Origin of the sequence: uncultured Zoogloea sp. (assembly GCF_937894855.1) — a bacterium.
Taxonomy (GTDB): domain Bacteria; phylum Pseudomonadota; class Gammaproteobacteria; order Burkholderiales; family Rhodocyclaceae; genus Zoogloea; species Zoogloea oryzae.
The window spans coordinates 1-56,990 of record NZ_CALAYQ010000210.1; the positions used below are offsets into that span (position 1 = coordinate 1).

At 66.6% G+C, this 56,990-nt stretch carries 47 protein-coding genes and 4 tRNA genes (1 of these 51 running past the window's edge); 15 read left to right on the forward strand and 36 right to left on the reverse strand.

Going from position 1 to position 56,990, the window contains the following annotated elements; genetic code table 11:
• Nucleotides 1–544 precede the first annotated feature (544 nt).
• A complete protein-coding gene (locus Q0672_RS23100) occupies nt 545–5,071 on the forward strand; it encodes a PAS domain S-box protein (protein WP_298626559.1) in 4,527 nt (1,508 codons plus the stop codon).
• A complete protein-coding gene (locus tag Q0672_RS23105) occupies nt 5,068–6,471 on the forward strand; it encodes a bacteriohemerythrin (protein ID WP_298626561.1) in 1,404 nt (467 codons plus the stop codon). Before Q0672_RS23100 ends, Q0672_RS23105 begins: the two co-directional genes overlap by 4 nt.
• Nucleotides 6,472–6,550: 79 nt before the next feature.
• On the opposite strand, the gene htpX is transcribed toward Q0672_RS23105, so the two are convergent.
• From htpX to def, 3 genes are all read right to left on the reverse strand, one after another.
• Nucleotides 6,551–7,402: a zinc metalloprotease HtpX gene (gene htpX, locus Q0672_RS23110; RefSeq protein ID WP_153163337.1), complete on the reverse strand. Its 852-nt coding sequence runs from the start codon at nt 7,400–7,402 to the stop codon at nt 6,551–6,553.
• A gap of 71 nt (nt 7,403–7,473) precedes the next feature.
• Complete coding sequence (gene fmt, locus Q0672_RS23115; protein WP_298626567.1) at nt 7,474–8,409, reverse strand: methionyl-tRNA formyltransferase; 936 nt, start codon at nt 8,407–8,409, stop codon at nt 7,474–7,476.
• Nucleotides 8,409–8,912, reverse strand: coding sequence for a peptide deformylase (gene def / locus Q0672_RS23120; protein ID WP_153163339.1), 504 nt, complete (start codon nt 8,910–8,912; stop codon nt 8,409–8,411). The genes fmt and def overlap by 1 nt, the downstream gene beginning before the upstream one ends.
• A gap of 181 nt (nt 8,913–9,093) precedes the next feature.
• Here def and Q0672_RS23125 point away from each other — a divergent pair, with 181 nt between their 5' ends.
• The 4 genes from Q0672_RS23125 (at nt 9,094) to Q0672_RS23140 (ending at nt 14,526) form a co-directional block, all read left to right on the forward strand.
• Nucleotides 9,094–10,215 carry a LysM peptidoglycan-binding domain-containing protein gene (locus tag Q0672_RS23125; protein ID WP_298626572.1) on the forward strand — a complete coding sequence of 374 codons (1,122 nt, stop codon included), beginning with the start codon at nt 9,094–9,096 and terminating at the stop codon, nt 10,213–10,215.
• A 112-nt stretch (nt 10,216–10,327) separates the two neighbouring features.
• Nucleotides 10,328–11,416, forward strand: coding sequence for a DNA-processing protein DprA (gene dprA, locus Q0672_RS23130; RefSeq protein WP_298626575.1), 1,089 nt, complete (start codon nt 10,328–10,330; stop codon nt 11,414–11,416).
• A 26-nt stretch (nt 11,417–11,442) separates the two neighbouring features.
• Nucleotides 11,443–11,919, forward strand: coding sequence for a DUF494 family protein (locus Q0672_RS23135; protein WP_153163342.1), 477 nt, complete (start codon nt 11,443–11,445; stop codon nt 11,917–11,919).
• 84 nt (nt 11,920–12,003) lie between these two features.
• Entirely contained in the window at nt 12,004–14,526 is a 2,523-nt protein-coding gene (locus tag Q0672_RS23140) for a DNA topoisomerase III (RefSeq protein WP_298626578.1), read from the forward strand.
• A gap of 84 nt (nt 14,527–14,610) precedes the next feature.
• On the opposite strand, the gene Q0672_RS23145 is transcribed toward Q0672_RS23140, so the two are convergent.
• Nucleotides 14,611–15,468 carry an HDOD domain-containing protein gene (locus Q0672_RS23145; RefSeq protein ID WP_298626581.1) on the reverse strand — a complete coding sequence of 286 codons (858 nt, stop codon included), beginning with the start codon at nt 15,466–15,468 and terminating at the stop codon, nt 14,611–14,613.
• Nucleotides 15,469–15,626: 158 nt separating this feature from the next.
• Here Q0672_RS23145 and Q0672_RS23150 point away from each other — a divergent pair, with 158 nt between their 5' ends.
• From Q0672_RS23150 to Q0672_RS23170, 5 genes are all read left to right on the forward strand, one after another.
• The gene (locus Q0672_RS23150) at nt 15,627–16,139 is read left to right on the forward strand and encodes a hypothetical protein (RefSeq protein ID WP_298626584.1); all 513 of its coding nucleotides are present in this window, start codon (nt 15,627–15,629) and stop codon (nt 16,137–16,139) included.
• Nucleotides 16,140–16,194: 55 nt separating this feature from the next.
• Complete coding sequence (locus tag Q0672_RS23155; protein ID WP_298626587.1) at nt 16,195–18,174, forward strand: DUF1631 family protein; 1,980 nt, start codon at nt 16,195–16,197, stop codon at nt 18,172–18,174.
• A 66-nt stretch (nt 18,175–18,240) separates the two neighbouring features.
• Nucleotides 18,241–23,862: an excinuclease ABC subunit UvrA gene (gene uvrA / locus Q0672_RS23160; protein WP_298626590.1), complete on the forward strand. Its 5,622-nt coding sequence runs from the start codon at nt 18,241–18,243 to the stop codon at nt 23,860–23,862.
• Nucleotides 23,863–23,891: 29 nt separating this feature from the next.
• The gene (locus Q0672_RS23165; RefSeq protein ID WP_298626593.1) at nt 23,892–24,884 is read left to right on the forward strand and encodes a phospholipase A; all 993 of its coding nucleotides are present in this window, start codon (nt 23,892–23,894) and stop codon (nt 24,882–24,884) included.
• A 222-nt stretch (nt 24,885–25,106) separates the two neighbouring features.
• On the forward strand, nt 25,107–25,835 hold the full coding sequence (locus Q0672_RS23170; RefSeq protein ID WP_298626596.1) for a PhnD/SsuA/transferrin family substrate-binding protein: 729 nt from the start codon (nt 25,107–25,109) through the stop codon (nt 25,833–25,835).
• An 11-nt stretch (nt 25,836–25,846) separates the two neighbouring features.
• Here Q0672_RS23170 and Q0672_RS23175 read toward each other — a convergent pair whose 3' ends face one another.
• The 6 genes from Q0672_RS23175 to Q0672_RS23200 all read right to left on the reverse strand — a co-directional run bounded on the left by Q0672_RS23175 (nt 25,847) and on the right by Q0672_RS23200 (nt 33,418).
• Nucleotides 25,847–26,482 (reverse strand): hypothetical protein, encoded by a 636-nt coding sequence (locus Q0672_RS23175; RefSeq protein WP_298626600.1) that lies wholly within the window; start codon nt 26,480–26,482, stop codon nt 25,847–25,849.
• 156 nt (nt 26,483–26,638) lie between these two features.
• Entirely contained in the window at nt 26,639–27,784 is a 1,146-nt protein-coding gene (locus Q0672_RS23180) for an ABC transporter permease (protein ID WP_298626602.1), read from the reverse strand.
• Nucleotides 27,781–28,935, reverse strand: coding sequence for an ABC transporter permease (locus Q0672_RS23185; RefSeq protein ID WP_153163352.1), 1,155 nt, complete (start codon nt 28,933–28,935; stop codon nt 27,781–27,783). Before Q0672_RS23185 ends, Q0672_RS23180 begins: the two co-directional genes overlap by 4 nt.
• Nucleotides 28,932–30,977, reverse strand: a complete 2,046-nt coding sequence (locus tag Q0672_RS23190) for an ATP-binding cassette domain-containing protein (RefSeq protein ID WP_298626607.1) — start codon at nt 30,975–30,977, stop codon at nt 28,932–28,934. Before Q0672_RS23190 ends, Q0672_RS23185 begins: the two co-directional genes overlap by 4 nt.
• 13 nt (nt 30,978–30,990) lie before the next feature.
• Nucleotides 30,991–32,058, reverse strand: coding sequence for an efflux RND transporter periplasmic adaptor subunit (locus Q0672_RS23195; RefSeq protein WP_298626610.1), 1,068 nt, complete (start codon nt 32,056–32,058; stop codon nt 30,991–30,993).
• Nucleotides 32,059–32,071: 13 nt separating this feature from the next.
• Nucleotides 32,072–33,418 carry a TolC family protein gene (locus Q0672_RS23200; RefSeq protein ID WP_298626613.1) on the reverse strand — a complete coding sequence of 449 codons (1,347 nt, stop codon included), beginning with the start codon at nt 33,416–33,418 and terminating at the stop codon, nt 32,072–32,074.
• Nucleotides 33,419–33,555: 137 nt separating this feature from the next.
• Between Q0672_RS23200 and Q0672_RS23205 the strand changes: the two genes are divergently transcribed.
• Complete coding sequence (locus tag Q0672_RS23205; protein WP_298626615.1) at nt 33,556–34,101, forward strand: M48 family metallopeptidase; 546 nt, start codon at nt 33,556–33,558, stop codon at nt 34,099–34,101.
• A 12-nt stretch (nt 34,102–34,113) separates the two neighbouring features.
• On the opposite strand, the gene Q0672_RS23210 is transcribed toward Q0672_RS23205, so the two are convergent.
• The 9 genes from Q0672_RS23210 to Q0672_RS23250 form a co-directional block, all read right to left on the reverse strand.
• Complete coding sequence (locus tag Q0672_RS23210; protein WP_298626617.1) at nt 34,114–35,124, reverse strand: helix-hairpin-helix domain-containing protein; 1,011 nt, start codon at nt 35,122–35,124, stop codon at nt 34,114–34,116.
• Nucleotides 35,125–35,305: 181 nt separating this feature from the next.
• The gene (gene rng, locus Q0672_RS23215; RefSeq protein WP_298626620.1) at nt 35,306–36,760 is read right to left on the reverse strand and encodes a ribonuclease G; all 1,455 of its coding nucleotides are present in this window, start codon (nt 36,758–36,760) and stop codon (nt 35,306–35,308) included.
• A gap of 164 nt (nt 36,761–36,924) precedes the next feature.
• Nucleotides 36,925–37,524: a nucleoside triphosphate pyrophosphatase gene (locus Q0672_RS23220; protein ID WP_298626623.1), complete on the reverse strand. Its 600-nt coding sequence runs from the start codon at nt 37,522–37,524 to the stop codon at nt 36,925–36,927.
• 145 nt (nt 37,525–37,669) lie between these two features.
• Nucleotides 37,670–38,140 (reverse strand): 23S rRNA (pseudouridine(1915)-N(3))-methyltransferase RlmH, encoded by a 471-nt coding sequence (gene rlmH, locus Q0672_RS23225; RefSeq protein ID WP_298626626.1) that lies wholly within the window; start codon nt 38,138–38,140, stop codon nt 37,670–37,672.
• A gap of 7 nt (nt 38,141–38,147) precedes the next feature.
• Complete coding sequence (gene rsfS / locus Q0672_RS23230; protein WP_153163361.1) at nt 38,148–38,495, reverse strand: ribosome silencing factor; 348 nt, start codon at nt 38,493–38,495, stop codon at nt 38,148–38,150.
• Nucleotides 38,496–38,499: 4 nt separating this feature from the next.
• Nucleotides 38,500–39,159 carry a nicotinate-nucleotide adenylyltransferase gene (gene nadD / locus Q0672_RS23235; protein WP_298626631.1) on the reverse strand — a complete coding sequence of 220 codons (660 nt, stop codon included), beginning with the start codon at nt 39,157–39,159 and terminating at the stop codon, nt 38,500–38,502.
• Nucleotides 39,146–39,922: a BPSS1780 family membrane protein gene (locus Q0672_RS23240; RefSeq protein ID WP_298626634.1), complete on the reverse strand. Its 777-nt coding sequence runs from the start codon at nt 39,920–39,922 to the stop codon at nt 39,146–39,148. Before Q0672_RS23240 ends, nadD begins: the two co-directional genes overlap by 14 nt.
• Nucleotides 39,923–39,926: 4 nt before the next feature.
• Complete coding sequence (locus Q0672_RS23245) at nt 39,927–40,724, reverse strand: BPSS1780 family membrane protein (protein ID WP_228112004.1); 798 nt, start codon at nt 40,722–40,724, stop codon at nt 39,927–39,929.
• Nucleotides 40,725–40,840: 116 nt separating this feature from the next.
• A complete protein-coding gene (locus tag Q0672_RS23250) occupies nt 40,841–41,788 on the reverse strand; it encodes a homoserine kinase (protein WP_298626637.1) in 948 nt (315 codons plus the stop codon).
• A 67-nt stretch (nt 41,789–41,855) separates the two neighbouring features.
• Here Q0672_RS23250 and Q0672_RS23255 point away from each other — a divergent pair, with 67 nt between their 5' ends.
• Nucleotides 41,856–43,856: a UvrD-helicase domain-containing protein gene (locus Q0672_RS23255; RefSeq protein ID WP_298626640.1), complete on the forward strand. Its 2,001-nt coding sequence runs from the start codon at nt 41,856–41,858 to the stop codon at nt 43,854–43,856.
• 55 nt (nt 43,857–43,911) lie between these two features.
• Here Q0672_RS23255 and Q0672_RS23260 read toward each other — a convergent pair whose 3' ends face one another.
• From Q0672_RS23260 to Q0672_RS23300, 9 genes are all read right to left on the reverse strand, one after another.
• On the reverse strand, nt 43,912–44,589 hold the full coding sequence (locus Q0672_RS23260) for a DUF799 domain-containing protein (RefSeq protein ID WP_298626643.1): 678 nt from the start codon (nt 44,587–44,589) through the stop codon (nt 43,912–43,914).
• Entirely contained in the window at nt 44,586–44,969 is a 384-nt protein-coding gene (locus tag Q0672_RS23265) for a DUF4810 domain-containing protein (protein ID WP_153163731.1), read from the reverse strand. Before Q0672_RS23265 ends, Q0672_RS23260 begins: the two co-directional genes overlap by 4 nt.
• A 21-nt stretch (nt 44,970–44,990) precedes the next feature.
• Nucleotides 44,991–45,668, reverse strand: a complete 678-nt coding sequence (locus Q0672_RS23270) for a CsgG/HfaB family protein (RefSeq protein ID WP_153163732.1) — start codon at nt 45,666–45,668, stop codon at nt 44,991–44,993.
• A gap of 235 nt (nt 45,669–45,903) precedes the next feature.
• Nucleotides 45,904–45,980 (reverse strand) — tRNA-Val (locus tag Q0672_RS23275).
• A 9-nt stretch (nt 45,981–45,989) separates the two neighbouring features.
• A tRNA-Gly gene (locus tag Q0672_RS23280) sits at nt 45,990–46,065 on the reverse strand.
• A 23-nt stretch (nt 46,066–46,088) separates the two neighbouring features.
• A tRNA-Asp gene (locus tag Q0672_RS23285) sits at nt 46,089–46,165 on the reverse strand.
• Between the two features lie 50 nt (nt 46,166–46,215).
• Nucleotides 46,216–46,300, reverse strand: a tRNA-Leu gene (locus Q0672_RS23290).
• 237 nt (nt 46,301–46,537) lie between these two features.
• Entirely contained in the window at nt 46,538–46,720 is a 183-nt protein-coding gene (locus tag Q0672_RS23295) for a hypothetical protein (protein WP_298626649.1), read from the reverse strand.
• Between the two features lie 64 nt (nt 46,721–46,784).
• Complete coding sequence (locus Q0672_RS23300; protein WP_298626652.1) at nt 46,785–47,261, reverse strand: hypothetical protein; 477 nt, start codon at nt 47,259–47,261, stop codon at nt 46,785–46,787.
• A gap of 720 nt (nt 47,262–47,981) precedes the next feature.
• On the opposite strand from Q0672_RS23300, the gene Q0672_RS23305 reads away from it, so the two are divergent.
• Together Q0672_RS23305 and Q0672_RS23310 are read left to right on the forward strand one after the other, a co-directional pair.
• Nucleotides 47,982–49,289 (forward strand): AAA family ATPase, encoded by a 1,308-nt coding sequence (locus Q0672_RS23305; protein ID WP_298626655.1) that lies wholly within the window; start codon nt 47,982–47,984, stop codon nt 49,287–49,289.
• Between the two features lie 2 nt (nt 49,290–49,291).
• Entirely contained in the window at nt 49,292–49,885 is a 594-nt protein-coding gene (locus tag Q0672_RS23310) for a hypothetical protein (protein ID WP_298626658.1), read from the forward strand.
• A 405-nt stretch (nt 49,886–50,290) separates the two neighbouring features.
• Here the strand turns inward: Q0672_RS23310 and Q0672_RS23315 are convergent, their stop codons facing one another.
• From Q0672_RS23315 to Q0672_RS23350, 8 genes are all read right to left on the reverse strand, one after another.
• Nucleotides 50,291–51,517, reverse strand: coding sequence for a hypothetical protein (locus Q0672_RS23315; RefSeq protein ID WP_298626661.1), 1,227 nt, complete (start codon nt 51,515–51,517; stop codon nt 50,291–50,293).
• 57 nt (nt 51,518–51,574) lie between these two features.
• Nucleotides 51,575–52,342, reverse strand: coding sequence for a hypothetical protein (locus tag Q0672_RS23320; RefSeq protein WP_298626664.1), 768 nt, complete (start codon nt 52,340–52,342; stop codon nt 51,575–51,577).
• A 21-nt stretch (nt 52,343–52,363) separates the two neighbouring features.
• Nucleotides 52,364–52,876: a hypothetical protein gene (locus Q0672_RS23325; protein ID WP_298626669.1), complete on the reverse strand. Its 513-nt coding sequence runs from the start codon at nt 52,874–52,876 to the stop codon at nt 52,364–52,366.
• Nucleotides 52,873–53,151, reverse strand: coding sequence for a DnaJ domain-containing protein (locus Q0672_RS23330; RefSeq protein WP_298626672.1), 279 nt, complete (start codon nt 53,149–53,151; stop codon nt 52,873–52,875). The genes Q0672_RS23325 and Q0672_RS23330 overlap by 4 nt, the downstream gene beginning before the upstream one ends.
• A 27-nt stretch (nt 53,152–53,178) precedes the next feature.
• Nucleotides 53,179–54,018, reverse strand: coding sequence for a methylenetetrahydrofolate reductase [NAD(P)H] (metF, locus tag Q0672_RS23335; protein WP_298626675.1), 840 nt, complete (start codon nt 54,016–54,018; stop codon nt 53,179–53,181).
• A gap of 101 nt (nt 54,019–54,119) precedes the next feature.
• Nucleotides 54,120–54,992, reverse strand: a complete 873-nt coding sequence (locus Q0672_RS23340) for a hypothetical protein (RefSeq protein ID WP_298626677.1) — start codon at nt 54,990–54,992, stop codon at nt 54,120–54,122.
• Nucleotides 54,979–56,208, reverse strand: a complete 1,230-nt coding sequence (locus Q0672_RS23345) for an AAA family ATPase (protein ID WP_153161814.1) — start codon at nt 56,206–56,208, stop codon at nt 54,979–54,981. The genes Q0672_RS23340 and Q0672_RS23345 overlap by 14 nt, the downstream gene beginning before the upstream one ends.
• Nucleotides 56,208–56,990, reverse strand: the 3' portion of a protein-coding gene (locus Q0672_RS23350; RefSeq protein WP_298626680.1) for an FtsK/SpoIIIE domain-containing protein. 708 nt of this gene lie beyond the right edge of the window; the window shows 783 of its 1,491 coding nt (coding positions 709–1,491); its start codon lies off the right edge, out of view — the gene reads right to left on this strand; it ends in the stop codon at nt 56,208–56,210. Before Q0672_RS23350 ends, Q0672_RS23345 begins: the two co-directional genes overlap by 1 nt.

Below are 56,990 nucleotides of genomic sequence, written 5' to 3' on the forward strand. Positions count from 1 at the left end.
CTTCGGTGCCGGCATGGCCGCCGCCGACAACGATCACGTCGAATCGGGTGGGATGGAGCATGGAAAACCGGGAAATGGTGAATCGGGGGAGCCGAATGATACGACCTTGCGCTGCAAAAATACAGCGCCGTACGTCGCGCCAACCGGGAAAAACGGCGGATTTACAACGGCTTATCGGCGTTTTTCGGGTTGGCCGGATGGCCCCCTCCGGGGTGCCGGAGGCGGGGTGCGGACGGGGTGCCGGCGATTTCGGCCGTTTCGTGGTGCGTCGAACAAATTGTCGGCCTGCTTCTCCCGTGACTGGGGCGAGGCTGGCGGCCGACGGCGTTGCCGGTGGCGCGTGCATCAGGTCGACTCAATGCCGCGCACGGGAAGCCGTTAAGGGTTCACTTATGGACTCAGCCAGGTAGGCCCGCGCGCGAGTCGGACTCGTGATCCGGCGCAACCGGCCCCCCACTCCTTCGTGACCGCTACTGGTTTTTCTTCTGCACTTTGCCTGCCGACGCTCCCGAATGGGAGCGCCGAGCCCCGTCTCGTCGAGGCGATGTGCCTTCCCGTCGAGGTCGTCCCGACCGCGTGTGCCCTCGCCGAGGCGGCCCGCCGCATGGTGGCCAGGGCGGTGGCGTGGCTGGTCGTCGTCGATGGCGACAAGCCGGTGGGCAGCCTGGGCGGGCAGGATGTGCTGCGCGCGGTGCTGGCGGGCGATCCCGCCGGGCAGACCGTCGGCGAGGTCATGGATACGTCGCACCGCTACGCTGTGCTGGGGGAAAACCTCCAGCTCGTCGTGGCGCGACTGGGCGCGGGCGCCGCGCCCCGCCCGGTGCTGGTAGTGGATGACGCCGGCCGGGAGGTCGGGCTGCTCGACCCGGAGCGGGTTGCCGCGGCGCTGAAGGCGGCCGCCCACGAGCCCGTGCCGGCCGGGCGGGCATGGCTGGCGCCGGCGCTGATCCGCGCGCTGCCCGATCTGGTGTGGCTGAAGGACCCGGACGGCACCTTCCTGGCCTGCAACCACCGCTTCGAGCGCCTGATGGGCGCGCCGGAAGAGGCGGTGATCGGCCACACCGATTACGACTTCATGGCCTGGGACTTGGCCGACAGCTTCCGCCAGAGCGATCTGGCCGCGATCCACGCTGGCTGCGCCCAGCGCAGCGAGCAGGAAGTGCGCTTTGCCGACGACGGGCACCGGGAACTGCTGGAGATCATCAAGACGCCGATGTTCGACCAGCAGGGCGGCCTGATCGGCGTGCTTGCCGTGGGGCGCGACATCGGCGAGGCGCGTCGGGCCGAGCAAGCCCTGCGCGAGCGGGAGGCGATCTTCTCCAGCATCGTCAGCCAGGCTGCCGATTCGATCGCGCTGATGGATGTCGAGAGCCGGTGCTTCGTCGAGTTCAATGACGCGTGCCATCGCAATCTGGGCTATTCCCGCGAGGAGTTTGCCCGGCTGGATGTCCGCGACATCGACTGCCTGCTGACGCCGGACGAGATCGCTGCGGGGGTTGCCAGAATGATCGGGCCGGCCGGTCATGTGCTTGAGACACGGCATCGACACCGGGATGGTTCGGTGCGCGACGTGCGGGTGAGCGGTCGCGGCATCCGCCTGCGGGGCGAGCGGCGCTACGTGGCGGTGATCTGGAGTGACATCACCGACAGCAAGCTGGCGGAGAGCCGGCTCCGGCGCCCCAACGCGGCCTTGCACACGATCAGCGAATGCAATCAGGCGGTGGCGCGCGCCACCGATCCCGCCCGGCTGCTGGATGAGGTGTGCGGGCTGATGGTGGTCTTCGGCGGCTATCTGCTGGCTGCGGCGAAGTTCGACTGCGCGGACGACTGCGGGCTGCCGGTGGATGGGCAGATCTTCGGCGCGGGTTGTGGCCACGTCGGGCGGCTGGACCGCTTTCCCGTCACGCCGGAAGCGGACCGGCCGACCATCTGGCGCGATCTGTCTGCCAACCCGCAGCTGGCCAACTGGGCTGAGGGGCTGCCGGCGGGGGCGGCGATGTGCGCGCTGCCGCTGCGCGCCGAAGACCGCTCGGCCGGTGTGCTGTACGTGGCCTCGTCGGCGCCGGGGGCCTTCGACGAGGAGGAGGTGCGCCTGCTCGCCGAACTGGGCGGTGACATCCTGTTCGGCCTGCGGGTGCTGCGCGACCGCCGCGAGCGGGAGGTCGCCGAGAAGCGCCAGCGGGTCACCGAGCGGCAGCTGCAGAACCTCGTCGAGACCAGCCCCACCGTGCTCTACAGCCTGCGGGTGACACCCCAGGGCGAAGTGGTGCCGATCACCGCCAGCGCCAACGTCCAGCGCGTCCTGGGCTATTCCCTCGAAGAGACTTTGCGGCCCGGATGGTGGTGGGACAACCTGCACCCCGACGATCGGCTGAAGACCACCCGGGCCACGGAGGTGGCGGCGAGCGGCGAGCGGGTGGCCCAGTCGTATCGCTTTGCCCACGGCCGCGGTGGCTACGTGTGGCTGCGGGACGAGCTGAGCCGAGGCCCGGCCCTGGACGACGGCAGTTGCGAGATCGTCGGCTCGCTGACCGACATCTCCGCCCAGAAGACCATCGAGCTGTCCCTCGAGGCCCAGCGCCGGGTGCTCGAGAAGGTGGCCTCCGGCGCCTCCCTCAGCGAAACCCTGGACGTGCTGCTGTGGGGCGTCGAGGCTCGCCTGTCGCGGGTGCGGGCGTCGGTCCTGCTGCTCGATCCGGATGGCGTCCATCTGCGTCACGGCGCCGCGCGACAGCTGCCCGAGGGCTACATGCAGGCGGTGGACGGGGTGGCCATTGGCGAAGCCGTCGGCTCCTGCGGCACCGCCGCCTGGCGCGGCCAGACGGTGATCGTGCGCGAGATCGCCACCGATCCCCTGTGGGCCGATTTCGCCGGGCTGGCTGCATCCTACGGGCTGGTGGCCTGCTGGTCGTGGCCGATCTTCAGTCGCGAGGGGCGCGTGCTGGGCACCTTCGCGCTTTATCCCGACGAGCCCTCCGAGCCCGATGCGCTGACCTTCGAGCAGGTGGCGATCGCCACCCATCTGGCGGCCATCGCCATCGCCCGGCATCGGGAAGAGAGCGCCCTGCGGGAGAGCGAGGCGCGTTTCCGTCAGCTTTTCGAGATGGCGCCGCTGCCCCTGAGCTTTGTTCATGCCGACGACAGCGTGGGCGACGTGAACCGCTGCTTCATCGAGACCTTCGGCTACACCCGCGACGAGGTGCCAACGGTAGCCGACTGGCTGCGTCTCGCCTATCCCGACCCCGCCTACCGGCAGCAGGTGGAGGGGCAGCACTTAAGCCAACGCGTGCGCGAAGGCGCCGAGCGCCGCATCGAGCCGGTGGAGCGTGAGGTCACCTGCAGGAACGGCGAGCGGCGGACCATGCTGGTGTCCGGCGCGCCGGTGGGCGACAGCTTCCTGATGACCTTCTTCGACATCACCGAGATGCGCCGGCTCGATGCCCAGCTGGAGCACTACCGCCACCATCTCGAAGATCTGGTGACCCATCGCACCGCCCAGCTGGCCGAAGCCTCCGAGCGGGCCGAGGCGGCCAGCCGCGCCAAGAGCGCCTTCCTGGCCAACATGAGCCACGAGATCCGCACCCCGATGAACGCCATCCTCGGCCAGGCCCGGATGCTCGAACGCAGCCCCCTCAGCCAGGAGCAGGAAGATCGCCTGACCCGCATCCGCCAGGCCGGCAGCCATCTGCTGGCGCTCATCAACGACATTCTCGACCTGTCGAAGATCGAGGCCGGCAAGCTGCAGCTCGAAGCCGTGGATTTCTCGCCCGAGGCCCTCTTCGACCAGGCCCACTCGCTCATCCACGACCGCCTGGTGGCCCGCCGGCTGAAGTTCGAATCCGACACCGACGGCCTGCCGCCGGTGCTGCGCGGCGACGTCACCCGGTTGCGCCAGGCCCTGCTCAACTACCTGAGCAATGCGGTCAAGTTCACCGAGCACGGCGGCGTCAGCCTGCGTGCCCGGGTGGTTTCCGAAGACGACGACACCCTGCTGGTGCGCTTCGAGGTGAGCGACAGCGGCATCGGCATCGCACCCGAGCAGCTTGCCCGGCTGTTCCGCTCCTTCGAGCAGGCCGACGCCTCGACCACCCGCAAGTACGGCGGCACCGGCCTCGGGTTGTCGCTCACCCGCCATCTGGCCGCCCTGATGGGCGGCGATGTCGGCGTGGAAAGCGAGTCCGGCCGGGGCAGCACCTTCTGGTTCACCGCCTGCCTGCAGCGCCGGCCGGGCGTCAGCATGCCGGCGGTCAGCCTGCCCGCCGCGCCCCAGGGCGGCGCTGGTCACGTGCGCGGCGCCCGGGTGCTGCTGGTCGAGGACAACCTGCTCAACCAGGAGGTCGCCATCGAGATGCTCTCTGATCTGGGTCTCGTCATCGACCGGGCCGCCAACGGGCAGGAGGCCGTGGCGCTGGTGGCCGCCAACCGCTACGACCTGATCCTGATGGACATGCAGATGCCGGTGATGGATGGCCTCGAGGCGACCCGCCGCATCCGTCAGATGCCGACCCCGGCGCCCACGCCCATCATCGCCATGACCGCCAATGCCTTCGATGAGGACCAGGCCGCCTGCTTTGCCGTCGGCATGAACGATTTCGTGGCCAAGCCGGTGGAGCCGGAGACCCTGCACGGGGTGATCTTCAAGTGGGTCGGCCAGCCCCGGCCGCCGGTCGCCGCCGACGCCGCGAGCATCGACTGGCGCACGGCGCTGGCGGGCATCGACGGCCTCGACTGCACCCGCGGGGTGAGCGTCGTCCGCGGACGGTGGCCAACCTATCTGCGCATCCTGCGCACCTTCGTCAGCACCCAGGGCGACGCCGGGCCGAAACTCGAACGTGCCCTCGCCGAAGGCCGGCTCAACGACGTGGAACACCTCGCCCACGCCCTCAAGGGCTCGGCCGGCAACATCGGCGCCCTGAAGGTTTTCGAGATGGCTGCCGACGTGTGCACGGCGATCCGCGCCGGCGGCGATGCCGAAGCCGCGGCACGCCCGGTGGCCCGGCTGGTGCGCGCCCTGCAGCCCCTGCTGACCGCCTTGCGGCAGCGCCTGCCCCAGGAGGAAGATGCCCCATGAGCCAGCCAGCCCGGTTTGCACCGTTCCAGTGGGCCGACTACTTCGAGACCGGTTTTGGCGAGGTGGACGGCCAGCATCACAAGCTGGTCGATCTGGTCAATGCGCTGGCCCAGCGGGCTGCCGGCGGGGCCGACATCAAGCCCGGCGAACTCGCCCACGTGCTCGACGGCCTGGCGCGCTACGCCGTCCATCACTTCGCCACCGAAGAGGCACTGATGACGCAGGCCGGCATCGACGCCCGACACTTGGACGGCCACCGGCACGCCCACGCGGATTTCGTCGCCCAGGTCGAGGCGATGCGTGGCGCCAGCGACGCGACCCAGGTCGTCCCGGCGCTGTACACCTTCGTCACCAGCTGGCTCACCTTCCACATCCTCGATACCGACCAGTCCATGGCCCGCCAGCTGCGGGCGATGGAAGCCGGCGCCACGGCCGCCGAAGCCTACGAGGCCGAGACCGGCCACAGCGCCGACCCCGGCAACGCCGCGCTGATCGGCGCGGTGCGCAGCCTGCTGGGCCTGGTGGCCGAGCGCAACCACGAACTGGGCCGCATCAACGCCAGCCTGGAGCAGCGGGTGGCCGAGCGCACCGCCCAGCTCACCACCGCCAACCGCGATCTGCGCCACACCCAGCAGCGCCTGCTGGAGGCCGACAAGCTGGCCGCAGTGGGGCAGCTGGCGGCCGGCGTCGCCCACGAGATCAACAACCCCCTCGGCTATGTGGCGGCCAACCTGGGCGCCCTGCGCGAGTACGCTGAACGGCTGCTGGCGCTGGTGAATACCGCTGATCGGCTGGTCGCAGGGAACGACGCGTGGCAGGCCGCCCGCGCCGAGGCAGAGCTCGATTACATCCGCGAAGACCTGCCCAAGCTGGTGGACGAATCCCACCGGGGCCTGGCGCGGGTTGGCGACATCGTGCACGCTCTTCAGGGCTTCGCTGCGCCGGGGCCGATGGATACCGCGCCGGCTTCCATCGAGGGCCTCCTTGATGGCGCCATCGCCGCGACCGCCCCGGGCCGTCGGCCGGGCCAGCAGGTGCGCCGCAGCTACGGCTCGCTGCCCAAGCCGGCGGTCAACCAGACCCTGCTGGGCGAGGCCTTCAAGGCGCTGCTGGACAACGCCAGCCGGGCCCTCGGCGGCGATCCCGGCACCATCACAGTCCGCGCCGGTCAGTCGGGCCAGCACCTGCTGGTGGACGTGGAGGACACCGGCTGCGGCATGGACGAGGCGACCCGGGCGCGGGTCTTCGAGCCTTTCTTCACCACCCGCGCGGTGGGGCAGGGGCGGGGCCTGGGCCTGTCGTCCACCTACCGCATCGTCAGCCAGCACGGCGGGCACATCGAGGTGGATAGCGCGCCGGGCAAGGGCAGTCGCTTCCGCGTGGTGCTGCCCCTCGAGTGAGTCCCGGCTCCCGGAGGGCATGCGGCCGACAACAAAAAACCCGGCGCCAGGCCGGGCTTTTTGTTGATGCAGGGGAAGCTCAGCGCGCGCGGGCCAGGGCGCGCAGGCGCGCGACGCGCTCCTCGGTGGCCGGGTGGGTGCTGAACAGGCCGCGCAGGCCGCCGCCGGAGAGCGGGTTCATGATCATCATCTGGCCGGTTTCCGGGTGGGCTTCGGCAGTGGGCATCGGAATGCCGCGGGCGAAGGCGTCGATCTTCATCAGCGCGTCGGCCAGGGCGTTCGGATCACCGGCGATCTCGGCGCCGCCCCGGTCGGCCTCGAACTCGCGGGCGCGGGAGATCGCCATCTGGATCAGGCTGGCGGCCAGCGGGGCGAGCAGGGCCACCGCAATGCCGGCGATCGGGTTGGCCGGGCGGCCTTCCTCGTCACGGCCGCCGAACATCACCGCAAAGTTGGCCAGGGCCGAGATGGCACCGGCCATCGTGGCCGAGATGGTGGAGATCAGGATGTCCCGGTGCTTCACGTGGGCCAGCTCGTGGGCCATCACGCCGCGCAGCTCGCGCTCGGAGAGCATCTGCAGGATGCCGGTGGTGGCGGCAACGGCGGCGTTCTCGGGGTTGCGGCCGGTGGCGAAGGCGTTGGGCTGGTCTTCGTGGATGATGTAGACCTTGGGCATCGGCAGCTGGGCGCGGCCGGCCAGTTCGCGGACCATGTTGTAGAGGTAGGGCGAGCTGGTTTCGTCCACTTGCTGCGCGTTGTACATGCGCAGCACCATCTTGTCGGAGAACCAGTACGAGAAGATGTTCATCGCGCCGCCGAAGACGAGCGCCATGAGCATCCCCGACTTGCCGCCGATCATGGCGCCGATCGCCCCGAAGAGGGCGATGATTCCGGCCATCAGGATCGAGGTCTTGAGCCAGTTGCCGAGCATTGCGAGTATCCGTCCTTTCGAAGTTAAGCGGAAAGCGAAGGGTTAGATGGGGGAGTTCGCAAAAAATTCAATCAGCCGGTGGCCAGATCGAAGCGGCTACCGGCCGCAATCGGCATGCCGCGCAGGAAATCGGCGGCGGGCAGGCGGCGGGCGCCGGGCTTCTGCAGCTCGGTGATGCACAGGGCGCCCTCGCCGCAGGCGACGATCACGCCGGCACCTTCGGCCAGCAGGACTTCGCCCGGCGTGCCGGTGGCGTCGATGGCGCGGGCGCGCCACAGCTTGACCGGCGTGCCGTCGAAGCTGGCCAGCGCGCCGGGGAAGGGATTGAAGGCGCGCACCGCCCGTTCGATCTCGATGGCCGGGCGGGTCCAGTCCACCGCGGCCTCGGCCTTGCCGATCTTGGCGGCGTAGGTGACGCCTTCGGCCGGCTGGGGCGTGGCCACCAGCGTGCCGGCGGGCAGGGCTTCGAGGGCTTCGACGATCAGCTCGGCGCCGACCCACGCCAGGCGGTCGTGGAGGCTGCCGGTGGTGTCGTCGGCGTGAATCGGCTCCACGCGCTTGATGAGCATCGGGCCGGTGTCGAGGCCGGCGTCCATCTGCATGATGGTGATGCCGGTTTCCAAGTCGCCGGCTTCGATGGCCCGGTGGATCGGCGCCGCGCCGCGCCAGCGGGGCAGCAGCGAGGCGTGGATGTTGAGGCAGCCGTAGCGGGGCAGGTCGAGCACCGCCTGGGGCAGGATGATCCCGTAGGCGGCGACCACCAGCACGTCACAGCTGGCGGCGGCGAGCGGCGCCTGCTGTTCGGGCGTGCGCAGCTTTTCTGGCTGATGCACCGGAATGCCGGCGGCCAGCGCCACCTGCTTGACCGGGCTCGGCTGCAGCTGCATGCCGCGGCCCGCGGGGCGGTCCGGCTGGGTGAGGACCAGGGGCACCTCGAAGCCGGCGGCGAGGATCGCCTCCAGGGCCGAGGCGGCGAATTCGGGGGTTCCGGCGAAGGCGACTTTCATCAGGCGGTGATCCGGGCTTTCTTGGCGAGCTTGCCCTTGATGCGGGTCTGCTTGAGTTGGGAGAGGTATTCGACGAAGACCTTGCCGTCCAGGTGGTCGATCTCGTGCTGGATGCACACCGCGAGCAGGCCCTCGGCGTCCAGGTCGAAGGATTCGCCCTTCTGGTTGAGGGCGCGCACGGTGACCTTCTCGGACCGGCTGACCTTGTCGTAGATGCCGGGCACCGACAGACAACCTTCTTCACAGACCTGCTCGCCCGATCGGGCGATGATCTCGGGGTTGATGAGCGCCAGGAGACCGGACTTGTCTTCCGACACGTCGATCACCACCACGCGCTTGTGTACGTCCACCTGGGTGGCGGCGAGGCCGATGCCCGGGGCTTCGTACATCGTCTCGGCCATGTCGGCGATCAGTTTGCGGATGGCGTCGGTCACCTCGCGCACCGGCGCGGCGCGCGTGTGCAGGCGGGGGTCGGGGTAGCGGAGAATGGGTAGAAGGGCCATAAATGTTGCCGGATGAAGACTTTACGTGCAGAATTTTGAGCCAAATCTGCGATGCTCGCGTCTTGGCGCGGCACGCACCCGGCTCCGCCAACTCGACCGCCAAAATAACCGCCAGAGGCTACCGCCACAGCGGCCGGTTATGTCGCGGCAAAGCAATCCGCCGAAAGCGAGTGGAAAACGAATGATTCGCAGCATTATATCTGCCCTCCTCATCGGCGTCGCTGCCCTGGTTCCGGCGGGTGTCGGTGCCACCGGCCCGATCCGCCTGGCCGACGACGCGCCTGACAGCCACGTGGTGGTGCCTGGCGATACCCTGTGGGGCATCTCCGGCAAGTTCCTGAAGGAACCCTGGCGCTGGCCCGAAGTCTGGCGCCTGAACCGCGAGGAAATCCACAACCCGCACCTCATCTATCCGGGCCAGATCGTCGTCCTCGACCGCAGCGGAGCGACGCCCGCACTCAAGATCGGCAAGCGCATCGGCGGTGCCTTGCCGGGTGACCGCGCCCTCTACGAAAAACGCTTCCCGCAGGTCTACTCCGAGCCCGCCAAGGGCGCGATCCAGAGCATCCCGGTGCGCGCGATCCAGCCCTTCCTGTCCGAGCCGCTGGTGGTCAACGACCAGCAGGACACCGACGCCGGCATCATCGTGGCGACCCAGGAAGGCCGTGTCTTCACCGGCGCCGGCGACACGATCTTCGCCACCCGCGTGCTGCCCGGCATCTACGACTGGAACGTCTATCGCAAGGCCAAACCGCTGGTCGAACCGGTGACCGGCGAGATCCTCGGTTACGAAGCCACCTACCTTGGCCGTGCCCGGGTGACCGCCGAAGCGGGCGTCCCCTCGCCCGATGCGGCGTCCGGCGATAGCGACAAGGCCCGTCTGCCGGTGCCCGCCAGCCTGACCATCACCGCCGCCAAGATGGAGATCGGCAAGGGCGACCGCCTGCTGCCCGCCGGCCGTCCCGAGCTTCTGAGCTACGTGCCCCATGCGCCCGCCACCGCGATGAACGGCCGGGTCGTGTCGATCTACAACGGCGTGGCCGAAGCCGGCCGCTACAACGTGGTATCGATCAGCCTTGGCAAGCGCGAGGGCATCGAGATCGGCCACGTGCTGTCCCTCCACCGCAACCGCGGCGAAACCCTCTACCGGGAAGACAACGTCGGCCGGCCCCAGCAGTTCAAGCTGCCCGAGCAGCGCTACGGGCTGGTGTTCGTGTTCCGGGTGTTCGACCGCATCGCCTACGCCCTCGTGATGGACAACGACGGCCCGGTGGCCGTGGCCGACAGCGTCCGCAAGCCCTGACGCGCTGATTCAATCCCGCGCGGGCCGATCCCGCCGCGCCGGTGCGTCTGCCGGTGGCGATGTCGGCCCCGCTCGCGGCGGTTTCGTCGCGACATCCTGATTCCGTCCCATCTTGTCGAATCCTCACCCCCTTGCCGCGTGGCTGAGGCTGACCCTTACGCCGGGTGTCGGCGCCGGGAGTCAGCGGCAACTGCTCGCCGCCTTCGGCCTGCCTGAAAACATCTACGCCGCCGGGCATTCGGCGCTGGCCGCCGTGGTCGGCTCGCCGATCGCCCGCACCGTGCTCGAACACGACACCGCGGCGGCCGTCGACGGGGCGCTGGCCTGGGCCGACGAGCCCGGCAACAGCGTCATCACCCTCGGCGATCCGCTCTATCCCGCGGCGCTGCTCGAAATCCCCGATCCGCCGGTGCTGCTCTACGTGAAGGGCGATCCGGCGCTCCTGTCGCGCCAGTCCATCGCCGTCGTCGGCGCCCGCAGCGCCACGCCCCAGGGCGAGGCCAACGCCGAAGCCTTCGCCACGGTGCTGTCCCAGGGCGGGCTGGGCATCGTCAGCGGGCTCGCGCTGGGGATCGACGCCGCCGCCCACCGGGGCGGGCTGGCCGGCCCGGGCAGCACCGTCGCGGTGATCGGCACCGGCGCCGACCGCATCTACCCGGCACGTAACGCAGCCCTCGCCCGACGCATCGCCGAGGCCGGTGCCATCGTCAGCGAATACCCCCTCGGCACCGCGCCGCTGGCCCACAACTTCCCCCGTCGCAACCGGCTGATCGCCGGGCTCGCGAAGGGCGTGCTGGTCGTCGAGGCGGCGCTCAAGAGCGGCTCGCTGATCACCGCCAGACTCGCCACCGACTGCGGGCGCGAGGTCTTCGCGATTCCCGGTTCGATTCATTCGCCGGTGGCGCGGGGCTGCCATCAGCTGATCCGCGACGGCGCAAAACTGGTCGAATCGGCCGAGGACATCCTCGAAGAGCTGCGCCTCGACACATGCCGCACTGCAGCGCCAGCGGCGCCCACGATGGGGCCGGATGACGACGAAAATGCCCCGGTCATCGCATCCCTCGGGCATGACCCCGTGGACATGGACACGTTGGTGCAGCGCACCAGCTTGACGCCGGAAGCGCTCTACGCCATTCTGCTTACGCTGGAACTCGAAGGGCGCGTTTCCCGCCTGCCCGGAGGTCGTTTCCAGCGTCTCTAAAAATGACCGGCCCCAGGCCCCGCGCCATGTTCGACATCCTCGTGTATCTCTTCGAGAACTACGTTCACGCCGACGCGTGCCCCGAACCCGCGCAACTGGCTCGCAAGCTGACGGCTGCCGGCTTCGAGGAAGAAGAAATCTCCGAAGCCCTCGACTGGCTCTCCGGCCTGCGCCAGCTGTCCGACGGCGAGCGTCCGGCTCAGGTCGCCCGGCCCGGTTCGCTGCGCGTCTATGCCGACGACGAACTCGTCCGTCTGGGCGTCGAATGCCGCGGCTTCCTGCAGTTTCTTGAAAATGCCGGTATCCTCGACGCCGAATGCCGCGAGATGATCGTCGAGCGGGCCCTGGCCCTCGGCGAATCCGAAATCGAACTGGAAAACCTCAAGGTCATCGTCCTGATGGTGTTGTGGCAGCAGGATCGCCCGATTAACGGGTTGATCCTCGACGAGCTGCTCAACGAGTCGGACGAAGACGACGAGCCGGTCTCATACGCCTTGCACTGATTTTCGGGCTGCTTGCAAGCCCGGCGCAGGCTTCCGTATGATGCGCCGCTCCCCCAACAACCTGAGTCGGGCGCACCCACAGGCATGAGCAAGCAGCTGATCATTGCGGAAAAACCCTCGGTTGCGGCGGACATCGCCCGCGCCATCGGCGGCTTCACCAAAGAAAAAGATTTCTTCGAGTCGGAGCACTACGTGCTCTCGTCGGCCGTCGGCCATCTGCTCGAACTCACGGTGCCGGCCGAATTCGAGGTCAAGCGGGGCAAGTGGTCATTCGCCCACCTGCCGGTCATCCCGCCCCACTTCGCGCTCAATCCGATCGAGAAGACCGAGGACCGCCTCAAGCTCCTCACCCGCCTCATCAAGCGCAAGGATGTCACCGGCCTCATCAACGCCTGTGACGCGGGCCGCGAGGGGGAACTGATCTTCAGCTTCATCGTGCAGCACTCCGGCTCCACCAAGCCGGTGCAGCGCCTGTGGCTGCAGTCCATGACCGCCGGGGCGATCCGCGATGGCTTTGCCCAGCTGCGTGCCGCGGCGGATGTCGAAGGCCTGCGCCAGGCTGCGGTGTGCCGCGCCGAGAGCGACTGGCTGATCGGCATCAACGGCACCCGGGCGATGACCGCCTTCAACTCCAAGACCGGCGGTTTCCACCTGACCACGGTCGGTCGGGTCCAGACCCCCACGCTGGCGATCGTCGTCGAGCGCGAGGAGAAGATCCGCGCCTTCAAGCCCACCGACTACTGGGAGCTGGAAGCCAGCTTCGGCTGCCAGGCCGGCGCCTACGTGGGCCGCTGGTTCGACGAAGGTTTCAGGAAGCCCGAGGATGGCGCGCCGCTTGCCGAGCACGCCACCGCCTTTCGCCTGTGGGAAAAAGCCCGCGCCGAGGCCATCAAGGCCAAGTGCGAAGGCAAGACCGGCACGGTGGAGGAAGAATCCAAGCCGTCCACCCAGCTCTCACCGCTGCTGTTCGATCTGACCTCCCTTCAGCGCGAGGCCAACGGCCGCTTCGGCTTCTCGGCCCGCACCACGCTGCAGCTCGCTCAGGCCCTGTACGAGAAGCACAAGGTGCTGACCTACCCGCGTACCGACGCCCGTGCGCTGCCCGAAGACTACGTGGGCCAGGTGCCGGGCATTCTTGCCGGCCTGCCGGACGCTTACGCGCCCTTCGCCAACCAGATCGTCAAGCAGGGCTGGGTCAAGCCGAACAAGCGCATCTTCAACAACGCCAAGATCTCCGACCACTTTGCGATCGTGCCCACGGGCACCGCGCCCAAGAGCCTGTCGGAGGCCGAAGCCAAGATCTACGATCTGGTCACCCGGCGCTTCCTGTCGGTGTTCTACCCGGCGGCCGAATACCGCATCACCACCCGCGTCACCCGTGTCGAGGGCGAAGCCTTCAAGACCGAAGGCAAGGTGCTCGTCAATCCGGGCTGGCTGGCCGTGTATGGCAAGGCCGCCGCGGTGAGCGAGGACGAGGGCGGCGCGCCCCAGCTGGTGGCCGTCGAGCCCGGCGAGAAGGTTTCCACCGACGAGATCCTCGTCAAGGCGCTGGTCACCAAGCCGCCCGCACGCTTCAACGAAGCCACGCTGCTTTCCGCGATGGAAGGCGCCGGCAAGATGGTCGACGACGAGGAGCTGCGCGCTGCCATGGCCGGCCGCGGCCTCGGCACCCCGGCAACCCGTGCCCAGATCATCGAAAACCTGATCGGCGAGACCTACATCCTGCGCGACGGCAAGGAGCTGATCCCGACCGCCAAGGCCTTCTCGCTCATCACCCTGCTGCGCGGCCTCGGCACCAACGAGCTCACCTCGCCCGAACTCACCGGCGAATGGGAGCACAAGCTGGCCCAGATGGAGCGGGGCGCGCTGTCGCGGGCCGAGTTCATGGACCACATCCAGGCCATGACCCGGGACATCGTCGAGCGCGCCAAGCGCTACGAATCCGACACCGTGCCGGGCGACTTCGTCACCCTGGCCACGCCTTGCCCCCGCTGCGGCGGCGTGGTGAAGGAGAACTACAAGAAGTTCGCCTGCCAGAGCTGCGACTGGAACGCCTGGAAGATCGTCGCCGGCCGCCAGTTCGAGATCCCCGAGATCGAGGCGCTGCTCGCCACTGGCCGCGTCGGCCCGCTGATGGGCTTCCGCAACAAGATGGGCCGGCTGTTCAATGCCGAGATCCGTCTCAACGACGACAAGCAGCCCGAGTTCGACTTTGGCCAGCCGAAGGAAGACGAAACCGCCGAGCCGGTGGATTTCTCGGATCAGGAAACCCTGGGCGCCTGCCCCAAGTGTTCGGCGCGGGTGTTCGAGCACGGCATGGCCTACGTCTGCGAGAAATCCGTCGGGCCCGAGAAATCCTGCGATTTCCGCTCCGGCAAGATCATCCTGCAGCAGCCCATCGAGCGGGAGCAGATGCACAAGCTCCTCGACACCGGCCGCACCGAGCTGCTGAAGGGCTTCGTATCTAGCCGCACCAAGCGCAAGTTCTCGGCTTTCCTGGTGCGTGGCGACGACGGAAAGGTGGGCTTCGAGTTCGAGAAGAAGGAACCGAAGACGCCAGCCGCCAAGAAGCCGGCCACCCGCAAGAAGGCCGCCGCTGCCGAGTAAGGTGTCGCGTCAGTCTGTTCGCACAAAAGCAAAACCCGCCGGAAGGCGGGTTTCGTTTATGGAGCCGGGGCCCGTCAGGCCGGGTCAGATCAGCGCGGCGGCGATGGTGTCGTGCAGTTCGTCCACTTCGGCATCGGAGACGCCCAGGGAGGTCTTGGCGTTCTCGAAAGATCGGTCGCCCACCGCATGGGCGTCATGGGTGTAGTCGCCCAGGACGTGCTCGGCGATGACGCTCACCGCGATCAATGCCAGGGCGTCGGACGGCAGCTCCTTCTCGGGCAGGATGTAGGCTTCGGGGTCGTGGTGGTAGCGGATGGCGTTGGCGATCCGGTCGGACAGCCCCCAGCTGCGCGCCAGCAGCCAGCCGGCCACGGCGTGGTCGCAGCGGAAATGTTCCTGCTCCAGCTGGACCAGGCTGTAGCCGTGGTCGGCCGCGCCGGTGTAGAGCGCGGCGTAGTCGGGGAAGGTGGTCATCAGCACCGGCACCGCGGCGTCCTGGAACAGCGCAAAGGTGTAGGCCGCGTCGGGCGAGATGCCCACGTGTCCGCGGGCCAGCACGCCGGCGGCGAGGGCCAGGGTCGAGGCCCGCGACCAGAAGCGTTCCATCACGTCGGCCGGCAGGTGGCTGGAGGTGTTGCGCAGCGCGACGGCCACGACCACACTCAGGATGTGGTTGATACCCAGGCGATTGACCGCCTGCTGGACACTGCGCACCCGGGAGCCCGGCGAGAACATCGGCGAATTGGCCAGCTTGACGGCGGCGGCCGACATGCTGACATCTGAAGCGACGATGCGGCTCAGCACCTTCATCGACGGTTCGTCCCGCTGGGCTTCCCTCAACACTTCAGCAACGATGCTGGGGCAGGGCGGAATACGCACCGCAGACAGGGTTTCGTTCAGCTCTGCGTGAGTGAGGGGGCGAGTTGCCGTAGCTGTGTTCATGACGGGTGGCCTGCGTTGGATTGTCTAAATTTTATCAAAAACGATATTTTTGTCGTTTCAAATATTTCACATTCGCGGTTTTTTAGTTTTTTGATGGTTTGTGGTGTGCCGTGCATCACGGACCGGCCGCCCCATCACCGACTTTCGAGGAGCCCGGCATGACTCGCACGTCCTTACCCGCGGCCGCCATCTCGACCCTGGTTTACGTCGTGTCACAGGCTCACATTGGCGGCTTGGTCCACCAATTACGGCCGAATATTTTCGTTCTGCAGCTCAGTTTTCAATCTGATCGATACTGGGCGGTGCTCGGCCAGTGGGGCGACGCCGGGCTGCGCAGCTATCGGGCCCATCTGCCGTGGGATTTCGCCCACCTGTTCATCTACGCCGCCTTCGGTTACGTGCTGGCGACCCGCGCCGGCCTGTTCGGCGACCCGGACTCGCCCGCCGCCCGTCGGACGGCCTGGATGCTGCCCGTGGCGGCGGTCTTCGATCTGGCGGAGAACCTGTTCCAGGTCCATCTGCTCTCCGGGCCGTTTGGTGTGGAGAGCCTGGCGATTCCCCTGTCGGCCTGCTGTTCGGCGGTGAAATGGAGCCTCGCCGCGGGTTTCGCGCTGATCATCGCCTGGCGAGTGCTCCGAAAATCTGCCCGGATCGGGCTTCTGTCACAGTGAAGCAGCAGGGCTGCTGTGTATAACTCTGTGTCTGAAAAACCCTTTCCGTCCGTCCATGCCCCATCGACCCCGCGCGAGCATCCAGGCTGCCGAGCAGGCTGCGCTCCTGCTCGCGCGCGCCCGCGAAGGTTTCCTGAAAGCCCTTCTCGAAGGCGCTGGCGAGGTGATCCGGCACCGGACGTGGCAGGATGTGCTGTCGGCAGCGGCGGGCGCCTGCTTTGACGAGCTGGTCGGCGGGCGGCGGGCACCCAAGCCGGCCGAAGGGGTGCGGCCGATCAATCTTGTCCGCTCGGACGAGTCCGACTACTCCATCGCCCTGATCAACCTCGACCGGCGCCTGCAGGAGCGCTGCGGGCGGGAGCTGGCGGCCCTGCACCTGCGGCTGCGCCTGCAGCTGATCGAAGGCGGCATCCAGCTGACCGAGGAATCCCCGCTGGGCACCGCCACCGTGTGCCGCGCCCTGCGTGTGCTCAAGGAGGTCGAGAAGCTCAGCCCGTCCCAGGCGCTCCAGTTGCTGCAGCGCCTGGAGCAGCCGATCGGCGACCGCCTGTCCCGCTTCTATCGGGAGATGGAGCATGAGCTGGCCGACGAGGCGCTGGCCGTCCGGGGGCAGGTGACCCGAGGGCTCTTCGCGCCGATCCGCCACGGCGCCGACGAAGAAGAGGAGTGGACCGACACGCCGGCGGCCCGCGCCAGCCTGCCCATCGATCCGGTGGATGCGCTGCGCCTGGCGTCCATGGCCCAGCACGAGGCCGCGCCGGCGCAGACCGGCGGCGTCGACCCCGGGCTGGCGTCGGCGCTGGTGGAGCGCATCGAGGCGTGGCTGGTGGAGCGCCAGAAGTTCGGTGGCGTGCCGGCCGCGCTGGGCGCCAGCGAGCTGGGCGCGCTCCTCAGCCCTGTCCAGGCGGTGGCAGTTGAGGTGGTGGAGACGGTCTGCAACCGGGCCGAGACCGACCCCGATCTGCCCCAGACGATCCGGACTCTCCTGGTCGGCCTGCGGGTGCCGCTGCTGCGCCTTGCCCTGCGTAGCCAGAAGCTGCTTTCCATCGAACGTCACCCGGCCTTCCAGCTGGTGGATCGCATCGCCAATCTGGGTCGCACGCTGCCGCCCGACTGCACGCCGGAGCTGCCCGTGTGTCGCGGGCTGGCGTCGATGGTGCGCTCCCTCGGGCGTCTGCCCAGGCCGACCCGGCGGGATTTCGAACTCGCCCTCGGGGTGCTCGAAACCCTCCTGACCACCCGCCAGAAGAGCGCCATCACCCGCGCCGCCCAGCACATCGACACCGCGGTGAACATGGAGCGCCGGGAGGTGGCCCTGCACCAGGCCAGCCGCGCCATCTACCTGCTGGTGGGGCAGGAGCCGGTCAGCGTCGCCCGCAACTTCCTCGAGCGCTACTGGGTGCACGTGCTGGCCAAGGTGGTCTACCGCTACGGCCCCGACAGCCCCCAGTGGGCAAGCCGCCTGCTCATCGCCAACCGCCTGCTGGCGTGTGTCAATCCGCCGGCCGACGAGGCCTTGCGCCGCAAGATGCTCGGTGAGTTCCCGGCGCTGATCCACGATCTGGACGAGGGGCTCGCCTGGATCGCCCTGCCCGCCAAGCAGGCCGGTTCGGCCCTGTCGTCGGTGCAGGCGCTGCACGCCAGCCTGCTCGCCGGCCGCACGCCGCCGGTGCCCACCCTGCGCCGGACAACCTCGCCGCCCACCCTCAAGAAGCCCGAGGGCAGCCAGGGCCTGCTCACCCTCAAGCACAAGCAGTACGTGGCTGGCGAGCTGTCGCTGCCGCCCGAATGGGCTGGGCTGCGGGTGGGCGACAACGTGGCGGTGGGGCTGCCCAACGGCAAGGTGATGCGCGGCTATGTGGCCCATGTGGCGCCGGCTGGCCAGGTGGTACTGATCTCCGACGGCGACCACGATGCGGTGATGGCGATCACCGCCCGGGCCCTGGCCCAGCAGACCGAATCCCCCGATACCCGGCTGTTCCGCGACGTCTCGCTGGTGGATCAGGCCGCCACTGACAAGCTCCTCGGCACCTGAACCACGCGGGCGCAGTGGTGTCGGACGCTACAATCGCGTTCGCCGCTTCCTCAGACTGCTCCCCCCATGTGCTCCGATCCCGCCTGCTCCGGCGACCACGCCGCGCCCGCCACCGATAGCGTCATCCGCATCCGCGGCGCGCGTCAGAACAACCTCAAGAACCTGTCCCTCGACATTCCCCACCACGAACTCGTGGTGGTGACCGGCGTGTCCGGCTCGGGCAAGAGCTCGCTGGTGTTCGACACCCTCTACGCCGAGGGCCAGCGCCGCTACGTCGAGACCTTCTCGCCCTACGCCCGGCAGTTCCTCGACCGGATGGACAAGCCCCAGGTGGACCGCATCGACGGCGTGCCGCCAGCCATCGCCATCGACCAGACCAACCCGGTGCGCACGTCCCGCTCCACCGTCGGGACGATGACCGAGCTGGCCGACCACTTCAAGCTGCTCTACGCCCGCGCCGCGCGCCTGCACTGCCGCGGTTGCGGCAAGCCGGTGACGCGGGATACGCCGGCGACGATCTTTGCCGACATCGCCGCCCGTGCCGCCGCGGCGGGCGACCCGCGGCTGGTGGTGAGCTTTCCCGTCACCGTGCCGGCCAACTTCGGCGAGGACGAGGTCGCCGAGCTCCTCGCCCGCCAGGGCTACACCCGCATCCACGCCCGCGACGGCGAGGTGCTGCATGTGGTGCAGGACCGCTTCCGCCTCGGCAACGCCGAGCACGCCCGGGTGATGGAAGCGCTGGAGATCGGCCTGCGCGCCGGTCACGGCAAGCTCACGGTGCATGCCGTCGATGGCGAAGCCGAAACCCGCTGGAAGTACAGCAGCGGCCTGCACTGCGCCGACTGCGACATTTCCTATCCGGACCCGACGCCCAGCCTGTTCTCGTTCAACTCGCCCATTGGCGCCTGCGACACCTGCCGCGGCTTCGGGCGGGTGATCGGCGTGGATTTCGGGCTGGTGATCCCGGACGAATCCAAGACCCTCGCCGAAGGCGCCGTGAAGCCCTGGCAGAGCCCCAGCTTCAAGGAATGCCAGGACGACCTGGCGAAGATGGCGAAGAAGTACGGCGTGGCGATGGACATTCCCTTCCGCGACCTGCCGGAAGATCACCGCCGCTGGGTGCTCGAAGGCGACGAGAAGTGGAAGAACTGGGATTCCAGCTGGCCGCGCTACTGGTACGGCGTGCGCCACTTCTTCGACTGGCTGGAGACCAAGGCCTACAAGATGCACATCCGGGTGCTGCTGTCGCGCTACCGCAGCTACACCGAATGCCCCGCCTGCCACGGTGCCCGGCTCAAGCCGGAGGCGCTGCTATGGAAGCTCTGGGGAGTGGAAAGTGGGCAATGGGGAGTAGGGCGGGCGGAGGGGGCTGACACGCCTGTGGCTGCCGATCGCCAGCGCACCAGCGCCGGGCAAGGCCCACTCCCCACTTCCCATGCTCCATTCCCCCAGCTCGCGATAAGCGAGCTCCTCGCTCTGCCCATCGACGACGTGACCACCTTCGTCGCGGCGCTGGATCTCCCGGCGCCACTCGACGAAGCCACCGAGCTGCTGGTGGACGAGATCAAGGGCCGCCTGCGCTACCTGCAGGACGTGGGCCTCGGCTACCTGACGCTGGACCGCCAGTCGCGCACCCTGTCGGGCGGCGAGGTGCAGCGGATCAACCTCACCACGGCGCTGGGCACCTCGCTGGTGAATACCCTGTTCGTGCTCGACGAGCCGTCCATCGGTCTGCATCCGCGGGACATCGGGCGCATCCTCGGGGTGATGGAGCGCCTGCGCGACGCCGGTAACTCGCTGGTGGTGGTGGAGCACGACCCGCAGCTGATGCTCGCCGCCGACCGCCTGCTCGACATCGGCCCCGGCCCCGGCGAGCGGGGCGGCGAGATCGTCGCCTACGGCCCGCCCACCCAGATTGCCAACGACCCGACGTCCCTCACCGGCGCCTACCTTTCCGGCCGCAAGCGCGTCGACACGCGTCGCCAGCCGCGCCCGGTGGCTGGGGATGCGCCGCGCCTCACCCTCACCGGCGCGCGCCAGCACAACCTGCAGGGCGTCGATCTGGCGATCCCGCTGCAGCGGCTGGTGGGCATCACCGGCGTGTCCGGATCGGGCAAATCCACCTTGATCCAGGACGTGCTGTTCCCGGCGCTGGCCAAGCACTTCGGCCAGCCGTCCGAGCCGCCCGGCGCCTTTGATGGCCTGGTGGGCGTGGATCAGCTGAAGGGCGTGGTGATGGTCGACCAGTCGCCCATCGGCAAGAGCGCCCGCTCCAACCCGGTGAGCTACGTGGGCGCCTGGGACGCCATCCGCAAGCTCTTCGCCAACCTGCAGGAGGCCAAGGACCGCGGCTACACGCCGGGCACCTTCAGTTTCAACTCCGGCACCGGGCGCTGCCCGACGTGTACCGGCTCGGGCTTCGAGCACGTGGAGATGCAGTTCCTGTCCGACGTGTATCTCCGCTGCCCCGACTGCGACGGCAAGCGCTACCGGCCCGAGATCCTGGCCCTCGAATGGCGCGGCAAATCCGTGGCCGACGTGCTGGAGATGACCGTCTCCGAAGCCCTGGCCTTCTTTGCGGACCAGAAAGCCGTGCTCGCCGCGCTGGCGCCCCTGGCCGACGTGGGCCTCGAATACCTGCGCCTTGGCCAGCCGGTGCCCACGCTCTCGGGCGGCGAGGCCCAGCGCCTGAAGCTCGCCGGTTATCTGGCCGAGGCCGCCCAACTGGCGGCAAAACGATCGAAAAAATCGATAGATTCCGCCGATCCAGGCCTGCTATTTCTGTTCGATGAGCCCACCACTGGCCTGCATTTCGAGGACGTGGCCCGGTTGCTATCGGCATTCGAAAAACTGATCGATGCTGGCCACTCGCTGGTCGTCATCGAGCACAACCTGGACGTGATCGCCGCCGCCGACTGGCTGGTGGATCTCGGCCCCGAAGGCGGCGCCGGTGGCGGGTTGATCGTCGCCGAAGGCACGCCGGCCCAGGTGATCGCCACGCCTGCGTCCCACACCGGCCGCGCGCTGGCCGATTACGCCGACCAGCTCGCCCGCCTGCAGGCTGCGCCGGTGGTGGCCGAGCCGCCGGCGCGCTACAGGGTGGTGCCGGACAACGCCATCACCATCCGCCACGCCCGCCACCACAACCTGAAGAACGTCAGCCTCGACATTCCGCGCGATCAGTTCACGGTGATCACCGGGCTTTCGGGCTCGGGCAAATCCACGCTGGCCTTCGACATCGTGTTCGGCGAGGGCCAGCGGCGCTATCTGGAATCCCTCAACGCCTACGCCCGGCAGTTTGCCCAGCCCTCGGCGCGGCCGGATGTGGATGCGATCTTCGGCATCCCGCCCACCGTCGCCATCGAGCAGCGGGTGAGCCGCGGCGGACGAAAGAGCACGGTGGGCACGCTCACCGAGATCCAGCCCTTCCTGCGCCTGCTGTACGTGAAGCTGGGCACCCAGTACTGCCCCGATTGCGACGTGCCGGTGACGCCCCAGAGCTTCGAGGCCATCGTCGCCCAGATCCTGCGCGACCACGCCGGCGAGTCGGTCGAGCTGCTGGCGCCGCTCATCATCAACCGCAAGGGTTTGTACACCGACCTCGCCAAGTGGGCCCGCGGCAAAGGCTTCGAGCAGCTGCGCGTGGATGGCGACTACCTGCCCACCAAAAAATGGCCGCGCCTCGACCGCTACAAGGAGCACAACATCGAGCTGCCGGTGGGCATGGTCAAGGTTGGCGTCGAGACCGAACCCTTGCTGCGCGAATACGTGCAGGCCGCGCTCGACCACGGCAAGGGCGTGCTGAAGGTGCTGCCCCTGGCGGTGCCCGGCGCGGCGCTCACCACGCTGTCCACGCTGCGCGCCTGCCCGGATTGCGGCACCAGCTTCCCCGAGCCCGATCCGCGCCTGTTCTCCTACAACGCCAAGCACGGCTGGTGCCCCGATTGCTACGGCACCGGCGTGAAGATCGCCGGCAAGGTCGAGAATCCGGACGACCTGGATCTGGGCGAGCTGGAGCACGAATCCGACGAAGCCTGCCCCAGCTGCCACGGCGCGCGCCTCAACCCGGTGGCGCGGGCGGTGCGTTTCCGCGACCTGGGTCTGCATGAGCTGGCGTCGCTGGCGGTGGGCAAGGTGTCGGGCTTCTTCGAGGGGCTGCAGCTGGAACGCCGCGAGGCCGACATCGGCCGCGACCTGATCACCGAGATCCGCGGCCGGCTGGACTTTCTGCAGCAGGTGGGCCTCGGCTATCTGGCGTTGGACCGGGCCGCGCCCACGCTCTCCGGCGGCGAGGCCCAGCGCATCCGGCTGGCGGCCCAGCTCGGCTCCAACCTCACCGGCGTGTGCTACATCCTCGACGAGCCGACCATCGGCCTGCACCCGCGGGACAACCGGCTGCTGCTGGATACGCTCGAAAAACTCCGCGGCCGCGGCAACACCCTGCTGGTGGTGGAGCACGACGAGGACACCATCCGCCGCGCCGACCACGTGATCGACCTGGGCCCCGGCGCCGGTGTGCGCGGCGGGCGCATCGTCGCCGAAGGCAGGCTGCCCGAGCTGATGGCCGCGCCGGAATCCGCCACCGGCCGCTGCTTTGCCCATCCGCTGGTGCATCCGCTGGCCCCGCGCCGCGATGTGGCAGACGACCACCCGGCGCTGGTGGTGGCCGGCGCCACCCTCCACAACCTCAAGCACGTCTCGGCCCGCGTGCCGCTGGCCCGGCTGACGGTGGTCACCGGCGTGTCCGGCTCGGGCAAGTCCACCTTCGCCCGCGACGTGCTCCACGCCAGCCTGGTGGCGCAAGGCCCGGTGGGCTGTGCGTCGGTGGACGGCATGGCGCAGATCGGCCGTGTTCTCGAAGTAGACCAGACCCCGATCGGCAAGACGCCGCGCTCCTGCCCGGCCACCTACATCGGCTTCTGGGACGCCATCCGCAAGCTCTTCGCCGAAACGACGGAAGCCAAGATGCGCGGCTGGAACGCCTCGCGCTTCTCCTTCAACACCGGCGCCGGGCGCTGCCCAGTGTGCGAAGGCCAGGGCCGCATCACCATCGAGATGAACTTCCTGCCCGACGTGAAGCTGCCCTGCGAGGCCTGCGGTGGCGCCCGCTTCAACCCCGAGACGCTCACCGTGCAATGGAAGGGCAGGAGCGTGGCCGAGGTGCTGAACATGGCGGTGGAAGACGCGGTGGAGTTCTTCGCCGCCCATCCGTCCATCGCCCATCCGCTCAGGCTGCTGCAGGACGTGGGCCTCGGCTACCTCACCCTCGGCCAGCCGAGCCCGACGCTATCGGGCGGCGAGGCCCAGCGGATCAAGCTGGTGTCGGAGCTCGCCAAGGTGCGTGGCCGGGCGGGCGAATCCGCCACTGGCCCGGGCCGTCCGCTGCCGCCCGAGAAGCACACGCTGTACGTGCTCGACGAGCCCACCGTCGGCCTGCACATGGCCGACGTGGAGAAGCTGATCCACGTGCTCCACCGGCTGGCGGATGCCGGCCACACGGTGCTGGTGATCGAGCACGACCTGGACCTGATGGCCGAGGCCGACTGGCTCATCGACCTGGGCCCGGAAGGCGGCGAGGGCGGCGGCGAGATCGTCGCCGAAGGCCCGCCGGAGGCGGTGGTGGAGGTCGCGCGGTCGCATACCGGGCGTATCCTTGGGGAGTTTCTGGCCTCGCGCCGGGCCGGCTGAACACCTTCAAGACAATCGGAGACAAACGCATGAACGCAAGGCAACGACTGGCCATCGCCGGGCTGCTGATGGGCGCCGGCGGCGTCGCGCTGGCCGGCGATCCGGCCGGCTGCGCCAAGGTGGCCGACAACACCGAGCGCCTGGCCTGCTACGACGAGGCCGTGGGCCGTCCCCACCAGGAGGCGCCGGCGCCGGTGGCTTATGACGACTCGCCGTTTTCGGCCCGCTGGGAGCTGGATGCCGAGGACAAGAAGGGCACCTTCCTGATCCGCCCGTACAAGCCCACCTACCTGCTGCTGGCCCGCTGGAGCAACTCGCCCAACAACCTGCCGACCTCGCCCAACCCGCTCAACGTGGTGACGACGCCGAACAACGTGGACCCGGCCGAGGCCAAGTACCAGATCAGCTTCAAGACCAAGCTGTGGGAAGGCCTGTTCGGCCGTCACGGCGACCTGTGGATGGGCTACACCCAGCAGTCCAACTGGCAGGTGTACAACAAACGCTTCTCGTCGCCCTTCCGCGAGACCGACTACGAGCCCGAGCTGATGGCGGTGTTCCGCACCAACCTGGATGCCGGCGCCGGCTTCAAGGTGAAGATGATGTCCCTGGGGCTCAACCACCAGTCCAACGGCAGCAGCCAGCCGTTGTCGCGCAGCTGGAACCGGATCGTCGGCCAGATCGGCATCGAGCGCGGCGACTTCGCGCTGGTGTTCCGCCCGTGGCTGCGCCTTCCGGAGAAGACCACCAAGGACGACAACCCGGACATCACCTCATACATGGGCCACGGCGACATCCAGGCCATGTGGCAGGCGGGCGAGCACGGCTTCGGCCTGACCCTGCGCAGCACCCTGCTGTCGGGTAACCAGTCCCGCGGGGCGGCCCAGTTCGACTGGAGCATCCCCATCCACCGCAACCTCAAGGGTTATCTGCAGCTCTTCACCGGTTACGGCGAAACCCTGATCGACTACAACCACCGCCAGACCACCTTCGGTCTGGGCGTATCCCTGGTGGATTGGCTGTGACGTCATTTTTCATGCCAAAAACGTGACAGGTTTGTGAGTTTTTGCAAAAGACATTTGCTAGGATCATGAACTTCCGGTTCGCCGCCTTGCAGCATGTAGGCGCGGCGGCGGGCTGAAGTCACACAGACAACCCGACAGAGGTTACCGCCATGCCCCAGCAGATGTCGTCGACGCGTGCGTCGATCCGTACCCCCTTGCCTTGCCGGATCGCGGGATAAGCCCATGGCAAGCCAATTCAAGCTCAGCGTGTGTCCCCACGACACGGCCAAGAACCTGCTCGGCTGGTTCACCCTCAACACCTATCTCCAGCGCAACCTGGGCATCGGCATCCACTTCGAGCCCCAGGACAACTTCCTGGTCGAGCGTCAGGCGGTGCTCGAGAACAGCTTCCACGTGGTGTACGCCAACCCCTTCAGCGCCCTGTGCTACGCCCGGGACAAGGGCTTCGTGCCGGTGGCCCGGCCGGCCGGGGTGAATGACGAGACCATCGTGGTCACCCGGGCGGGCGCCGCCGTGCCCGATGCGCCGCGCATCGCCAGCGCCACCGACAAGCTCGTCATCCACGATCTGGGCCTGCAGGTGCTGCGCCGCGAAGGCCTCGACGTGGCCGGCGCAGATTTCCGCTTCGTCGGCAACCACCTCAACGCTGCCAAGGCGGTGCTGCAGGGCGAGGCCGATCTGGGCTTCGTGTTCAACGAGACCTGGAGCGGCATGAGCGCCTCGACCCGCGACCAGCTGCAGGTGGTGGGCGAGAGCCGCGACGGCGCCGCCTTCCACTGCTTCATGGTGGCGCCGGAGTGGGCCGACAAGCGCGAGGCGATCCAGCGCATCCTGTGCGCCATGCACCAGGACCCGGCGGGCCTCCGGGTGCTCGACGACCTGCACTTCAAGCGCTTCGAACCCATCGACGAGACCCACCTCGCACCGCTGGCCACCCTGGTCGGGGCCTGATCCGCAGGCGCTCAGGGCGCCTCGTTGAGGCTGGCGATGATCTGGCGGACGACGCCTTGCACGGCGTCGTCGAGCTGGCCGCGGGCGCTGGCGGGGGTGACGGGCGCCTGCCTTTCCTCGAAGCGCTGGCGGTAGATCACGCTGCCCCCGTCGAGGGGCTCGCTGCCGTCGGGGGCATGCCGGAAGCGCAGCAGGGCGGGCGCGCGTGGGTAGATCTCGACCTGGGCGGACACCACCAGCGCGCTGTCGCGCAGGCGGTAGTCGATGTTGGCGAACATCACCGCCGAGCCCCGCGCGTTGTCGAAGAGGGTGCGCATCTGCGCAGGGCCGGCCGGATCGCCGGGGGAAATGCGCTCCACCCGGAGCTTCGGCACGAAGCGGACCGTGCTGCCGCGGATGGATTCGGCACGCCAGGCCTCCTGCAGCGCGGCGCGGAGATCGTAGTCGTGCAGGGTTTCGAGGATCGGGTCGGTGCTGCGGGCGCCTGGGGATGAGGCCCTGGCCCCGAGGGTGCCAGGGGAAACGATGAGCACGCTGTCGACGGCGTCGATCTCGGCCCGGGCTTCGGGCTTCAGCCGGACCTGGGGCGCCGCACAGGCGGCAACGAGGGCAAGGGTGCCAAGCGCTAGCGGGATCTTTCGCGACATGAGGGCCTCCGTGGCAGGTTTCGTCTGCCAGGGCAGGGGCGCATTGACGCGCCCCTCGTTTGGCCCTGAGCTTACCCCGCCGCACAATCCCTTGCAGCCACGTGCTGCAAGGGATTGTGTCGTCCGGTGACGCGTGTTGCCCTTTTCAGACAGCGGCTAGCCGAACTGCCGGCTGAACCGCGCCATGCCGATGCCGAAGATCGTCACGCCCAGCACGCCCATCGCCAGCACCGAATCCCACAGCAGGTCCATCCCCGCGCCCTTGAGGAGGATGCCGTAGGCGGAATCCAGGTAGTAGTGCAGCGGCGAGAAGCCGGCGGCGAGGCGCATCCACGGCGGCATGGCCTCCAGCGGTGTCCACGCGCCGGAGAGCAGCAGCATGGGCATCAGGATCACGATGGTCAGCATGCCCACCTGGGCCAGGTTGCGCGACACCGTGGCCGCCAGCAGGCCCAGGCCGGCGGTGGTGAAGACGTACAGCGCGGTGATCAGAAAGAAGGCCGGCAGGCTGCCGCGCATGGGCAGGTTGAACACCGGCCCGAGCACGCCAAACAGTGCGATGGCGGTGCCGGCGACGATGGCCAGCGTCATCGCGATGACCTTCGGGAAGAGGATCTGGAAGGGCGTGAGGGGCGTGACCATCAGCTGCTCAATGGTGCCGCGCTCCTTCTCGCGGACCATCGCCGCCGCCGGCAGCAGGATCGAGAACAGGGTGACGACGGTGAGGAGTTCCGAGATGCCCATGAACCACGGGTCGTACTGGTTGGGGTTGTACCAGATGCGCGTTTCGGCCTCGATCATCGGGCCGCCGCTGCCGGCAAGGCCTTCCCGCAGCATCGCCACCTCGCCGGCGTAGCGGCCGACGATCTGCGCTGCGTAGCTGGAGGCGAGGAAGCCCAGCACCGAGTTGGTGGTGTCCACCTGCAGCTGCACCGGCACCTGCTCGCCGCGGGTGAGGCGCTCCTCGAAGCGCGGCGGGATGTCGAGCACTGCCATCGCGTCGCCCCGGTCGAGCAGCTTGAGGCTGGCGTCGGGGCTGGCGGCCTCGCCGGCGTGCTTGAAGTACGGCGGCTGGAAGCGGCTGGCCAGCTCCCGCGAGGCGAAGCTGCGGTCGTTGTCGAGCACTGCCAGCGCGGCACTCCGCAGCTGCATCGACACGCCGGAGGCGGCCACGTAGATGTCGCCGGTGAAGCTGTAGAGGAAGAACACCATCAGCGCGGTGTCGCGCAGGAGCTGCAGCAGCTCCTTCCAGGTCATCACCCGCAGGCGGCGCAGGCCGGCGATGGAGAAGAAGCCCTTCATGATTTCGGCCTCTTGGAGAACAGCAGGTAGCCGATGGCGAACAGCCCCACCGCGTAGCCGGCGAGCACCAGCGCGTCGGGCCACAGCTCGGCGGCGCCGGCGCCCTTCAGGAAGCAGTCGGTGACGATGCGGCCGTAGTACATCGGCGGCAGGGAGTGGGCGATCAGTGAGGCGCCCGGCGAGAGCGACGACAGGGGCAGCAGCAGGCCCGAATACAGCACCGCCGGGATGATGGTGACCACGCTAGTGATGATCATCGCCGCCACCTGAGTTTGAACCAGCATCGAGATCACCAGCCCGAAGCCGGTGGTACACACCACGTAGATCAGGCTGGCGAGGGTGAAGAACAGCGGGTCGCCCTTGAAGGGCACCTGATACACCGAGAGGCACAGCATCCACAGGATGAACCAGTTGGCCGCGGAGATCAGCACGTAGGGCGCCAGCTTGCCGAGCAGGAACTCGCCCGGCGACACGGTGGACGAGTAGATGTTGAAGATGGAGCCGGATTCCTTCTCGCGCACCACGCCCAGCGCGGTGAGGAAGGGCGGCGACAGCATCATGATGAGCATGATGAGCTTGGGCGCCATCGACCAGATGCTCTTGATGCTCTGGTTGTAGAGGTAGCGCACCTCCAGCTTCACCGGCTGGACGCGGGCGCGGGCCTCGGCCAGGGGCACGCCGCGGGCGGTGGACAGCGCCTGGGCCATGTTCTCGGCGCTCACCGCGGCGTTGATGGCGGCCACGTAGCCCTGGGTTGTCTGGGCGCGCATCGGGAAGGTGCCGTCGATGATGACCTGCACTGGCGCCGGCTCGCCCCGGCTGAGGCGCTCGTCAAAGCGCGGCGGGATCACCAGCGCCACCCGCACCTGGTTGTCGGCCAGCAGGCGGTCGATGGTCCGCTCGTCGTCGGCGTAGCCCTTGAAATCGAAGTAGCGCGACGAGATGAAGCGGTAGGCGTAGTCGCGGCTGGCGGGCGTGCGGTCGTGGTCCACCACCGCGAAGGGCAGGTTCTCCACGTCGAGGGTCAGGCCGAAGCCGAAGATCAGCATCAGCATGGTGGGCACGATGAAGGCCAGTGCGAAGAACAGCCGGTCGCGGACGATCTCCCGCCATTCCTTCCAGGCCAGCGCGACGATCCGTTTCAGGTTCATGGCGTGCCCCGCTGGGCGGCTTCGAGGGCGCTCACCTGATGGACGAACACGTCCTCCATCGACAGGGGCCGCGGCTGAACCGACTGCAGCTGCACGCCGGCCGCGGCGAGGATGTCGGGCAGGCGGGCGAGGTCGGCGTCGGCGGCCTTCGACAGCAGATGCACCGCCCGGCCGTGGAGCACGGCGCTGGCAAAGCCGGCGGCCACCAGCGCCGCCTGGGCCGGCGCCGGGCGGTCGACGCGCAGCTCGAGGAGCTGCCCGGCCTCGGCGGTGACGGCCTGCTTCATCTGCTCCGGCGAGGCGTCGGCCACCACCTTGCCGGCGAACATCAGGGCCAGGTGGTCGCAGTGCTCGGCCTCGCCCATGTAGTGGGTGGTGACGAGGATCGCCACGCCCTCGCGCCGCGAGAGGTGGAACAGAATGTCCCAGAACACCCGCCGGCCGATGGGATCGACGCCGGAGGTGGGTTCGTCGAGAAACAGCACCTGGGGCTGATGGACCAGCGCGCAGCCCAGCGCGAGGCGCTGGCGCAGGCCCATGGGCAGGCGCCCGGCGGCGTCGTTCTCGAAGCCGGCGAGGCCGGCCATGCCGATCACCCAGTCGGTGCGCACCCTGGCGGCCTTGTCGTCGAGGCCGTAGATTCCGGCGTAGAGGCGGATGTTTTCCACCACCGAGAGGTCGTGATAGAGCGAGAAGGCCTGGCTCATGTAGCCGATGCGTTCCTTGATCGCCCAGCCGGCGGTCCGCATGTCGGCGCCCGCCACCATCCCGAAGCCGGACGAGGGCTTGAGGATGCCGGTGAGCATCTTGATGACCGTTGTCTTGCCGGCGCCGTTGGCCCCCAGCAGGCCGAAGATCTCGCCCTGGGGCACCCGGAAGCTCACCGCGTCGGCGGCGCGGAAGTCCCCGAACACCCGGGTCAGCTCGCGGGCCTCGATGGCCGGCGCGGTGCTGGTGTGGGGCGTGAGGCCGTCTTCCGGGAAGACCGATTCGAGTTTGGCGCCGCGCTGGCGCAGCATCGCGACGAAGACGTCTTCCAGCTCGGGCTCGCGGGCGAACCAGTCGGTGAGGCGGATGGGGGGTGCTTCCGTAGGTCGGACTTCAGTCCGACAAGTCGGCGCATCGGAGAGCGAATGTCGGACTGAAGTCCGACCTACAGCTGAGCCTGCAGGGTGGGCGGGCTGGTCGAGGCAGGCGTCGATCTCGGTTCGGGCGGCCGTGGCGTCGAGCCCTTCGGCGAACACCCGCAGCCAGGTGCCCATCGCTTCGGTCTGGGGAAAGCGCGCCTTGAGGCGCGGCAGGGCGTCGGCCTGGGGTTCGGCACGGAACAGGGCGAGGGTGCCGGGCACGACGGCGACCAGTTCGGCCGGCGTGCCTTCGCCCATCACCTTGCCCTCGTGGAACAGCGACACCCGGTGGAAACGGTCGGCCTCGTCGAGATAGGCGGTGGACACCAGCGCGGTGACGCCCTTTTCTTCGAGCAGCCTGCCGAGGATGGCCCAGAAATCCCGCCGGGAGACGGGATCGACGCCGGTGGTGGGCTCGTCGAGGATCACCAGATCGGGCTCGTGGATCAGCGTGCACACGAGGCCCAGTTTCTGCTTCATGCCGCCGGAGAGCTGGCGCATCGGGCGGTTGCGGAAGGCGTCGAGGCGGGTCATGCCGAGGAGCACGCGCTTGCGCTCGGCGAGCACGTCGGCCGGCACCAGGCGCAGGCGGCCGAAGAAGTCGATGTTCTCGTCGATGGACAGATCCGGGTACAGGTTGAGCCCCAGCCCCTGGGGCAGAAAGCCGATGCGCTGCTTGACCTGCTCGGCCGCGCGGGCCGAATCGATGCGGGTGCCGAAGACCTCCACCGTGCCGCCGTCGAAGGACAGCACGCCAGCGATGGCCTTCATCAGGCTGGACTTGCCGGCCCCGTCGGCGCCCACCAGCCCGTAGATCTCGCCGCGCTTCACCTCGAGGGTGAGCCCGTCGGCGGCCACGCGCTTGCCGTAGCGCTTGGTGAAACCGTCGACGCGGATGGCGGTTTCGGCGGTCATGGTGATTCCGGCGCTACCAGCGGGGCGCCTGCCAGGGCACGCCGTCCTTCCAGCGGATCACCGCGTCGGCGGGCACGCCGGGGGTGAGGCGGTGGTCGGGGTTGGTGTCGAAGTACAGGCGCACTGCGTAGCTGAGCTTCACCCGCTCGTCGGGGGTCTGCACTTCTTTGGGGGTGAACTCGGCCTGGCTGGCCACGTAGCGGATGGTGGCGGCGAAGGTCTGGCCGGGGTAGGCGTCGGTGTAGACCTGGGCCGGCAGGCCGAGGCGCACGAGGCCGATCTGCTTTTCGGGCACATAAACCTTCAGGTAGAGCTTGTCGAGATCGACGATGTCGAAGATCGGCGCGCCGGCGGCAACCACCTCGCCGGTGTCGCGCAGGCGCGACAGCACCACGCCGCCGGCCGGGGCGCGGAGGGTCAGGTCATCCACCAGGCTGGCGACTTCCTTCGATGCGGCCTGGGCCTGGCGCAGCCCGGCTTCGAGGGCGGCGATGTCGTTCTCGCGGGCGCGCACCTTGTCGCGGCCGAGGCGCGACGACGAGGCGGCCTGTTCGGCCTGGCGCAGGTCGGCGCTGGCGGCGGTGAGGGCGAGGCGGGTCTGCTCGGCCCGGCGCGGCTCGACGGTGCCGCGGGCGGCGAGCTCGTCGAAGCGCTTCGCGTCGCGGGCGGCCTGGGCTTCGGCGGCGCGGGCCTTGGCGACGACGGCGTCGGCGCTGGCTTCGGCCAGCGGCACCTCGCGGCGGGCGATGTCGAGCTGGCTGCGGGCGGCCTGGAGCTGGGCGGCGAGGGTGGCGACGGCGGCGTCGGCCTGTTGCTGGCGGGCGGTGAGCTGGGTGTCTTCGAGCCGCGCCAGCACCTGCCCGGCGGTGACGGTGGCGCCTTCGCGCACTTCGAGCTTGGCGATGCGGCCGGCGAGCTTGCTGGCGACGGTGGTGTGGTCGCCTTCGATGCGGCCGTTGGCCTGGATCAGGCCTTCGGGCAGGGCGTTGCCGCCGGAGAAGGTGTGCCACGCCCACACGCCGCCGGCCACGAGGGCGACGACCGCGGCGGCGGCGATGAGCTGGGTCTTGTCGAGACGCATGGCGGGGCTCCGGTCACAATTCGCCGACGGCCTTCCTGAGCCGCAGGCGGGCCAGGTGGAGGTCGTAGAGGGCGTTCAGGTGGTTGTAGTCGGTGAGGCTGCGCAGGGCTTCGGCGTCGAGCACTTCGGTGTGGGTGCCGACGCCGTTGCGGTAGCGGTCGCGGGCCACGCGCAGGTTCTCGTCGGCCTGGCCGACGGCGGTTTCGGTGGTGGCGAGGCGGCGGGCGGCTTCGTCGGTGGCGAGCCATTCGCGCCGCACTTCGAGCTCGATCAGCGTGCCGGCGTCGGTCTGGCGTTCGCGGGCGGCCCGGGCCCGGGCCCGGGCGGCGTCGGCCTGGTGGCGCAGCAGGCCACCGTCGAAGAGCTGCCACTCGACGCCGACGGCGAGCTGGGCCACGTCCTGGCGGACGCGGTAGCGGTTGTCCTCATGCACCGCGGCGGCCGACAGCCCGACCTGGGGCCGCAGCCCGGCGCGGGCCTGGTCGGCTTCGTGGTCGGTCACGTCGGCCTGGGCGCCGAGCAGGGCCAGTTCGGGGCGCTGGCTGCGGGCGCGGCTGGCGAGGGCGGCGATGTCGCCGGGCGCGGTGTCGGCGACGGGCGGCTCGGTCAGATCGACCGGCGCATCGAGCGGCCGGCGCAGCAGGCGGTTGTAGGCGGCGGCGGCCAGCTGGGCGGCGTTGCCGGCCTGGGTGAGGCGCTGGGTGGCGTCGGCCCGGGCGACGGCCACGGAGAGGATGTCGTTGCGGGCGACGAGGCCCTGCTTGCCCAGCTCGGCCACGTCGGCGGCGTGGGCGTCGAGGGCGGCCAGGTGGTGTTCGGCGGCCCGCAGGGCGCGGCGGGCGCGCAGCACGTTGAGGTAGGCCTCGGCCACGTCGAGCTTTACGGCTTGCTCGCTGCGGGTGCGCTCGAAGCCGCTGGCGGCGACGCCGGTCTCGGCCGCGGCCACCGCCGACGCGATGCGCCCGCCGGTGTAGAGCGGCAGCGTGGCCTGCAGGGCGTGGGTGGCGTAGCTGCGCTCCTGCAGCGGCATCTGGCTGGGCAGCGCGATGCCGGGGATCGCCGGGAAGTCGATGCGCGCGGCGGGCTCGTTGCTGAGTACGGTGTAGCGGCTGCTGGCGGTGGCGCGGGGCAGGGCCAGCGCCTGGGCGGCATCGCGGGTGGCGCGGGCGGCGTCGGATTCGGCGTCGGCGGCGCGCAGGCGGCTGTCCACGGCGAGGGCGTCGCGCCAGGCGTCGGCGAGGGTTTCGGCGGCAGCGAGCGGTGCGGGGCTGAGGGGCAGCAGCAGGGCGAGGGTGAGGAGCACCCGCGCCGGGGCAGGATGGCCGGGTTTGCTGTGGCTTTCAACGACGGTTTCGAGCATGTCTTCCTCCGTCGGAAAAATTAATGACTCGATAGTCAGTAACTTACTCCCAAGCCTCGCACGGGGCATTGCGCCAGATCAAACCCCGGTGTCGCGGGGGGTAGAATCGCGCTCCATTTCTTTGTGTCCGTCGCGCCATGCTGCCCGCTCCTCACCTGAAATATCTGGCCGGTTATCCGGCGCACCTCGTCACCCAGGTGGGCGAGGTGCTGGCCCGGGGCGAGCTGGGCGACATCCTGCGCGACAAGTATCCCCAGCCCCACGGGGTGCGCAACGACGGCGCGCTGTACGACTACGTGGGCGAGCTTAAGGCGCGGCATCTGCGCAATGCACCGCCGCTGTCGAAGGTGGCCTGGGACGGCAAGCTGCAGAACATCCACAACGCGCTGGGCACCCACACGCGGGTGGCGCGGGTGCAGGGCGGCAAGCTGCGCACGAAGCGGGAGATCCGCATCGCCAACCTGTTCCGCGAGGCGCCGGAGGAATTCCTGCGGATGATCGTCGCCCACGAACTGGCCCATCTGAAGGAGCCGGAGCACGACAAGGCCTTCTACCAGCTGTGCTGCCGGATCGAGCCGGCCTATCACCAGCTGGAGTTCGACGTGCGGGTGTGGCTGTGTCTGGTGGAGACGACGGGGGCGATGCTGTGGGCGCCGCCGGGCGTGAACCCGACGGCGGGATGAGGCTGCTGGAGCTTAAAGGCCGAGGCTGGCCTTGAGCTTGTCGAGGAGCTTGGCGCCAACGCCCTTGACGGCCAGCAGGTCGTCCACCTGCTTGAACGGGCGGGCGGCGACGATGGCTGCGGCAACGGCCTTGGGCAGGCCCTTGATGGCGGCGAGCTCGGCTGCGCTGGCGGTGTTGATCGACACCTTGCCCGCTTCAGCCTTGGGGGCGGCTTTCGGGGCGGCCTTCTTCGCGGCGGGCTTCTTGGCCGGCGTGGCGGGGGCGGCAGGCTCGACTTCAGCAACCGGGGCGGCTTCGGCGGTCCAGCTGACGGGCAGCGGGAAATCGGTGAAGTCACGGGTCACGTAGCCAGCGGCGGTCCATTCGCGCAGCAGCAGGGCGACGTGCCAGGTGCCGGCGGGGCGGGCGGCCAGCGGCAGGTCGAAGGCGAGCTGCTGCCAGCCCTGCTGGCCGGCCAGGCTGCCCAGGAAGACGCCGGCGAGCTGCACGCCGTCGGTGTTGCCGCGCTCGCCGAAGGGGGCGGGCAGGGCCCACAGCTCGGCCACGAGGCTGCCGCTCAGGTTGTCGGCGGCGCGGGGGTTGTCGATGCCATCGACGGTGATGTGCACCTGGCTGTCGCTGAGGGTGAAGCCGGCCGTGCCCTGGATCCGGGGCTGGGCGAAGCGCTCGGGCTGCGGGAAGTTGGCGAAGTCACGGATGCTGCCGTCACTGCCGTCGGCGAGCACCAGCACCATGGCGTGCTGGGCGTGACCGGCGGGCGGGAAGGCGGGGACGCTGGCGCTGACCCGGGCTTCATCACCACCGACCGCCACTTCGGCCACCTTGGTGCCGCGCACGGGCTGGCCGTCGAAGGGCGCATCGCAGGCCCACAGCTGGAGGGCCCAGTTGCCGGCAGCGTTGCCGAGGAGTTCGGCGTTGAGCTGCACCTGGTCGCCGTCAAAGGCGTAGCCGTGGTCGGGGCCGAGGCGCAGGGCGCCGGGGGTGAGGCTGGTCGGGGTCTGGAGGGTGTTGCGCGTCTGCATCTCGTGTCACCTGCGGGAGTCGGGGCGCGCGATTCTGCGGGTGCGTGGATTGCAGCGTCAATCGTTTGGCGATTGATTTTTTGGATGCCCCAACAGGGGGCGCAAAACCGCCGAAAACCGCACCAATACTGGGATTGCACTGTATTGGTGCGGTTATTTCATCGGCATTGTCGGGTTTGCTTCAAAGCAGCACGATGTCGAACTGCTCCTGGCTGTAGCTGGCCTCGGGGTGCAGGGAGATCGTCTTGTCGATGAAGTCGGAGAGCATCGCCAGCGACTGGGATTCTTCTTCCAGGAAGAGGTCGATGACGATGGGCGAGGCGAGCACGCGGAATTCCTTGGCGTTGAACTGGCGGGCTTCGCGCAGCAGCTCGCGGAGGATCTCGTAGGCCACGGTGCGGGCGGTCTTCACCTCGCCCCGGCCGTTGCAGGTGGGGCAGGGCTCGCACAGCAGGTGGGCGAGGGATTCCCGGGTGCGCTTGCGGGTCATCTCGACGAGGCCGAGGGACGTGAAGCCGTTGACCGTCATCTTGGTGTGGTCGCGGGACAGGGCCTTGCGGAACTCGTCGAGCACGGCGGCCCGGTGTTCGGCGCTCTCCATGTCGATGAAGTCGACGATGATGATGCCGCCCAGGTTGCGCAGGCGCAGCTGGCGGGCGATGGACTGGGCGGCTTCGAGGTTGGTCTTGAAGATGGTGTCGTCGAAGTTGCGCGCGCCGACGAAGCCCCCGGTGTTCACGTCGACGGTGGTCATCGCCTCGGTCTGGTCGATGATGAGGTAGCCGCCGGACTTGAGATCCACCCGCCGGGCCAGGGCCTTCTCGATCTCGGCCTCGACGCCGTGCAGGTCGAACAGCGGCCGCTCGCCGGTGTAGTGGTCGAGGAGCGGCGCCACCTGGGGCATGTACTCGCTGGCGAAGGCCATCAGCTTCTGGAAGTTCTCGCGGGAGTCGGCCACGATCCGCGAGGTGGCGTCGGTGACGAAATCGCGCATCACCCGCTGGGCGAGGTTGAGATCCTGGTACAGCACGGTGGGCGGGAAGGCGCCGACGGTGCGGTTGCGGATCTCGGCCCACAGCTTGCGCAGGTAGGCGATGTCGGCGGCGAGCTCCTCGTCGGTGGCGTATTCGGCCATCGTGCGCACGATGTAGCCGCCCTTCTCGTCGGGCGGCAGCAGGCGGCTGACCCGCTCGCGCAGGGCTTCGCGGCCGGCTTCGTCGCCGATGCGCTGGGAGATGCCGATGTGCTTGTCCTGGGGCAGGTAGACCAGCATCCGGCCGGCGATGGAGATCTGGGTGGACAGCCGGGCGCCCTTGGTGCCGATCGGATCCTTCAGCACCTGCACCATGAGGTTCTGGCCCTCGGCGAGGATGCGCTCGATGGGCCGCGGGGCGTCGCCGGTGTGGCGGTCGGTCCAGATGTCGGCCACGTGGAGGAAGGCGGTGCGCTCCAGGCCCACGTCCATGAAGGCCGACTGCATGCCGGGCAGCACGCGCACGACCTTGCCCAGGTAGATGTTGCCGACGATGCCGCGGCTGGCAGTGCGCTCGACGTGGACTTCCTGGACGACGCCCTGCTGCATGAGGGCGACGCGGGTTTCCTGGGGGGTGAAGTTGATGAGGTATTCGTCGGACATGATGGCGGATGCAAATGGTGATGGGTGAGGGCCGGGCTGGGCCGGGCCTTCACCGATCGCCACTCGTCCTGCGGCGGGCGCGGGCGTGTCCGAGGGGGCGTCGTGGCGCCCCGGTTGTGGGTTTGTCTCCTCGTCAGGCGTGCCGGCTGGGAGCCGGCAGGCGGTCACAGAGAATAGCCGAATTCCTGCAGCAGGGCGCCGGTCTCGAAGAGCGGCAGGCCCATGATTCCGGTGTAGCTGCCGCGGATCTCCTCGATGAACAGCGCGGCGCGGCCCTGGATGCCGTAGGCGCCGGCCTTGTCGTCGGCTTCGCCGGTGGCCACGTAATAGCGGATCTCGTCTTCCGACAGGGGGCGGAAACGCACGTCGCTGGTGGACAGCCGGGTTTCGAAGCGCAGGCCATCGCTCACCACCACCGCGGTGTGCACCCGGTGGGTGCGGCCCGACAGGCGCTGCAGGATCGCCACCGCGTGCTCGCCGTCGTCGGGCTTGCCAATGATCTCGCCGTCGAGCTCGAGGGTGGTGTCGGCGGCCAGCAGCAGCCGGCTGGGCAACTCTCGCCAGCGCATGCGCTGGACGCCGCCGATGGCCTTGGCATTGGCGACGCGCCGGACGTAGGTGATGGCGTCCTCGCCGGGGAGCACGTCCTCGGCGATGTCGTGGTCGTGGCGGCCGGGGCCGCGGAACAGCAAAGGCTCGAAGTGGACGTGGATCTGCTGCAGCAGTTCGCGCCGGCGGGGGCTGTTGGAGGCGAGGTAGATCATGGGGCGGCAATGCGTGAAGGATGAGCGGCAGTATGCCCGGCCGGACAGCCTTGCGCCTTATGCAAACGCGGTTCCGGACCAGCCGGAAGCATAAAGCGAAACGGGGCTGTTCGGGCAGCCGGCGTCGCGCCTCACGTGCGGCCCGTCACTCCCGGTGGTAGGGGTGGTTCTTGAGCACGCTCCAGGCCCGGTAGAGGGCCTCGGCGAGCATCACGCGGACGAGGGCGTGGGGCAGGGTGAGGCTGGAGAGGCGCATCGTCTCGTGGGCGGTGGCCTTGAGGGCGGGGTCGAGGCCGTCCGGCCCGCCGATGATGAGGGCCACGTCGTCGCCCCCGTCCTGCCAGCGTTCGAGCCGCTTGGCGAGGGCCTTGGAGGTGAGGTCCTCGCCCCGTTCGTCGAGGATCAGCCGGCGGCAGCGGGGCGGCAGGGCGGCTTCGATGCGGGCGGCTTCGGCGGCCATCATGGCTTCGACCGTCTTGCCGGTGGTGCGCGGCTCGGCCTTTACCTCGACGAGCTGGATCGGCAGCTCGCGGGGCATGCGCTTGGCGAAGTCGTCGAAGGCGGTGTCGACCCACGCGGGCATGCGTGTGCCGACAGCAACCAGCAGCAGCTTCATGGGGCGCTCAGGCGGCGCGGCGCGGGCGTGCGGGCGTGGCGGCCCACAGTTCCTCGAGGTTGTAGTAGCTGCGTACGGCCGGCTGCATGATGTGCACGACGATGGCGCCGAGATCGACCAGCACCCATTCGCCGCTGCCTTCGCCTTCGATGCCGATGATCTGGATGCCGGCTTCGCGGGCCTTGTCGGCCACGCTGCGGGCGAGGGCGCGGGTCTGGCGGTTGGAGTCGCCGCTGGCGATCACGACGCGCTCGAAGAGGGCGCTGATGCGCGTGGTGTCGATGACCTGGATGTCCTTGGCCTTGATGTCTTCAAGGGCGGAAACGACGAGCTGTTCGAGTTGGGTGATGTCCATTGAGTCAGAGATAGAGTTGATGCCGGGAAATATAGTCAACAACCGGCGGGGGGAGCAAATAACGCAGGCTCAGCCCGGCAGCCGCGCGGGCGCGGATGTCGGTGGCCGAGATTGCCAGGGGAGTCATTTCGAAGGGCACGATGGCGCCGGCCGGGGCTGCGACTAGGGCTGCCGGGCTGGCCTTGCAACGGGCGACGAGGTCGGCCAGCGCGGGCACCATCTGGGCCGCGTCGAGGGTGTAGCCGGGGCGGTTGGCCACGGCCAGGTGGGCGAAGTCGAGCAGCTCCGTCCAGCGCCGCCAGGTGGGCAGGCCGAGGAAGGCATCCACGCCCAGCAGCAGCACCAGCGGCCGGGCGGAGCCGAGCTCGGCGCGCAGGCGTTCGAGGGTCAGGATGGTGAAGCTGGCCTGGGCGGCGGTGACTTCGGCGGCATCGACCTCGAAGGCCGGGTTGTCGGCGGTGGCGAGGCGGGCCATTGCCAGCCGGTGGTTGCCGCTCGCGCCGGGCGTGGCGCGGTGGGGCGGCTGGCCGGCGGGGATCAGGCGCACGCGCGCCAGGCCCAGCGCCTCGCGGGCGGTTTCGGCGAGGCGCAGGTGGCCCAGGTGGATCGGGTCGAAGGTGCCGCCGAACAGGCCCAGCGGGCCTGCGGGGTCAGTCCTGCTCATCCGGGGTGATCTTGCCGAACACGTCGGTGGTGTTGGCGTAAAGGCTGGCAAAAATCACCGGCATGAAGACCACCGGGAAGGCGAGGGCGGCGAGGCTGCCGAGGATGGGCAGGGCGAGGTCGAGCACGATGACGACGATGCTCGCAGCCTGGGTGACGAACATCAGGCACAGCCCGTACACCAGAAACGCGCGCCAGTTGCGCAGGCAGGCCACATAGCTGAAGAACAGCGCCTTGACGGCCGGCACCTTGCCCCAGGCGGCCAGAAGCGGGGCGAACCAGTAGGCCATCGCCAGCGGGGTGAAGCCGACCACCACGATCAATACCGCGAGGCCGAAGGACGGCGCCTCTGACAGGGTCTCCCCCAGATCGGCCTTGCCGAGCAGGATGTTCACCATCCGGTCGCCCATGCTGCCGTCGATCAGCACGGCGATGCCCACCAGCGCGAGGGTGCACAGGAAGTTGATGCCGCCGATCTTGATGAGCTCGGGCAGTTGCTGGCGAAAGCCGGAGAACATCACCTCGGGCCCCACCTTGCGGCCTTCGGCGACGGCCTTGCAGCCGTTGTAGATGCCCAGCGCCAGGGCCGGCGTGGTGAGCGAGATGACGATCGGCCCGATGTACGGGACGATGAACATCACCAGCTGGATGAAGGAGTAGGCCATCACCAGGAAGGTGATGAGGGCCGGATTGCGTTTCCAGATCGCGAAGCCGTCGACGATCCAGGCCCAGCCGCGCCGGGCGGGAAGGGTGCGCGCCTGCACCGGCTTACTCTGGCGTGGCTTCGGGCTGCGCGGCCGGCGGCAGGGCCGGGCGTTCGCCGAAGACGTCCTGGAACGAGGCGTAGAGGGTGCCCGCGAGCACCGGGATCAGCACCAGCACGCCCAGCCCGGCGGGGAGCATCGCCACCCAGATCAGCACGTAGATCAGCACCCCGAGGACGACGAAGGCCCCGAAGTTGTTGAAGCACGCGGTGAGCGAGAGCTTCATCGCATCGAGCGGCGGGGTGTCGCGCAGCACCACCAGCGGCGCGGCGAACCACAGCGCGGTGATGAGCAGCACCCACAGCACCGAGAACACCACGCTGCCCAGCACCACGCCGCTCACCAGGCCCAGCCCGAGGCCGGCCAGCGCGCCGAGGATGTAGCCGGTGAGCAGCGCGCCGCCGCCCACCACCACCGACACGAAACCGGCGACGAGGCCGCCGAGCAGGTAGAACACGCCCACCAGGGCGAGGTTGCCGGCATGCACCTTGAGGCCCGCGGCGAGGTGATCGACCCGCAGGGGCTGGCCCTGGGCGAGGGCGTGGCAGCCCATCACCATGCCGGCGACCATCACCGGGAAGCCGATCAGCACCACCGCCCAGCCCAGCAGGGGCACCAGCCCCAGCACGAAGAGCATCACGATGAAGATCACCGCGATGGCGATCCACACGCCGGGGCTCTGCATGAAATAGGACCAGCCGGCCTTCAGCCACACCAGGCTTTCGGCAGGGGACACGTGGCGCGGCTGGGGATGCCGGGCGCTGCTGTACGGATGGGATGCCGGGGAGGCCGGTTCGGTCATGACTGGGTTGGGGAAAACAGGAATACGGGACGAAAAATCAGCATGTTGCGTTGCAGTGAAATGCTAGCCCAAATCGCCGGCGGTGTTCAAACCGCCGATCGGATCGCGACCGGATTTCACGCAGGCAGGGCCGGCAGCGCGGTGTCGGTGGCGCGCTGGTTGAGGATGCGCCGGTATTCGCCCGGGTCCTTCACCAGCACCATCTCGCCGGCCCGCGGACGGTGGAAATCCTCCAGCCGCGACAGCCAGAAGCGCAGCGCCGCGGCGCGCAGCATCGCCGGCCAGGCGGCCCGCTCGGCGGCGGTGAACGGGCGCGATTCGGCATAGCCTTCGAGGAGCGCAGCGGTGCGCACAGGATCGAGGCGGCCGTCGGCGTCGGCGCACCAGTCGTTCACCGTCACCGCCACATCGAACAGCAGGGCGTCGACACCAGCAAAGTAGAAGTCGATCACCCCGCCGACGAACTCGCCGTCCCACAGCACGTTGTCGCGGAACAGATCGGCGTGGATCACGCCCTGGGGCAACTTGCGCAAGTCGAAGCCGGCCTGGAAGACGAGCTCGGCGTCGAGCTCGGCCTGCTCGTAGGCCGAGAGATGCGGGCGCACCCGCTGGGCGCAGTCGCGGCGCCACTCGGCGTTGCGCGGGTTGGCCTGCTTGCGGCCGAAGTTGACGCCGGCCAGGTGCAGCCCGGCCATCATCGCGCCGATGCGCCGGCAGTGGGCCGGGCCCGGGTTCATCTCGGACTTGCCCGAGAGCCGCGCCACCAGCACCGCCGGCTTGCCGGAGAGGGTGCCCAGGTATTCGTTGTCGCGGTTGGCCACCGGCGCGGGCACGGGCAGGCCGTGGCGGGCCAGGTGGGCCATCAGGTGCAGATAAAAAGGCAGCTCGGCCCGGGGCATCGTCTCGAACAGCGTGAGCACGTAGCGGCCCAGGCTGGTGGTGACGAAGAAGTTGCTGTTCTGCACGCCGGCAGAGATGCCCTGCAGGTTTTCGAGGCGGCCGATGGCGTAGTTGCGCAGCCAGTCGGCGAGCTCGGTTTCGGTGACGGGGGTGAATACGGACATGGTGGCCGGAGCTTACATCAATCGGTGGCGGTAGAATGCCCTCCCCCGCTTCACCCGCTGCGCCGCCATGTCCTTCCTGCTCAATCCGCCCCAACGCGAAGCCATCCATTACCTCGATGGCCCCTGCCTCGTGCTGGCCGGGGCGGGCTCGGGCAAGACGCGGGTGATCACCCAGAAGATCGCCTATCTGGTGAATGACTGCGGCTTCAACCCCCACGCCATCGCCGCGATCACCTTCACCAACAAGGCCGCGAAAGAGATGCTGGAGCGGATCTCCAAGCTGATGGGCGGCCGGGCGTCGAAGGGGCTGACGGTGTGTACCTTCCACGCCCTGGGCGTGCGCATCGTGCGCCAGGAGGCCCAGCTGCTCGGCCTCAAGCCCCAGTTTTCGATCCTGGATTCGGGCGACACCACCCAGATCATCGCCGAGATGACCGGCAACACCGACAAGAACCGCGCCAAGGCCCTGCAGTGGCAGATCTCCAGCTGGAAGAACGCCCTCGTCGAGCCCAACGAGGCCGCCCACATCGCCAACGATGAAGTCTCGGCCGCCGCCGCGCTGCTCTACCGGGATTACGACAAGACCCTGCGCGCCTACCAGGGCGTGGATTTCGACGACCTGATCCGCCTGCCGGTGAAGCTCTTCGACGAGCACCCCGAAGTGCGCGACCGCTGGCAGAACCGCCTGCGCTACCTGCTGGTGGATGAATACCAGGACACCAACCGCGCCCAGTACCGCCTGCTCAAGCTGCTCACCGGCGTGCGCGCGGCCTTTACCGCGGTGGGCGACGACGACCAGGCCATCTACGCCTGGCGCGGTGCCGACATCGAGAACCTGCGCCAGCTGCCGGTGGATTTTCCGACCCTCAAGGTCATCAAGCTGGAGCAGAACTACCGCTCCACCACGCGCATCCTGCACGCCGCCAACACGGTGATCGCCAACAACGAGAAGCTCTTCGACAAGAAGCTGTGGTCCGAGCACGGCGCCGGCGAGCCGGTGACGGTGGTGGCCTGCCAGACCCCCGAGCACGAGGCTGAATCGGTGGTGATGAAGCTCATCGCCCACAAGTTCGAGCACCGCACCCACTTCAAGGATTACGCCATCCTCTACCGGGGCAACCACCAGGCGCGGCTCTTCGAGCAGCACCTGCGCAACCAGAAGATCCCCTACGCCATCTCCGGCGGGCGCAGCTTCTTCGAGAACGCCGAGATCAAGGACTTGTGCGCCTACCTGCGCCTGATCGCCAACGAGGACGACGACCTGGCCTTCATCCGGGCGATCACCGTGCCGCGCCGGGGCATCGGCGCCGCCACCATCGAAGCCATCAGCCATTACGCCAGCAACCGCAACATCAGCCTGTTCACGGCGGTCTTCGAGGAGGGCGTGACCCAGCACGTGGCGGCGCGCCAGCTGGAGGGCATGCGGGAGTTCTGCCACTTCATCAACCGCGTCACCCACCGTGCCCCGCGGGAGCCCGCCGGCCCGGTGATCAACGACCTGCTGAAGGCCATCGGCTACGAAGCGTGGCTGTACGAGAGCTGCGAGCCCCGCGAGGCCGAGACCAAGTGGAGCAACGTGAGCGACTTTACCGGCTGGCTGGTGCGCAAGGGCGAGGAGGACGGCAAGACCCTCACCGACATGATCCAGACCATCAGTCTCATCACCATGCTCGACAAGGACGACGAGGAGCTGGATCAGGTGCAGCTGGCCACGCTCCACGCCTCCAAGGGGCTGGAGTTCAAGCACGTGTTTCTGGTGGGCGTGGAGGAGGGGCTGCTGCCCCACCAGAGCTCCATCGACGAGGACAAGATCGAGGAAGAGCGCCGCCTGATGTACGTGGGCATCACCCGCGCCCAGCGCAGCCTCACCATCAGCTACTGCGAACGCCGCAAGGCCGGCCGCGAGGTGCGCACCTGCGACCCGTCACGCTTCATCGACGAGATGGGCATGGAAGGCATCCGCCGCAGCGACCGCAAATCCGCCGAGCCGGTGAGCAAGGAAGACGCCCGCGCCCGCATCGCCAACCTGCGCGCGATGCTGGGCAACAAGCCGGGAACGATCGGCTGATTGCTGTGGATGTTGTGTCGGGTTAGCCCAACGGGCGTAACCCGACACAACCGACTCAAGGTGCCGGCGAACCTTCCTTCTGATACTTCGGCGAACGCGGCCCGTACAGGATGCCGTTGGGCCGGCCGGCGGAGAGCAGGCGGCTGGCGGTGATGCCGGCGATCGGGTGGCCGCGGTTGCTCAGGGTGTCGGCGATCTGGGTGATGACCGCCTTCACCAGCAGGCCCACCACACCGCCGCTCGAGTTGTTGTTGCCTTCTTCGCTCGACGCGGTGGCGCTGCCTTCCCACAGGGTGGCGCCGCTGCGCAGATCAACCAGCTTGGCCTCGGCGGAGACGCGGGTCTCGCTGGAGATGATCATGTACTTGGTGCCGTAGTGGGTGACCTTGATGTACAGGGCCGAATCGGCACCAAAGATCTCGCGCAGCTTCTTGAGCGGCACCTGCTGGATGTCGGCCGGGGAGGTGAGGCCGTTCTGGCGGAAGGCCTCATCCACCAGCGTTACCGGCAGCACGTAGTAACCGGACTCGGCCAGCGGCAGCGTGGTCTGGGCATACATGCTGTAGGTGGCGTTCACGTCCGGCGAATCGTTGAGCGGGGGCAGCACCAGGATGGACTTGGGCCGGCTCTCGCGGAAGGCGGTGTAGTCGTAGCCCGGCTTGGTGGCGCAGCCGGCAAGCAGCGCCACGCCGATGGCCAGCAACACCCGTTGAAAAAGGCGCGATCGGATCATTGGCGGGCCTCTGCGGGTTTGGGTTGGAACTTCTTCAGGATGAAATCCATGAAGGGTGCGCCTTCGGGAAACTGCTGCTTCTCGGCTTCGAGGCTCTCGGCGAGACGGCCGGCCTGGCCGCTCTGGCCGTAGAGCATCCCCAGGTGGGCCTGGAAGCCCGGCGGCAGGGGCAGGCCCTTGGCGCGGGCCTGCTCACGCATGGCCTCGAGGGCCTGGATCTGCTCCTGCTGGCCCTTGGCGTTATTGAAGTGGCTGTACATCACGCTGGGGTAATCGCCCCAGTAGTAGAGCGGCTTGGGCTGCGTGGCGCAGCCGGCGAGCAGGCCGACCGCCAGCGCGGCCAGCGCCAGCCGGCCGTGCCGGAAAGAAGAAACGTGCATGGTGTGGGCTCGGCTCCGGGCTTAGTCGGCGAGGCGCAGCGCGCCGGATTCGACACCGCCGACGAGGTTGTCGACAGCTTCGCGGATGGCCAGGTCGAGCACCTTGCCGTTGAGGGTGGAGTCATAGCTGGCGGTGCTGCCAAAGCCCACCACCTCGCGGTTGGAGAGGCTGTATTCGCCGGCGCCCTGGGCGGAGTAGACGACCTCGGAGGTCTTCACATCCACCACGTTGAGGGCCACCTTGGCGTAGGCCACCTGTTGCTTGCCGCGGCCGAGGATGCCGAACAGCTGGTGATCGCCCACTTCCTTGCGGCCAAACTCGGTCACGTCGCCGGTGACGACAAAGCGGGCGCCCTTGAGCTTCTGCTCGACCTTGTTGAGGGCGGCCTCCTGCTTGATCTCGGACATGTTCTCGCGCTCCAGCACGTTGAAGCGGTTGGTCTGCTGGAGGTGAGTGATGAGGATGGTCTTGGCCTGGCTGCCGAGGCGGTCGACGCCATCGGAGAAGATGCCGCGCATGAAGCTGGAGCGGTTGTCGAACTTGCCCACCGAGATCGGCGTGCGGGCGCCGGTGTAGGCGCGGGCAGCGGCGGCGGGCTTGGCGACGGCCACGGTGCGGGATTCTTCGGTGGCGGCACAGCCGACCAGCGTGCTGGCGGCGGCAGTGACGGTGGCAAGAATGGCAAGGGTCTTCTTCATGCGTGTACCTGCAATGTGATTGAAATTCCGTGAGGCTGGAATTATATACACATGGCAATGCCCTCTGCATTACCGGACGCCAAAATAGCCCGAGCGAAAATGCAGATGTGGTCGCGATGAATGCGGCTGGCGTGCGCGCGAAAGGCGACAGGCAGGCGCGGGGGCGATCCGTAGGGTGCTGCGAGGGGATGTGCGGTGCGCGGGGGGATCAGGCGCCGGAACAGGCCGTAGTGCCTGGTGCGTCCTGACGGAGTCGAACCGCCGACCTCCACGATGTCAACGTGGCGCTCTAACCAACTGAGCTAAGGACGCTGGGGGGAATGGAGCGGCAGAAGAGTCTCGAACTCTCGACCTCAACCTTGGCAAGGTTGCGCTCTACCAACTGAGCTACTGCCGCTCTAAGAACTACTTTGTGATGCGTGGCGGAGTGGACGGGACTCGAACCCGCGACCCCCGGCGTGACAGGCCGGTATTCTAACCAACTGAACTACCACTCCACTTTTACCGCATGGCCGCCGATGACCGGCTGCCGAACCTTCACTTGCCTTGGTGCCCAGGAGAGGACTCGAACCTCCACGGAGTTACCCGCTAGTACCTGAAACTAGTGCGTCTACCAATTCCGCCACCTGGGCAGGCGGTGAAGGGCGCGAATAATAACGAAGGTTTTGCGGATGCGCTAGCCCCCGGCGTAAAAAATTCGTCCTGGCCCCGAAAAAGTCCGGGTCTGGGGTGGGTGAGTTGGGGGTGAAGCGAAGTGAGTTCAGGTTCGAGGCGAACTTGTTCAACTCAAAGATGAACATGCCCAGGTACGGGAAGTACGTGTTCGGGGTAAAGCGGAATCCGTTCAAGTTCGGGACGAAGTGGTTCGGCTAAAAGCCGGGCAACTTCCAGTTCGAGCAGAGCGCGCTCGGGGCAAAGCCCTGCATGTTCAAATCCAGGCCGGGTTCGTTCAAGTCAAAGCCCAACCCGTTCCGGTTGGCGGCGAGCGGGTTCGGGTCCTGGCCGGGCAATCTCCGGTCGGGGGTGAATTCGGCCCGCTCAATGCGGGGCAAGCCCCGGTCCGGGATGGCCCGGCCCCACTCCGCGCCCATCCCGCCTCGCTATTTACGAGGCTGGTTACTTTGCCGCGCCGTCGCCGCTCCCCTTGCGCCGACCCTGGCCCGCAAAACGCACGGCTGCGTGGGCCGAGAACTCGTCCAGCACCGCCCCCTTGCCGGCCGCCTTGGCAAAGCGATAACCGTCCAGCGCCGCGCGGTAGATGTCGCTGCCCAGCGCCATCTCCGTGTCCTCCGCCCGATTCATCAATGCAGCCAGCCGCGCAAACACCGGCCGCAGCTGATCCAGCGCCTTGATGTCCGCCTCGAACTCCCGCAGGCTGAAAGTGCCCGGCATCACCTCCGGATTCAGTGCCAGCACGTCATACGCCTTGCGCGCAAACATCTCCGACTTCGGCCCCATCTTCGCCAGCTCATGCCGCTCCGCCACCGACAACGAAATCAGGCCGTCGAGGTTCTTCTCCAGCACCGCCAGCGCACCATGCACTTCCTTCAGCTGTTCGTTTGAAATTTCAAGGGAAATCAGGTTCTGAAACATGCTCCGCTCCTATGTCTTTGTAGTGAAGCTATGTCTATGGAAAGTTTGATGGGCGAATTTTCGGGGGGAGGGCGGGGGGATGTCAAATGGCTTTATGAGTGCGGTGAAGAGAGGAGAGGAGGCTGGGCGTCTACTGTGAACTCAGGCGATGTTGTGGTGGACCTGGTTGGCGGGTGTAAGGAGAGGGGGGCGCTGATCTGGCTGGAACCAGTTTGGCCGACGTCTCGATGCCCAGCTCCCGGTTCAGCTTCTGACGCACCACATGGCCTTCGCTTCCACATAATTGCGTCCTCGCGAAGACATGGGTTAAGTCCTTGTGCCGCTAGCTAGGGACGCAATCTACGGTGTCACCTGACAGTTCTCGGTGAGCGATTAGTCAATAAGTAGCGATTAACTTAGGGTATTTTGCTTCCGTTGAGTATGGATTGCCGCGGTTGGTAGTTGTTGGTGATGTGGAACTGGGAATGTCCGAGTACGTTCTTCGTTCTACAGTTAGCTTATGTGTAATCGTTGCCCCTGGATCAGGCGTGCGGTTCCCTGCGTCTTGTAAGGGGTTTCCAAGATCAGTAGTTCGCAATCACCGTATCTCGTATTATGCTAGTCGGCGTAAGCTGGATTTCCTCTTGCGACTATACGGTTGTTGCTCAAGGTCTGTTGTAGGCTTGGGTGTTGCTTGCTGCACACTAGGCTGCCCTTTCGGGTGGAAATAATGGATTTAATATGAATCTCACATTAGAACGGATAGGCGCTGTTCAATATGCCTCGATCGATTTGGTTGGGCTAACTGTTATTGCCGGAGAAAACGACACGGGTAAGAGTACTTTGGGAAAGGTTTCATTCGCCCTGGTGCAGGCTTTCTCGACTTTTCCGATCGCTGTAAAGAAAAATAACGGTGCTCGACTACGTAGAGAGCTCGATATGTTGTATTTCGAGATTCGGCGTGGCTTTGATATTGCTCGGCATCCTGATATTCGACATTTTTTTTCCTCTTTGCGCGTCCATTCTACAGATGTGCAAAGCATCCCTTTTTCGGATATCGAAAAGCTCATTCAGGTTCTAGAGGTAAGTGATACTCAAGAGTTCGATGAGAAGTTGGATAAGCCCAGTGCACGTGGTACGTCGCGCCTGCCGCAGATTCGGCGTCGAATAGAGCGACTTCGGCAAGAGTTCGAAAGAACTGTGACAGATGAGCAGGCTATTGGCCGTCTAGTGCATCAAGCGCTGAGTTCTGAATTTGCGGGGGAAATTCAGAACGTATCTACCGCAGGAGTGGCGAGAATTTCACTAACGGATGGTGCTACGGCCGTTCTGGAAATGAAGATCACCAATTCAGATGTTGTGGAGTTTTCAGGGGGGGAACCCTTGGGGTTGCGCGACGCAACATTAGTCGATGGGCCTTCGATTTTGCAATATTACCCTGCTATTAGCGGCTATGATGGGCTTGGGTTTGGGGGGGCGTCGTATCGCGCTGCTATTCCGTATCATACAGTCGATTTGGCAAATAAGCTTAAAGGTGCTCATGATGGGTTTAAATTTTCCAAGGAAGAGTATGCGCCTTTTTGCGATGTCTTCGCCGGCGAAGTCGTCTATGATGACGAAAACGAAAATTTCTATCTTAAGCGAGGGAGTCTGAAAATCCCTTCTGTAAATATTGCGTCTGGGATTAAGGCATTGTCGATAGTCGATATGCTCCGCAAGGGGGACTATATTAATGATGACACGCTATTGATTTTGGATGAGCCAGAAACCAACCTACATCCTACGTGGCAGATCGCCTATGCTCGCGCAATTTGCCATCTAGTCGAGGTGGGGGCAAGGATTCTTGTTACGACCCATAGCCCATACATGTTGGAGGCGCTGAGGGGGTATTGTTCCGACGGAATCGACTCAAAATTCTATTTCGCGGAAAGGGATGCTGACGGGGTTGTTCGCTATATTGATACCCTCGGTGACATTTCTGAGATTATTGAGACGCTTTCAAAGCCGCTATCCGACTTCCTAGAAGAGATCAGTGGGGACGATTTTTAAAGATGACTTCCAAAGCAGAGGAAATATATGGCCTGCTTGTGATGGAATTTCCGGAGGCAATGCAGAGTCTCAGTGAGCTTAGCCGAAACGAGCAGGGCCGTAAGGATTTTATCCGCAGTGACGTTAAGGCGTTTAATTTCGATAAGTTGTGGAATATTGGGGGTGGAAAAAAATGCAAGGAAAAGTCCCCTGATGCTCTTTTTTGTCATGGTGAAACTCTATATTTCATTGAATTTAAAGAGGGCGGTTGTGATCGTGCAGATGTGAGGCAAAAGATTCATGAAGGTATTCTATCGCTTTTCCAGTATTCGGTTTCCAAGGGTGTTGCGAATCGAGATTCGTTCTTTGGTATTAAAATAAAGTATGCGGTTGTTAAAAGGTCGGGTGCGCAGGGGGAAGTGTCATTTCTTCAGGCGCTGGAGAGATCGCAAGATGTATTTAGTTTGAAGAATATAGAGGGATTGTTGGTAAAGGAAACGGCAGTGAGGTGGGTTCCAGATTCTATATTCAAGCTTTTGAATAAGGTTAGCGGCGGGGCTATTGATCGAATAGATGTTGTTGCTTCAGATCAAAAAACTGTTGTCGTTTGTATGTAGCTAGCCGGGTGGTAGCAAAACTATTCAGAGCCGTCGTAGACGTTGTTTTCTGGGGGTTCTTCACCACTACCTCCCCCGAAATGAGCACATGTAGGCCTTTCTGATGAGCGTCATTTTTTTCGACACTGGATTCTTATTTTTGCATTACTTTGCTAGGTGGGGTTTGAGTGGATATAGGGGGCAGATTGGAGCTTGCGATGATGCTGATGAGCGTTTGGATCTGATTTTGGCTGTCTCGCGTCGGTGGTGCCCATTGATAGCAATCAATTTGAAACTGACGGTAGTTGTAGTGGCCTTCGTCGCCAATTTTCCCGCGCGTCAATTAAGTTGGATCGATTCATTGCTTCAGTGAACTCGTTGGGGTCAAATTTCAGCGGTTTTCAGCCAGCGAGTGCCAACGATCTCTCACCCCTTCTTCTTCCACCCTGTCCGACACGTCTCCTGCAGATAGTTAAGCACCCGCGTCTCGTCATCCCCATCCAGCTGCTGGCTGGCCTCCGGCCCGAGGTCTTCATCCCACAGGCGGCGGATGTCGGACTGGTATTCGAAGGGGACGACGTTTTCGATGAAGCGGGCGACGGCGGGGGTGTCGAAGCCGGTGTTCCTGAAGTTGTCCCAGATGGCGAGGGCGTCTTTCTTGCGCAGGCTGCGGGCGGGTTCGAGGCCGGTTGCGACCATCAGGAGCACGCCGCATTGCACGTCGGGGTGTTCGCCCTGGGTGCCCATGATGCGTTGCCATTCGGCGGCGCAGGCTTTGTCGTGGTGGGTGATTTCGCCGATGGAGTGGCTGTCGAAGAAGAACAGGCCGGAGAAGCGGTCCTGGTTGCGGTAGATCTCGGTGGCGGGGTGTTCGCGTAGCAGGGGCAGCACTTCGGCGGTGAAGCGGGTGCATTCCTTTTCGATGACGCGGCGGATGGCGGGCGGGGCGTCTTCGAGCCAGCCATCCAGCACGCCAAAAGTGGTGCCGCGCTTCTTGGTGGCGGCTTCGGCGAGCTTGAGGAAGCGGTCGACGCTGAAGAAGCCGCCGGGCTTCTTTTCGGCAAACAGCACGAGCAGGGCGCTGTTGATGACCGATTCGCAGAACACGTGCCATTCCTGGGCGTCGTCGCGGGCCACGCCAAACTTGCCGGCGAGCCAGTAGGCGGCGTCGATGGACTGCTGGTTGCGTTCGCGGGCGCCGTGTTCGGCGAGATAGCGGGAATAGGTGATGCCGGGCTCGACGGTGCTGCGGGCGAGGAATTCCTTTTCGCTCTCGCGCAGGACCTCGGGGGCGCCGAGCAGGCGTTCGGTGGGCAGGGCGTGGAGCCGGCGCAGGCGGTCGGCGCCGGCCTTGGAGAGGGCGAGCAGGGTCTTGTCGCGCAGGAGCCGCGCGGCGGCGTCGAGCTTGCCGCCGGATTCGGCCTCCAGCGCGAGGCCGACCAGGGTGACGAGCCGGCCGCGGGCGGCTTCGAGCTCGGGGCGCAGGTTGGCGGTGCTGAAGAAGCTGGCGAGTTGCACGATGCCCTTGGCGCCTTCGCGACGGATGCCGTCGAGGCGGGCGGCGTCGATGAGGCTTTCCTTCAGGGCGTGGCGCAGCACCCGCTCGAAGTAGGGGCTGCTGTCGACGGTCGTGAGGGCTTGGGCGTTGGACATGGTGAGCTCGGGCGCGCGCGGCCGGCGGGCCACGCGCGGGTCAGGATGTTGGAAGGATCAGATGGCGGATTCTTCGTCCTCGTCGTCGAGCTTGGGCACGCCGGGCTCGGTGTCGGCCACCGGCAGGCGGGCGGCTTCGGTGGCGCGGGCGATGCGATCCTGGATCTCGATGACGAGCAGCTCGAAGGTGTCGGAGAACTCGTGGCGCAGCAGCCAGGCGGTTTCCATCCAGTCGCCGTCGGCCACTTCGGTGCGGGAGACGCGGGCCTTGACCATCTCGATGGCGTCGCCGATCTCGAGGCCCTGGTCGAGCTCGTCGATGCGCTCGGAGTCGAAACCGATGGCGGACTTGGGCGTGAAGGCGCGCTCCAGATCCACCTCGACCTCGAACACGCCGTGGAAGGCGAGGGCGAGGAGCGAGTCGTAGTGGTCGGTGAAGTAGTCGGCCAGCAGTCGCACGCCTTCGTCGTGTTCGGCGAGGCATTCGAGCACCTCGGCGCAGCTGCCGCTGCTCCGGTGCATCACCGCGTTCATGGTGTTGCGCAGGCGCGGGACGTACTTTTCGAGGGGCTCGCCGTACTGGCGCTCAAGCATGATGGCGGCCACGAACTGCTCGGGGCTCACCACCATGTTGATGATGGATTCCTTGCTGGTGTCGTACTCGCGCATCACCGCGAGGACATCCTTGGGCGCCATCTCGTCGAGGACTTCGACGAGGGCGTGGTCGCCTTCCTGCTCGGCGATGACGGCGAGGGCGGATTCGGCCTCGGCGATCTCGCCGGCCTGGATCAGGGCGTGGGTCTCTTTGATGACAAGGGCGTTCATGGGCGGGTTTCCTTGGCGTGCTTATCGTTCGACGGCGTCGAAGCCTTGCTCCGACATCCACTCGTCGCCGGCTTCGGAGAGGTCTTCGGTGTCGTCGTCTTCGTCGTCGCCCCGGGCGGATTCGGGGGCGGCGCGCACCGCGAGGCCGCTGCCGAGCATGTGCTCGAGCACCGCGGTGGTGACGAGGAAGCTGTCGCCGCCGTCCTGCTTGAGGCATTGCTCGACGAGGGGGCGCGCCCAGGGGGCGATCTCGAGGGTGCGGGCGAGTTCGCTCCAGCTGGGGAAGTCGTCGTCGCCGGGCTCGCTGTGGGCGGCGCCATAGACGAGGGTCTGGCTGACGAAGCCGAAGGCGCCGTGGAAGGCCGGGGCGACCATCTCGGGGGCAGTGTCGATCATCGACAGCAGGAAGGGGAATTCCTTGTGCTTGTCGCGCAGGCGCCGGGCGAGTACGTCGCGGCCTTCGGAGTCGGACCGCAGGTCGTCGATCTCGTTGGCGTAGCGCTCGAAAATGTCTTCGAAGTAGAACGAGGTCAAGAAATTACCTTTTCAATGTAGGCGTTCCAGAGGAAGGTGGCTTCCTGCTGGGGGTCGTCGATGAGGTTGCGCTGGCGCAGCAGGTCGTAGTCGCGCCGCCGGGCCGGATCGGCGAGGAGTTCGTAGGCGGACTGGATGTCGCGGAAGCGGGCCGCGGCGTTGGGGTCGGGGTTGCGGTCGGGGTGGTACAGGCGCGCCGCCTTGCGGTAGGCCGTCTTGATGGCCTCGTCGGGGGCGCTCGGTGCAACGCCGAGGACTTCGTAGGGGTCGCGCATGGGTGTCTTTCCCGTGGTCCGACTGGATTAGCCAATGATGCCCAGGCGCTGGCAGATGGCCAGCGTGGCGGCGGACTGGTTCATGCTGTAGAAGTGCAGCCCCGGCGCGCCTGCGGCGAGGAGCTTCTCGCACAGCTCGCTCACCACATCCAGCCCGAAGGCCTTGATGCTGTCGCTGTCGTCGCCGAAGGCTTCGAACTTGCGGCGCATCCAGCGCGGGATCTCGGCGCCGCAGGCATCCGAGAAGCGGGCGAGCTTGGAGAACGACACGATGGGCATGATGCCCGGCACGATCGGCACATTGACGCCCAGCGCGGCACATTCGTCGCGGAAGTGCAGGTAGGCATCCACGTTGTAGAAGTACTGGGTGATGGCCGAATCGGCGCCGGCCTCGACCTTGCGCTTGAAGGCCAGGATGTCGTCCTGCGGCGTGCGGGCCTGGGGGTGGTACTCGGGGTAGGCGGCGACTTCGATGTGGAAGTGGTCGCCGGTCTCGGCGCGGATGAACTCCACCAGCTCGTTGGCGTAGCGGAGCTCGCCGGCAAAGCCGACGCCCGAGGGCAGGTCGCCGCGCAGGGCCACGATGCGGCGGATGCCGGCGGCCTGGTAGCGCTGCAGGATCTCGCGGATGTGCTCACGGGTCGAGCCGATGCACGACAGGTGCGGCGCGGCCTGGTGGCCTTCCTGCTGGATCTCGAAGACGGCCTCGAAGGTGCGATCCTGCGTGGTGCCGCCCGCGCCAAAGGTGACCGAGAAGAACTCGGGCTTCAGCACGGCGAGCTTCTGGCGCACGGTGCGCAACTTGTCGGCGCCTTCGGCCGTTTGCGGGGGGAAAAATTCGATGGAGAGGGGGCTTGGGTGGGTCATTGCATGTGAATCCTGCTAATAAATTTGCTAGGAGATCTTGCCGGTCATGGGCGTTTGTCTCCAATAAATGAGTAATCGTTTTTGATTGTCGGGTTCGGCTGCTATCTAATGTCGGCAGTCGTGCAAAAGTCGTCCACAAAGTGTCGGAGTTCGTCGGGGATGACGTCTTGTTGGAGGATTGCCTCCGCAAGAAAGAAGGTCGGATCGCCCTGAAGCTTATGCGTCGTCTTGATCCGATGAAGCATCGCCTTGCCGTTGACGCACCTCAGCAGGCCTGCCAACTTCTGACTGGGTGTATCTCCATCCGCAAATGCTTCGACCTTGGGGACTGCGGCCAAATAGTCACGCCAGACTTCATCGCTTATGTCTTCGGACGCCTTGAGACGACGCCATTCCACTTCAACCTCGTTGCGTGACGGAAACTTGGAAGTTTGACCGTCACCGCACGCCCCTTCTCCGTGCATGCGCTTTGCAGCGTTCAAGGCGGCATGTGGAATGAGGGCTTCGGCATGTGCGGTGCATTCCAACTCAACCTCCGCGGATGATCGAGGTGCTCTTCCCTTTGCGGAGTGGCACAGATGTCTCTCGATGATCCGAGGTTCGATCAGATAGCTCTCGATCTCCCAGTAGCGGGTAATCCAGACGTGTTTGCCATAAGGGCGGGCTGCGCTAAAAACGGCATCGTCGGTCTCCCAGGCGAGATCCCAATTCTTGTCTGCCTGCAACTTGTCACGATCCACCAGCCCAAACGCAGCGATTCCGTTTCGGCGAAAGTTGCTTACGTTATTCACGACACCCACGCAGCCAATGCCGGCATTGGGTTCGGTGAAGTCCAGCTTATCAAGCCGATGCTTGAACCAGTAGTTGCGGAACAGATTGACGTCGGTCTCCCCTTCCAGAAATACGACGGTCTTGCCGCGGTACTCGGAAACCAGCTGTGGGCTGGAGGGGGTCTGTTGTTTAAGCGTCGCCATAAAGGTTTTTTGCCTCGTCGCGAATTTGTTGTTTCTTTTTCTCCTCTTCGGGGGTCTCGAAGAAGTAGCCGCCTTTGCGCAGATTTTTCTCATTCAGCTCAACGGCAAAGGCCTCCATGATTTCTGGCGAATGGGTGGCGACGATGATCGTCAGGCCGGGGTAGCAATCGCGCACCAAGGCCTTCAGCTGATAGAACAGGCGGTATTTCCACTGGTCGTGCAGATGGGCTTCGGGCTCGTCAATCAGCAGGATCGTATTGCGCGTCATGTGGGTGCCAAGCCGCAAAAACAACTGCACAAGGCTTTTCTCTCCGCTGGATAGCGCATCTAGGCGGAGGCGATGACCGTCGTGCAGTACAATGGCCTCGGGGGGCTCGCGAGAGACGTCTTTGATGAACGTGGTGGTTTCATGGAATACCCGCTCATTCACCAGTTGCAGGGCACGTTCAAAACGCCCGTCGTCCAGCCATTTTAGCCACACCAACAAGTTGTCGAGCGAGTCGCGCCAGAAGCGGCCCTCCGTGCGGAAGGCGTGCAGCGGACGATAGTTCCAGTCGCGTGGCGCACTGATGCTGCGCTCTTCGGAAGGGAGAATAGGCGTGACATTCCGGTAAGCGGAAAAATAGATCAGCGTTGGCCATACGAGCGTGCTGTCCTCGATGCCCCCCACCTTTTGTCCAATGGAGTTCGTGATGTCGCCATTGAGAGACTCCAGCCACATGTCTTTCTTGCCGATGGATTGCCAGATGCCGTTATCGCTGCGGGCAAAGCCAAAACGATGCCAGCCACTTGCACCGACCGTTTTCAAGGCCTCTTCATCCCAGAAACGCAGGCTAAGATCGGAGCTCATCCAGCCGGCCAGCAGCGAAAGCACCACCGTTCGTTCGATGCCGTCCTCGCTGTAACGCACCCGCAAGTCCCACTGGGCGCGCCCCTTGCCACGATCCAGATGTTCCAGATCGAATGGTCGCTCACTGGTGCTGCCACGTCGCTCGACCATCTGGCGGATGTCATCACAGCCCAGCATTCCCATCAGTGCTGCCATCAGTTCCAGTGCGGTGGTCTTACCTCGCCCGTTCTTGGACAGGAAGAGGTACAGATTGCAGGACTCGTTGTTAGCGTCGGTGAAATCGATCTCTTCCATCCGCTCCTGAAATGGGCCGATGCGGTCGATGGTTAGCCATAATGGGGTGAACTCGTGGATCAGCAGGCTCATCAGTTTGTCCTCTTCGCCCGGGCGACGCCTTGGGCGATGTCGTCGTGACCAATCAACACGCCATGCACCCGGATGAGGGGCTGGCCGATCAGTTTGACCAGCATGTCTCCCTTGCCAAGCAGCTGTTCTGCGCCAACATCGTCAAGAATGATGCGGGATTCGGTGGCCTTCTGGACTGTTAGGGCAATGCGGCTGGGGATGTTGGAGCGCAGCAAACCGGAGAAGGTCTGAGCGTCGGGGCGCTGGGTTGCCAAGACGAGGTGGATGCCGCTGGCGCGTGCTTTCTGGGCAAGGCGTACCAGTGGCTCTTCGATCGCTCCGGATTGCAGAATCAGATCAGCGAGTTCCTCTACGATCACAACGATGCGGGCCCACCCTTGACTCGCTGCGCGCGGGTCGTCGATGTCTCGGGCACCCAGGCTCGCCAGTGTGGCTTCCCGTTGATTCATCACGTCCACGAGTTGCTGCAGGCTGCTCAGCGCGTCGGGCGCATCGCACAGCACCTGTTGCCCGATCACATGCGGCAACTTTGCGTAGGGGGCGAGTTCGACGCGCTTGGGGTCGATCAGCAGTAATTGCAGGCGTTCCGGGCTGTGTCGCTGTAAAAGGGAAAGTAGCAGCGCATGCAGACAGACGCTCTTGCCGCTGCCTGTTGTGCCGCCGATCAAGAGATGAGGGGCGCTGGCGAGGTCGAAGCCGACCCCATCGCCGCCCACATCCTCGCCCAGATAGGCCGGCAAGCGCCATTCCGCGGGTGCCTGTGCCAGCCAGGTGTAAAGCGC

Excerpts from the sequence above, each read along its gene's own strand:
- Q0672_RS23300 (WP_298626652.1), bottom strand. The coding sequence starts at position 47,261 with ATGTTTCAGAACCTGATTTCCCTTGAAATTTCAAACGAACAGCTGAAG.
- rsfS (WP_153163361.1), bottom strand. The coding sequence starts at position 38,495 with ATGGACATCACCCAACTCGAACAGCTCGTCGTTTCCGCCCTTGAAGAC.
- Q0672_RS23135 (WP_153163342.1), top strand. The coding sequence starts at position 11,443 with ATGTTCGACATCCTCGTGTATCTCTTCGAGAACTACGTTCACGCCGAC.
- Q0672_RS23195 (WP_298626610.1), bottom strand. The coding sequence starts at position 32,058 with ATGCGTCTCGACAAGACCCAGCTCATCGCCGCCGCCGCGGTCGTCGCC.
- rng (WP_298626620.1), bottom strand. The coding sequence starts at position 36,760 with ATGTCCGACGAATACCTCATCAACTTCACCCCCCAGGAAACCCGCGTC.
- Q0672_RS23320 (WP_298626664.1), bottom strand. The coding sequence starts at position 52,342 with ATGAACGCCCTTGTCATCAAAGAGACCCACGCCCTGATCCAGGCCGGC.
- Q0672_RS23150 (WP_298626584.1), top strand. The coding sequence starts at position 15,627 with ATGACTCGCACGTCCTTACCCGCGGCCGCCATCTCGACCCTGGTTTAC.
- Q0672_RS23170 (WP_298626596.1), top strand. The coding sequence starts at position 25,107 with ATGGCAAGCCAATTCAAGCTCAGCGTGTGTCCCCACGACACGGCCAAG.
- uvrA (WP_298626590.1), top strand. The coding sequence starts at position 18,241 with ATGTGCTCCGATCCCGCCTGCTCCGGCGACCACGCCGCGCCCGCCACC.
- Q0672_RS23185 (WP_153163352.1), bottom strand. The coding sequence starts at position 28,935 with ATGAACCTGAAACGGATCGTCGCGCTGGCCTGGAAGGAATGGCGGGAG.
- Q0672_RS23175 (WP_298626600.1), bottom strand. The coding sequence starts at position 26,482 with ATGTCGCGAAAGATCCCGCTAGCGCTTGGCACCCTTGCCCTCGTTGCC.
- nadD (WP_298626631.1), bottom strand. The coding sequence starts at position 39,159 with ATGAGCAGGACTGACCCCGCAGGCCCGCTGGGCCTGTTCGGCGGCACC.
- Q0672_RS23205 (WP_298626615.1), top strand. The coding sequence starts at position 33,556 with ATGCTGCCCGCTCCTCACCTGAAATATCTGGCCGGTTATCCGGCGCAC.
- Q0672_RS23245 (WP_228112004.1), bottom strand. The coding sequence starts at position 40,724 with ATGACCGAACCGGCCTCCCCGGCATCCCATCCGTACAGCAGCGCCCGG.
- Q0672_RS23340 (WP_298626677.1), bottom strand. The coding sequence starts at position 54,992 with ATGGCGACGCTTAAACAACAGACCCCCTCCAGCCCACAGCTGGTTTCC.
- Q0672_RS23190 (WP_298626607.1), bottom strand. The coding sequence starts at position 30,977 with ATGACCGCCGAAACCGCCATCCGCGTCGACGGTTTCACCAAGCGCTAC.
- Q0672_RS23100 (WP_298626559.1), top strand. The coding sequence starts at position 545 with ATGTGCCTTCCCGTCGAGGTCGTCCCGACCGCGTGTGCCCTCGCCGAG.
- Q0672_RS23180 (WP_298626602.1), bottom strand. The coding sequence starts at position 27,784 with ATGAAGGGCTTCTTCTCCATCGCCGGCCTGCGCCGCCTGCGGGTGATG.
- Q0672_RS23310 (WP_298626658.1), top strand. The coding sequence starts at position 49,292 with ATGACTTCCAAAGCAGAGGAAATATATGGCCTGCTTGTGATGGAATTT.
- htpX (WP_153163337.1), bottom strand. The coding sequence starts at position 7,402 with ATGCTCGGCAACTGGCTCAAGACCTCGATCCTGATGGCCGGAATCATC.
- Q0672_RS23210 (WP_298626617.1), bottom strand. The coding sequence starts at position 35,124 with ATGCAGACGCGCAACACCCTCCAGACCCCGACCAGCCTCACCCCCGGC.
- Q0672_RS23305 (WP_298626655.1), top strand. The coding sequence starts at position 47,982 with ATGAATCTCACATTAGAACGGATAGGCGCTGTTCAATATGCCTCGATC.
- Q0672_RS23260 (WP_298626643.1), bottom strand. The coding sequence starts at position 44,589 with ATGATCCGATCGCGCCTTTTTCAACGGGTGTTGCTGGCCATCGGCGTG.
- Q0672_RS23105 (WP_298626561.1), top strand. The coding sequence starts at position 5,068 with ATGAGCCAGCCAGCCCGGTTTGCACCGTTCCAGTGGGCCGACTACTTC.
- Q0672_RS23255 (WP_298626640.1), top strand. The coding sequence starts at position 41,856 with ATGTCCTTCCTGCTCAATCCGCCCCAACGCGAAGCCATCCATTACCTC.
- Q0672_RS23220 (WP_298626623.1), bottom strand. The coding sequence starts at position 37,524 with ATGATCTACCTCGCCTCCAACAGCCCCCGCCGGCGCGAACTGCTGCAG.
- Q0672_RS23270 (WP_153163732.1), bottom strand. The coding sequence starts at position 45,668 with ATGAAGAAGACCCTTGCCATTCTTGCCACCGTCACTGCCGCCGCCAGC.
- Q0672_RS23165 (WP_298626593.1), top strand. The coding sequence starts at position 23,892 with ATGAACGCAAGGCAACGACTGGCCATCGCCGGGCTGCTGATGGGCGCC.
- Q0672_RS23315 (WP_298626661.1), bottom strand. The coding sequence starts at position 51,517 with ATGTCCAACGCCCAAGCCCTCACGACCGTCGACAGCAGCCCCTACTTC.
- Q0672_RS23345 (WP_153161814.1), bottom strand. The coding sequence starts at position 56,208 with ATGAGCCTGCTGATCCACGAGTTCACCCCATTATGGCTAACCATCGAC.
- Q0672_RS23125 (WP_298626572.1), top strand. The coding sequence starts at position 9,094 with ATGATTCGCAGCATTATATCTGCCCTCCTCATCGGCGTCGCTGCCCTG.
- Q0672_RS23155 (WP_298626587.1), top strand. The coding sequence starts at position 16,195 with ATGCCCCATCGACCCCGCGCGAGCATCCAGGCTGCCGAGCAGGCTGCG.
- def (WP_153163339.1), bottom strand. The coding sequence starts at position 8,912 with ATGGCCCTTCTACCCATTCTCCGCTACCCCGACCCCCGCCTGCACACG.
- Q0672_RS23140 (WP_298626578.1), top strand. The coding sequence starts at position 12,004 with ATGAGCAAGCAGCTGATCATTGCGGAAAAACCCTCGGTTGCGGCGGAC.
- Q0672_RS23250 (WP_298626637.1), bottom strand. The coding sequence starts at position 41,788 with ATGTCCGTATTCACCCCCGTCACCGAAACCGAGCTCGCCGACTGGCTG.
- metF (WP_298626675.1), bottom strand. The coding sequence starts at position 54,018 with ATGACCCACCCAAGCCCCCTCTCCATCGAATTTTTCCCCCCGCAAACG.
- Q0672_RS23145 (WP_298626581.1), bottom strand. The coding sequence starts at position 15,468 with ATGAACACAGCTACGGCAACTCGCCCCCTCACTCACGCAGAGCTGAAC.
- Q0672_RS23330 (WP_298626672.1), bottom strand. The coding sequence starts at position 53,151 with ATGCGCGACCCCTACGAAGTCCTCGGCGTTGCACCGAGCGCCCCCGAC.
- rlmH (WP_298626626.1), bottom strand. The coding sequence starts at position 38,140 with ATGAAGCTGCTGCTGGTTGCTGTCGGCACACGCATGCCCGCGTGGGTC.
- fmt (WP_298626567.1), bottom strand. The coding sequence starts at position 8,409 with ATGAAAGTCGCCTTCGCCGGAACCCCCGAATTCGCCGCCTCGGCCCTG.
- Q0672_RS23265 (WP_153163731.1), bottom strand. The coding sequence starts at position 44,969 with ATGCACGTTTCTTCTTTCCGGCACGGCCGGCTGGCGCTGGCCGCGCTG.
- Q0672_RS23200 (WP_298626613.1), bottom strand. The coding sequence starts at position 33,418 with ATGCTCGAAACCGTCGTTGAAAGCCACAGCAAACCCGGCCATCCTGCC.